43 protein-coding genes and 4 tRNA genes (2 of these 47 cut by a window edge) are annotated in these 57,671 nt (G+C 20.1%); 18 read left to right on the top strand and 29 right to left on the bottom strand.

The genetic code is table 11. The annotated features are described in order from the left end of the window. The 5 genes from rlmB to orn all read right to left on the bottom strand — a co-directional run. On the bottom strand, positions 1 to 728 hold the 5' portion of the coding sequence (gene rlmB / locus GJT98_RS00850) for a 23S rRNA (guanosine(2251)-2'-O)-methyltransferase RlmB (protein WP_168820941.1). It extends 16 nt beyond the left edge of the window; 728 of the gene's 744 nt are visible here — the first part of the coding sequence; it begins with the start codon at positions 726 to 728; the stop codon falls past the left edge of the window. 93 nt (positions 729 to 821) lie between these two features. Further along, positions 822 to 1,772: a tRNA (adenosine(37)-N6)-dimethylallyltransferase MiaA gene (gene miaA / locus GJT98_RS00855; RefSeq protein ID WP_168820943.1), complete on the bottom strand. Its 951-nt coding sequence runs from the start codon at positions 1,770 to 1,772 to the stop codon at positions 822 to 824. A gap of 8 nt (positions 1,773 to 1,780) precedes the next feature. Next, a complete protein-coding gene (gene mutL, locus GJT98_RS00860) occupies positions 1,781 to 3,496 on the bottom strand; it encodes a DNA mismatch repair endonuclease MutL (protein WP_168820945.1) in 1,716 nt (571 codons plus the stop codon). 66 nt (positions 3,497 to 3,562) lie between these two features. Then, positions 3,563 to 3,639 (bottom strand) — tRNA-Gly (locus tag GJT98_RS00865). Between the two features lie 83 nt (positions 3,640 to 3,722). Beyond that, positions 3,723 to 4,274: an oligoribonuclease gene (gene orn, locus GJT98_RS00870; protein ID WP_168820947.1), complete on the bottom strand. Its 552-nt coding sequence runs from the start codon at positions 4,272 to 4,274 to the stop codon at positions 3,723 to 3,725. 102 nt (positions 4,275 to 4,376) lie between these two features. Between orn and asd the strand changes: the two genes are divergently transcribed. Then, positions 4,377 to 5,249, top strand: a complete 873-nt coding sequence (gene asd, locus GJT98_RS00875) for an archaetidylserine decarboxylase (RefSeq protein WP_168820949.1) — start codon at positions 4,377 to 4,379, stop codon at positions 5,247 to 5,249. A 21-nt stretch (positions 5,250 to 5,270) separates the two neighbouring features. Here asd and epmA read toward each other — a convergent pair whose 3' ends face one another. Beyond that, a complete protein-coding gene (gene epmA / locus GJT98_RS00880) occupies positions 5,271 to 6,251 on the bottom strand; it encodes an elongation factor P--(R)-beta-lysine ligase (RefSeq protein ID WP_168820951.1) in 981 nt (326 codons plus the stop codon). 29 nt (positions 6,252 to 6,280) lie between these two features. Further along, the gene (efp, locus tag GJT98_RS00885) at positions 6,281 to 6,847 is read right to left on the bottom strand and encodes an elongation factor P (protein WP_168820953.1); all 567 of its coding nucleotides are present in this window, start codon (positions 6,845 to 6,847) and stop codon (positions 6,281 to 6,283) included. Between the two features lie 66 nt (positions 6,848 to 6,913). Between efp and GJT98_RS00890 the strand changes: the two genes are divergently transcribed. Then, entirely contained in the window at positions 6,914 to 7,891 is a 978-nt protein-coding gene (locus GJT98_RS00890) for a KamA family radical SAM protein (protein WP_168820955.1), read from the top strand. A 138-nt stretch (positions 7,892 to 8,029) separates the two neighbouring features. Here GJT98_RS00890 and groL read toward each other — a convergent pair whose 3' ends face one another. Both groL and GJT98_RS00900 read right to left on the bottom strand, forming a co-directional pair. Further along, the gene (groL, locus tag GJT98_RS00895) at positions 8,030 to 9,676 is read right to left on the bottom strand and encodes a chaperonin GroEL (RefSeq protein ID WP_168820957.1); all 1,647 of its coding nucleotides are present in this window, start codon (positions 9,674 to 9,676) and stop codon (positions 8,030 to 8,032) included. Between the two features lie 78 nt (positions 9,677 to 9,754). Continuing rightward, complete coding sequence (locus GJT98_RS00900) at positions 9,755 to 10,045, bottom strand: co-chaperone GroES (protein WP_168820959.1); 291 nt, start codon at positions 10,043 to 10,045, stop codon at positions 9,755 to 9,757. A gap of 360 nt (positions 10,046 to 10,405) precedes the next feature. Here GJT98_RS00900 and GJT98_RS00905 point away from each other — a divergent pair. Further along, a tRNA-Phe gene (locus GJT98_RS00905) sits at positions 10,406 to 10,478 on the top strand. A gap of 84 nt (positions 10,479 to 10,562) precedes the next feature. Here the strand turns inward: GJT98_RS00905 and GJT98_RS00910 are convergent. From GJT98_RS00910 to GJT98_RS00955, 10 genes are all read right to left on the bottom strand, one after another. Then, entirely contained in the window at positions 10,563 to 11,882 is a 1,320-nt protein-coding gene (locus GJT98_RS00910) for an OmpA family protein (protein WP_168820960.1), read from the bottom strand. Positions 11,883 to 11,989: 107 nt separating this feature from the next. Then, a complete protein-coding gene (gene ygfZ / locus GJT98_RS00915; protein ID WP_168820962.1) occupies positions 11,990 to 13,003 on the bottom strand; it encodes a CAF17-like 4Fe-4S cluster assembly/insertion protein YgfZ in 1,014 nt (337 codons plus the stop codon). A gap of 68 nt (positions 13,004 to 13,071) precedes the next feature. Continuing rightward, positions 13,072 to 16,299 carry a carbamoyl-phosphate synthase large subunit gene (gene carB / locus GJT98_RS00920; RefSeq protein WP_168820964.1) on the bottom strand — a complete coding sequence of 1,076 codons (3,228 nt, stop codon included), beginning with the start codon at positions 16,297 to 16,299 and terminating at the stop codon, positions 13,072 to 13,074. A gap of 1 nt (position 16,300) precedes the next feature. Further along, a complete protein-coding gene (gene carA, locus GJT98_RS00925) occupies positions 16,301 to 17,446 on the bottom strand; it encodes a glutamine-hydrolyzing carbamoyl-phosphate synthase small subunit (RefSeq protein WP_168820966.1) in 1,146 nt (381 codons plus the stop codon). A 356-nt stretch (positions 17,447 to 17,802) separates the two neighbouring features. Beyond that, positions 17,803 to 19,287 (bottom strand): ketol-acid reductoisomerase, encoded by a 1,485-nt coding sequence (gene ilvC / locus GJT98_RS00930; RefSeq protein ID WP_168820968.1) that lies wholly within the window; start codon positions 19,285 to 19,287, stop codon positions 17,803 to 17,805. A gap of 288 nt (positions 19,288 to 19,575) precedes the next feature. Then, complete coding sequence (ilvD, locus tag GJT98_RS00935) at positions 19,576 to 21,444, bottom strand: dihydroxy-acid dehydratase (protein WP_168820971.1); 1,869 nt, start codon at positions 21,442 to 21,444, stop codon at positions 19,576 to 19,578. A gap of 35 nt (positions 21,445 to 21,479) precedes the next feature. Beyond that, positions 21,480 to 22,409: a branched-chain amino acid transaminase gene (locus tag GJT98_RS00940; protein WP_168820973.1), complete on the bottom strand. Its 930-nt coding sequence runs from the start codon at positions 22,407 to 22,409 to the stop codon at positions 21,480 to 21,482. Between the two features lie 46 nt (positions 22,410 to 22,455). Next, the gene (gene ilvM, locus GJT98_RS00945) at positions 22,456 to 22,689 is read right to left on the bottom strand and encodes an acetolactate synthase 2 small subunit (RefSeq protein WP_168820975.1); all 234 of its coding nucleotides are present in this window, start codon (positions 22,687 to 22,689) and stop codon (positions 22,456 to 22,458) included. Continuing rightward, the gene (ilvG, locus tag GJT98_RS00950) at positions 22,690 to 24,351 is read right to left on the bottom strand and encodes an acetolactate synthase 2 catalytic subunit (protein ID WP_168820977.1); all 1,662 of its coding nucleotides are present in this window, start codon (positions 24,349 to 24,351) and stop codon (positions 22,690 to 22,692) included. Between the two features lie 254 nt (positions 24,352 to 24,605). Beyond that, positions 24,606 to 24,678 (bottom strand) — tRNA-Trp (locus tag GJT98_RS00955). Positions 24,679 to 24,961: 283 nt separating this feature from the next. On the opposite strand from GJT98_RS00955, the gene GJT98_RS00960 reads away from it, so the two are divergent. Next, a complete protein-coding gene (locus GJT98_RS00960; protein ID WP_168820979.1) occupies positions 24,962 to 25,714 on the top strand; it encodes an FAD-binding oxidoreductase in 753 nt (250 codons plus the stop codon). A gap of 21 nt (positions 25,715 to 25,735) precedes the next feature. After that, positions 25,736 to 26,518: a triose-phosphate isomerase gene (gene tpiA / locus GJT98_RS00965; protein ID WP_168820981.1), complete on the top strand. Its 783-nt coding sequence runs from the start codon at positions 25,736 to 25,738 to the stop codon at positions 26,516 to 26,518. Here tpiA and lysS read toward each other — a convergent pair. From lysS to GJT98_RS00985, 4 genes are all read right to left on the bottom strand, one after another. After that, positions 26,504 to 28,018: a lysine--tRNA ligase gene (lysS, locus tag GJT98_RS00970; protein ID WP_168820983.1), complete on the bottom strand. Its 1,515-nt coding sequence runs from the start codon at positions 28,016 to 28,018 to the stop codon at positions 26,504 to 26,506. The two genes, tpiA and lysS, sit on opposite strands and share 15 nt — an antisense overlap. Before the next feature lie 17 nt (positions 28,019 to 28,035). Then, positions 28,036 to 29,131, bottom strand: a protein-coding gene (prfB, locus tag GJT98_RS00975) for a peptide chain release factor 2 (RefSeq protein ID WP_168820985.1) whose coding sequence is annotated in 2 segments (ribosomal slippage) — positions 28,036 to 29,055 and positions 29,057 to 29,131 — 1,095 coding nt in all. Because the reading frame shifts where the segments join, the coding sequence is not laid out codon by codon here. A 158-nt stretch (positions 29,132 to 29,289) separates the two neighbouring features. Beyond that, positions 29,290 to 29,362, bottom strand: a tRNA-Ile gene (locus GJT98_RS00980). A 55-nt stretch (positions 29,363 to 29,417) separates the two neighbouring features. Further along, positions 29,418 to 30,878 carry a Do family serine endopeptidase gene (locus GJT98_RS00985; RefSeq protein ID WP_168820987.1) on the bottom strand — a complete coding sequence of 487 codons (1,461 nt, stop codon included), beginning with the start codon at positions 30,876 to 30,878 and terminating at the stop codon, positions 29,418 to 29,420. A 262-nt stretch (positions 30,879 to 31,140) separates the two neighbouring features. On the opposite strand from GJT98_RS00985, the gene rpiA reads away from it, so the two are divergent. The 13 genes from rpiA to lpdA all read left to right on the top strand — a co-directional run bounded on the left by rpiA (position 31,141) and on the right by lpdA (position 51,109). Next, the gene (gene rpiA / locus GJT98_RS00990) at positions 31,141 to 31,821 is read left to right on the top strand and encodes a ribose-5-phosphate isomerase RpiA (RefSeq protein ID WP_168820989.1); all 681 of its coding nucleotides are present in this window, start codon (positions 31,141 to 31,143) and stop codon (positions 31,819 to 31,821) included. Between the two features lie 54 nt (positions 31,822 to 31,875). Next, on the top strand, positions 31,876 to 32,706 hold the full coding sequence (gene dapF, locus GJT98_RS00995) for a diaminopimelate epimerase (RefSeq protein WP_168820991.1): 831 nt from the start codon (positions 31,876 to 31,878) through the stop codon (positions 32,704 to 32,706). Positions 32,707 to 32,752: 46 nt separating this feature from the next. Continuing rightward, positions 32,753 to 34,942, top strand: coding sequence for a UvrD-helicase domain-containing protein (locus GJT98_RS01000; RefSeq protein ID WP_168820993.1), 2,190 nt, complete (start codon positions 32,753 to 32,755; stop codon positions 34,940 to 34,942). A 78-nt stretch (positions 34,943 to 35,020) separates the two neighbouring features. Further along, the gene (gene corA / locus GJT98_RS01005) at positions 35,021 to 35,977 is read left to right on the top strand and encodes a magnesium/cobalt transporter CorA (protein WP_168820994.1); all 957 of its coding nucleotides are present in this window, start codon (positions 35,021 to 35,023) and stop codon (positions 35,975 to 35,977) included. Between the two features lie 444 nt (positions 35,978 to 36,421). Further along, positions 36,422 to 39,130: a 2-oxoglutarate dehydrogenase E1 component gene (locus GJT98_RS01010; RefSeq protein ID WP_168820996.1), complete on the top strand. Its 2,709-nt coding sequence runs from the start codon at positions 36,422 to 36,424 to the stop codon at positions 39,128 to 39,130. Between the two features lie 23 nt (positions 39,131 to 39,153). After that, entirely contained in the window at positions 39,154 to 40,317 is a 1,164-nt protein-coding gene (gene sucB / locus GJT98_RS01015; RefSeq protein ID WP_168820998.1) for a dihydrolipoyllysine-residue succinyltransferase, read from the top strand. Positions 40,318 to 40,418: 101 nt separating this feature from the next. Next, positions 40,419 to 41,990 carry a cytochrome ubiquinol oxidase subunit I gene (locus GJT98_RS01020; RefSeq protein WP_168821000.1) on the top strand — a complete coding sequence of 524 codons (1,572 nt, stop codon included), beginning with the start codon at positions 40,419 to 40,421 and terminating at the stop codon, positions 41,988 to 41,990. 21 nt (positions 41,991 to 42,011) lie between these two features. After that, a complete protein-coding gene (gene cydB / locus GJT98_RS01025) occupies positions 42,012 to 43,157 on the top strand; it encodes a cytochrome d ubiquinol oxidase subunit II (protein WP_168821002.1) in 1,146 nt (381 codons plus the stop codon). A 34-nt stretch (positions 43,158 to 43,191) separates the two neighbouring features. Next, positions 43,192 to 43,281, top strand: coding sequence for a cytochrome bd oxidase small subunit, CydX/CbdX family (locus GJT98_RS01030; protein ID WP_168821004.1), 90 nt, complete (start codon positions 43,192 to 43,194; stop codon positions 43,279 to 43,281). A gap of 300 nt (positions 43,282 to 43,581) precedes the next feature. Further along, the gene (gene parE, locus GJT98_RS01035; RefSeq protein WP_168821006.1) at positions 43,582 to 45,501 is read left to right on the top strand and encodes a DNA topoisomerase IV subunit B; all 1,920 of its coding nucleotides are present in this window, start codon (positions 43,582 to 43,584) and stop codon (positions 45,499 to 45,501) included. A 202-nt stretch (positions 45,502 to 45,703) separates the two neighbouring features. Beyond that, entirely contained in the window at positions 45,704 to 48,370 is a 2,667-nt protein-coding gene (gene aceE, locus GJT98_RS01040; protein WP_168821008.1) for a pyruvate dehydrogenase (acetyl-transferring), homodimeric type, read from the top strand. A gap of 12 nt (positions 48,371 to 48,382) precedes the next feature. Further along, positions 48,383 to 49,627 carry a 2-oxo acid dehydrogenase subunit E2 gene (locus GJT98_RS01045; protein WP_168821010.1) on the top strand — a complete coding sequence of 415 codons (1,245 nt, stop codon included), beginning with the start codon at positions 48,383 to 48,385 and terminating at the stop codon, positions 49,625 to 49,627. A 57-nt stretch (positions 49,628 to 49,684) separates the two neighbouring features. Next, positions 49,685 to 51,109: a dihydrolipoyl dehydrogenase gene (gene lpdA / locus GJT98_RS01050; protein WP_168821012.1), complete on the top strand. Its 1,425-nt coding sequence runs from the start codon at positions 49,685 to 49,687 to the stop codon at positions 51,107 to 51,109. A gap of 192 nt (positions 51,110 to 51,301) precedes the next feature. Here the strand turns inward: lpdA and dapE are convergent, their stop codons facing one another. The 6 genes from dapE to GJT98_RS01080 form a co-directional block, all read right to left on the bottom strand. Next, positions 51,302 to 52,459 (bottom strand): succinyl-diaminopimelate desuccinylase, encoded by a 1,158-nt coding sequence (gene dapE / locus GJT98_RS01055; RefSeq protein ID WP_168821014.1) that lies wholly within the window; start codon positions 52,457 to 52,459, stop codon positions 51,302 to 51,304. Between the two features lie 57 nt (positions 52,460 to 52,516). Continuing rightward, complete coding sequence (lon, locus tag GJT98_RS01060) at positions 52,517 to 54,850, bottom strand: endopeptidase La (protein ID WP_168821015.1); 2,334 nt, start codon at positions 54,848 to 54,850, stop codon at positions 52,517 to 52,519. A 77-nt stretch (positions 54,851 to 54,927) separates the two neighbouring features. Then, on the bottom strand, positions 54,928 to 56,193 hold the full coding sequence (clpX, locus tag GJT98_RS01065) for an ATP-dependent Clp protease ATP-binding subunit ClpX (protein ID WP_168821017.1): 1,266 nt from the start codon (positions 56,191 to 56,193) through the stop codon (positions 54,928 to 54,930). A gap of 58 nt (positions 56,194 to 56,251) precedes the next feature. Next, positions 56,252 to 56,878: an ATP-dependent Clp endopeptidase proteolytic subunit ClpP gene (gene clpP / locus GJT98_RS01070; RefSeq protein ID WP_168821019.1), complete on the bottom strand. Its 627-nt coding sequence runs from the start codon at positions 56,876 to 56,878 to the stop codon at positions 56,252 to 56,254. Positions 56,879 to 56,928: 50 nt separating this feature from the next. Further along, a complete protein-coding gene (locus GJT98_RS01075; RefSeq protein ID WP_168821021.1) occupies positions 56,929 to 57,213 on the bottom strand; it encodes a BolA family protein in 285 nt (94 codons plus the stop codon). A 51-nt stretch (positions 57,214 to 57,264) separates the two neighbouring features. Then, positions 57,265 to 57,671 carry the 3' portion of an inositol monophosphatase family protein gene (locus GJT98_RS01080; protein WP_168821023.1) on the bottom strand. Its footprint extends 379 nt past the window's final position, so only the last 407 of its 786 coding nucleotides appear in the window; the start codon falls outside the window, past its right edge; the stop codon is at positions 57,265 to 57,267.

Raw genomic sequence — 57,671 nt, forward strand, 5'->3', positions numbered from 1 at the left:
TGTCTAGTTATTTCGAATAAACAAATTCCTGTAGCTACAGAAACATTTAAAGAATTTAAATTATTAAACATAGGTATAGAAAATAATAAATCACATTTTTTTTTAATAATAGGTCTTATTCCTTTATTTTCAGACCCAATAATTAAACATATTGGATATTTTAGTTTTTTACTATAAATAATATTATTTTTTTTATTACTATCTGTACCAGCTATATATATATTATAAGATTTTAAAATATTAATAATATTTATTAAACTTTTTACAAAAATTATAGGTATATCTTCTGCTGTTCCACAAGATATTTTTTTTACTGTAGCGTTTATTTTAACAGAATGATTTTTTGGTAATATAATCATATTAACATTAAATGCAACAGCATTTCTTATACATGCACCTAAATTATGAGGGTCTGTAATACGATCTAAAATAAGAATTAATATATTTTTTGATATATTTATAATTTTTATTATATCTTCTTCATTTAAAGATTTAGATATATTTATTATACCCATAATTCCTTGATGTATACTATTATTAGTTTTTTTATCTAACCATTTTTTATTTACTTTATGTATATTAATATTATATTTTTTTACATAATAAAATAATTCTTTTATCTTATTAGATTTTTTTTTACTATTTAATATAAAGATTTCTTTTAAAGAAATTGGTTTTTTTTTCAAAGTATTAATAATAGAATGCATACCAAAAATAATATCTTTCATATTATTTTAATGAATAATTTATAATAAATAAATATATCATAGAATATAAAAATTTCTTATAAAATTTATAGTTTAAATAAAAATTTTACTTAATTAATTTATTTTTTTTGTAATAAATTTTATAATATCATTATAAGCTTTATTAATATGATTACTATCAAACCAATATATGTTTTTCCAATAACGTAACCAAGTTAATTGTTTTTTTGCTAAATGACGTGTCGCAATAGTAGTATTTTTTATCATTTCTTTATAATTTATTTGATTTAAAATATATAGAAACATTTGTTTATACCCAATACATCTAATTGCTGGAAAATTAATTTTTAAATATTTATTTTTGATTAGATTTTTTACTTCTTCTTCAAATCCTAATTCTAACATTTTAAAAATTCTATTTTCTATATTTTTATATAGAATTTGACGATCATAATAAGTTAAACCAAATTGATATATTCTATAGGGAATTTTATTTCCTGGAATTTTTTTAATTTCATTTAAAGTTTTTCCTGTTAAAAAAAATATTTCTAAAGCTCTTAAATTTCTTTGTATATCATTACAATGAATTTTATTTGCAGAAAAAATATCTATTGTTTTTAACATATCATGATATGATTTATATAATTGATTATCTATTTTTTTCTTAATCATATTACGTATTTTAAAATTAGCTTTAGGTAATAAGGGAGACATAGTATTTATTAATTTATTATAGTAAAACATACTTCCTCCAACTAATAATGGTATTTTCCCTTTTTTACTAATATTATTCATAATTTTTAATGCATCATTATAAAATTCCATAACAGAATAAGATTCATAAGGTTCTTTAATATTAATTAACCAATGTTTTTCATAAAAAATATCAGTTTTTTTAGGTTTATCTGTTCCTATATTTAATTTTTTATAAATTAAAGAAGAATCTACGCTAATTAACTCAACAGGTAAAATTTTAGCTAAACGAGTAGCTAAATAAGTTTTTTTAGATGCTGTTGTACCCATTAAAAAAATGGCTATTGGTAATTTTTTTATTTTTTTATTCATTTTTTAAATTATAAATTAATCAAACAAAATAATTTTTTTATTGAAAAACTATTATATTCTAATTTTAATAATTCTAATTCCATTAATAAATCTATAATTTTAGAAAAATTCCATATTATATGGACATTAATTATATACTTAATTATCCATTTTTTAATTTGATTTAAAGATATTTTTTTTATGTTTAAAAAATATTTTAATAAATTAAGAAAAAATTCTTCTATATTATAATATGATAAAAATATAGGTACATATATTATATATACTGTATTATTAGTATCAAATTTTAATTTAAAACCTAATTTCATTAATTTTTTTTCAATATTAAATAATATAAAATATTCTTCTTTTTTAATTTTAATTGTAAAATTAATTGTTATATTATTTAAAATATTTTTATTTTGTAAGTGTAATTTAAATTTTATTTTTAATAAAAGAGAAATTATTTTTTTTATTAAAATAGAATATAAAAGTTTTTTTTTTTCTATAATAATATAAGTATTTTTAATAATGGTTAAATATTTACCAAAATTTTTAAAATTAAATATTGGATAATTATCTAGAAATACTAATTTTTTTTTTTCAATATTATTGAATAATAATTTATTCTTAGTTGAAAGTTTTTTTTTAATAAAAAAAGTTTCTAAATTTTTTAAATTTAATTGATAATTTTTATTACTTTCTATTAAAATAGGTTTTATATTATTATTAATTTTTTTTATAGAATTAGATAGTAATGTTGTAATATTTTCATATATAAAATTATATATTAATTTTATGTTATAAAAACATATATCTGTTTTTTGAGGATGTATATTTATATCAATTTGATTAGGTTCTATTTCTAAGTAAAATAAAAAAGAATATTTATAATCAATATTAAGTTGAGTATATAATATTTCTTTAATAATACGATAAATAAAATTAGTATGTATAATACGATTGTTAACATAAAAATATCTAAATAAATGATTTATTAATTTTTTTTGATTAAAAAAGATAATCCATCCATGTAATTTTAAATTTTTATAAGTTGAATTAATTTCTAATGCATTTTTTAAAAAATTACTACCATAAATAATTTTTATTCTATTTAAATAAGAAACATTATCTGTTACTTTTTTAAAATTATAAACAATTTTATTATTATATTTAAATTTAATTCCTATACCAAATTTCATTAAAATAATTTTTTTAATAATATTTTTAATATAAATAAACTCAATACTTTCATTAGAAAGAAATATTCTCCTAGCAGGAAAATTATAAAAAAGATCAGATAAAATTATGGTAGTACCTATAGGATGAGAAATCGGTTTTAAGTAAATTATTTCTTCATTAAATCCTTCTGTATATAACTGCCAAGCAATTTGTTGTTTTAATGTTTTTGATGTAATAGTCATTCTAGATATAGATTTTATACTTGTTAAAGCTTCTCCTCTAAAACCAAAACTTTTAAAAGAATCTAAATCATTTAAATTTTTTATTTTGCTTGTAGCATATTTTTTTATACATAAAACTAAGTTTTTTTTATTCATTCCTATTCCGTTATCATTTATATAAATATATTTTATTCCTCCTTTTTCTATACATAAATTTATTTGTGATGCTTTTGCATCAATACTATTTTCAATTAATTCTTTAATTACAGTTGCAGGTCTATCGATAACTTCTCCAGAAGCTATCCTTTTTATAACATTTTTTGGTAGAATTTTAATAGACATTTATGTACATATTTAATAATAAGATTTTTAAGAAATAATATTATGATATAAAATTTTTATATAAAATGGAGCGGGAAACGAGACTCGAACTCGCGACCCCAACCATGGCAAGGTTGTACTCTACCATACTGAGCTATTCCCGCTAAATATATTTATAAATAAATTTTATATTTATAAAATAATTTATTTAATAATATTAAATATATGTTTTATTTGTCAATCTATTTTAATTTTTTTTTAAAAAAATATAATTTTTATAAAATTTTAATTCATTAATAGATTCATATATATCATGAAAAGCACTATGTTTATTATTTTTTTTTTTTAACCTAGAATAAATTTTTGGATTCCATATTTTTACAAGTTCTTTTATTGAACTAATATCAATGTTACGATAATGAAAATATTTTTCTAATTTTGGCATATAATTAGCTAAAAATATTCGATCTTTATAAATACTATTACCACACAAAGGTGTGCTTTTAGGTTTAATCCATAATTTTAAAAAATTTAAAATATATATTTCTGCTTTTTTTTCATTAAATTTACTATTTTTAATTTTTTTAATTAATCCATTTTTTTTATGTATATTTTTATTCCATGAATCCATCAAATTTAAAATTTGATTTGATTGATATATTGGTATATTTAATCCTTTATTTATAATTTCTAAATTAGAATTAGTGATAAGAATAGCAATTTCAATTATATGATCTTTATTAGGATTAAGACCTGTCATTTCTAAATCTAACCATATTAAATTATTATTTTCTTGCATAAATAATATCCTTATATTAAATTTTAATAAAAAATATAAATATTTAATAATATTAAATTTATATATCACATTAAAATATTTTATAAAATTCTTATTAATAAAATGAAAAAAAAAATATATTTATATATACAATATTTATTACCAAAACTATTAATTACAAATTTTTTTGGTTATATTTCAAAAAAAAAACTTAATATTATAACTACTTCTTTAATATTTTTATATATTAAAATTTATAAAATAAATATGAAAGAAACACAAAATCCTAATATTTTTTATTATAAAACTTTTAATAAATTTTTTATAAGAAAATTAAATATGAATAATAGACCAATTGATAATAATAAAAATCACATTATTCAAAACACAGACGGTGTAATTAATGAATTAGGTGTTATTAAAAAAAATAAACTTTTTCAATTTAAAGGTTGTCAATATTCACTTTATAACCTCATAGGTCAAGATAATAATATAAATAAAATTTTTACTAATGGATATTTTATAAATGTATATTTATCACCTCAAGATTATCATAGAGTACATATGTCTTGTAGTGGAATTTTATTCAAAATGATATATATTCCTGGAAAATTATTTCCTGTAAATAATATAGTTTCTGAAAATTTATGTAATTTATTTATTTTAAATGAAAGAGTTATTTTTGTATTTAAAACATCATTTGGTTTTATGATAAAAATTTTAATTGGAGCACAAATAGTAGGTAGTATTTATACTTCTTGGTATGGAAGAATAATACCTCCTAGAAAAAATAAAATTAAAATTTGGAATTGGCCTTATATAGATAATTTTAATAAAAAAGATTTTATTTTTTTAAAAAAAGGAGAAGAAATGGGTTATTTTAATATAGGATCAACTGTAATTACTTTATTTCCCCCTAAAACAATTAAATTTAATCCTATTTTAAAAAAAGGATTAAAAATTAAAATTGGAGAATTATTAGCTTCTATTATTTAATTAATTAATAATTTTTTAAAATTAAGATTTTTTTATAGAAAAACTAATAGATTTATGAATAGATTTTTTTTTTAATAAAAACATAATGAATCTATCTAAACCTATAGCCATACCTGAACAGTGAGGAATACCACTATATTTCATTGCTTTTAATAAATAAATATCCATTTTTTTATATGGTAACCCCATTAATTTTCGTTTATTATTATCTTGATTAAATCTTTTTTTTTGTTCTAAACTATCAGTTAATTCTTGAAATCCATTACCTAATTCAACTCCTTTAAAAAATACTTCAAATCTATTTGCTATGTATTTCTTATTTTTATTTATAGTTTCAGTTGTTTTTTGTGATGCTGGAAAATTATATATTAATATAGGAGATGTAAATCCTAATTTAGGAACAATATATAAATCAAATATTATTTGTAAATAATCATCTACTATATTAGTAGTATTATTATTATTTTTATTATTTATAAAACCTATATTTTTTATTAAAAATAATAATTTTTTCTTACTTACCTGAAAAGGATTAATATTTAAATATTTTAAAAAAATTTTTTTATATGAATATTTTTTAAGTTTATTAAATCCAAATTCTATAAAAAAATTATCTACTTCTAATATTAATTGTTTTAAATTATATTTATAATGATACCATTCTAATATAGTAAATTCTGGATTATGATATTTACTTAATTCTCCATTACGAAAACTATGACATATTTGATAAATTGATTTATTTATTTTAGATGCAAGTATTCTTTTCATATGATATTCAGGACTAGTGATTAAAAATAATTTTTTTTTATTTTCATAATTAACAAAATTTGTATTGAATTGTTGTAAATGAATATTTGTATTTTCAAACTGAGTTAATATAGGTGTTTCTACTTCAATAAAATTTTTTTTATCAAAAAAATTTCTTATTTTTTTTATTATGATAGAACGTTTAATTAAATCATTTATTTTTGCACTAGTTAAGTAATTAAAATTTTTCATATAATGATTTTTAAAATTATTTATTTTTATTATTTATCACGAGAAATATATTTTTTTTTTCTTGTATCAATTTTAATTATATCTCCAATCTTAATAAAAGATGGAACTTTTATTATTTCGCCATTACTAATGGTAGCTTGTTTATTATTATTTATTGTATCTCCTTTTAAAACAAAACTTGTATTTATTACTTTTAATTTTATAAAATTAGGTAATGTTAAAAATATAGGAATTTTATTCCAAAATGTTATGATATAATCATATTGGGATATTAACCATTTTTTTTTATTTTTAATAATTTTATGATAAATCATAATTTGTTCAAAATTATTTTTATACATAAAATAGTAAAAAATTTTTTTTTCATTATATAAATATTTTAATTTTTTTTCAAAAATATCTGCAGTATCTAAATGATCAGTAGATCTAAATGTTTTATCAATTAATTTTTCTGTAATTAAATTACGCATTTTAATTCTAACAAATGATTGTCCTTTACCAGGTTTTACAAATTCATTATCTTCTATAATATAAGGTTGATTAGAAAATATAAATTTCATCCCAATTTTAAAATTATTACTATAATAATTAACCATTTATTTTCTCTATTTCAAAAAATATTATTTTATAATAATATATATTTATAAAAATTAAATAATTTTATGAAAGAACTATGGTTACAACAATTAACTAATATTATTAATAATAATATTGATTTTATCAAAATATTAAAAATAAATAAAAAAAATAGTAAACAATTTTTATATAGACAAAAAAATATATTTTTTAATGTCAAAATACCTATAATTTTTACAAAAAAAATAGAAAAAACAAATTATAAAGATCCAATTTTATTACAATTTATTTTTAATAAAAAAGAGTTAATTATACATAAAAAATATAATAATAATCCATTAAATGAAAAATTTATTATTCCAGGTATGATACATAAATATAAAAATAGAATATTAATATTAATAACAGGTATTTGTGCGGTACATTGCAGATATTGTTTTCGTAAAAATACAAAACAAATTAATTCCATTAAAATGTGTCATTGGAATCAAATAATTAATTATATTAAAAAAAATTCAGAAATTAATGAAATTATTTTTTCTGGAGGAGATCCATTAATTTTGAATGATAAAAAAATTGATTTTTTTATTAATGATATAAAAACTATATCTCATCTTAAAGTATTAAGAATTCATACTAGGATAGTATCTATCCTTCCTGAAAGGATTACAATAAATTTATTAAAAATATTTAGTAAATGTAATTTTCATATTGTAATAGTTACACATATTAATCATTATAATGAAATTAGTGAAGAATTATTTAATAAAATTTCTTTATTAAGAAAAATAGGTTTAACTATTTTAAATCAAAGTGTTTTATTAAAAAATATTAATGATCATGATAAAATTTTAATTAAATTAAGTAATACTTTATTTAGTATTGGAATAATTCCTTATTATTTACATCTTTTAGATAAAGTACAGGGTAGTAAACATTTTCATGTTTCTGAAAATAAAGCTAAAAAAATTATGAAAAAAATTTCATCATCATTATCAGGTTTTTTAGTTCCTAGATTAGTTAAAGATATTTATGGTAAAAAAAGTAAAAATTTTATTATTTAAAATATAAAATTTAAATTTTTTATAATAAAAAAGCTGTGCTTAAAATTCATGCACAGCTTATATTAATATTTTAATAAATTAATAAAATAACAATTTAAATATTTTAAAATAAATAAAAATTTTTATTTATTTTAAAATTTACATCATACCACCCATGCCACCACCCATACTACCTGGAGGTGTATTAGATATTTCTGATTTTTCATCTTTAGGTAAATCTGTAACCATACATTCTGTAGTAATCATAAGTCCTGCTACAGATGCTGAATATTGTAATGCTGATCTTGTAACTTTAGTTGGATCTAAAATACCAAATTTAATCATATCTCCATATTCTTCATTTGCAGCATTATATCCATAATTACCATGACCATCTTTTACATTATTTGCAACTACAGATGGTTCTTCTCCTGCATTAGAAACTATTTGACGTAAAGGAGCTTCCATTGCTCTTAAAGCTACTTTTATACCCATATTCTGATCTTCATTTTGACCAGTTAAATTCATTAATTTAGCAGCTACACGTACTAATGCAACTCCTCCTCCTGCTACAACACCTTCTTCTACAGCAGCTCTAGTAGCATGTAAAGCATCTTCTACACGAGCTTTTTTTTCTTTCATTTCTACTTCAGTAGCTGCTCCAACTTTTAATACAGCAACTCCACCTGCTAATTTAGCTACTCTTTCTTGAAGTTTTTCACGATCATAATCAGAAGTTGCTTCATCTATTTGTTGTCTTATTTGATTAACACGTCCTGAAATATCGCTTTGTTTACCTATACCATCTATAATTGTTGTTGTATCTTTATTAATAACTATACGTTTTGCTTGTCCAAGATCTTCTAATGTTGTTTTATCTAATTCTAAACCAATTTCTTCTGAGATAACATTACCACCAGTAAGAATAGCAATATCTTGCAACATAGCTTTACGACGATCTCCAAATCCAGGAGCTTTAACTGCAGCTACTTTTACTACACCACGCATAGTATTTACTACTAAAGTAGCTAATGCTTCACCATCAACATCTTCAGCTATAATTAGTAATGATTTACTTGATTTTGCAACAATTTCTAAAATAGGGAGAATTTCTCTAATATTAGAAAGTTTTTTATCAACTAAAAGAATGTATGGATTATCAATTTCTACAGTTCCAGATTCTGATTTGTTAATAAAATATGGTGATAGATATCCTCTATCAAATTGCATTCCTTCCACAACATCTAATTCATCTTGTAATCCAGTTCCTTCTTCAACTGTAATAACTCCTTCTTTACCTACTCTTTCCATAGCTTGAGCAATTAAATTACCTACAGTTTCATCAGCATTTGCTGAAATAGTTCCTACTTGAGCTATAGATTTTGAATCTGAACATGGAACAGAAATTACTTTTAATTCTTCTACTGCAGCTATTACTGCTTTATCTATTCCCCTTTTTAAATCCATAGGGTTCATTCCTGCAGCAACTGCTTTTAAACCTTCACTTACAATAGATTGTGCTAAAACACTAGCAGTTGTTGTACCATCACCTGCCACATCATTAGCTTTAGAAGCTACTTCCTTGACCATTTGTGCTCCCATATTTTCAAATTTATCTTCTAATTCTATTTCTCTAGCAACTGTTACTCCATCTTTAGTTATTGCTGGAGCACCAAATGATTTATCTAGTACTACATTTCTACCTTTAGGTCCAAGAGTAATTTTGACTGCATCTGCAAGTACGTTTACACCTCGTAACATTTTTACACGTGCGTCATTACCAAATTTTACGTCTTTAGCTGCCATTTTAAATATTCCTTAAATTCATTTATATTAAATTAATTACATTTTCTATAATTTTATTTATTTAATGACAAATTCTTATTATTTAATAATAGCCAAAATATCACTTTCAGACATTATAAGTACTTCTTCATCATCAATTTTTTCTGTTTTAACACTATAACCATCATTAAAAATGATTATATCACCTTTCTTAACATCTAATGGCTTTACTACACCATTATCTAGTATACGTCCTTTTCCTACTGCTAATACTTCTCCTCTAGTAGATTTTCCTGCTGCAGAACCTGTTAATACAATTCCACCTGCAGATTTAGATTCAACTTCTTTTCTTTTTACAATAACACGATCATGTAATGGACGAATATTCATTTAATAATTCTCCTTTTAAGAAGTTTAGTCAAAGTCTTATAAATTAATATTAATTTATTTTAATAATGTGAATTGAAAGATAAGGACATATAGCTTATGTTTCAAGGTCTATTTAAAAATTTTTATTTTTTATCAAAATTTTTATTTCTTCTAATCTTTATAAAAATTTATAATTTTTTTAAAAAATAAAAAAATAAACATAAATAAATAATAATTTTAACATAATTAAATGTTAATTTTTTATTTATACAAAATAAAATTAAAATATTTTAAAATTTAAAATTAATATTAAAAAATTTTAATAAAAGTTATTGACGTATTATTATAAATATTGTCATAATATAATTAATTTATATATATGCCCGAATAGCTCAGTTGGTAGAGCAGTGGACTGAAAATCCCCGTGTCGGTGGTTCAATTCCGCCTTCGGGCATTTAAAAGTTATTTATGTAAATATTATATTTTTTAAAAAAATAAAAAATGCAGAAATAAATTATTTTCTGCATTTTTTATTTTTTTATAATTTAAATAAATTTAAATTATTGATTATTTCATCTATTGAAAATAGAATTATTGGGATTTGAAACATTTGTTCTAATTTTTTTCTAAAAATTAAATTATTTTTATATTGATCATAATAATTGTTATATGTAAAAAAATTATTTTCATTATTAAATTTATTAAAATCATCATAGTTGTGATTCATTAAACCATTTTTATAAAAAACATGTTTTTTCTTTATTTGAGGGATTTTTAAAATTTTTATTTCTACATATCTATCTATAATTAGACATTTTTTTAAAAGTTCATAATTTTTTATTTTTTTACATTTTTCATTAATTAATAAATTACTTCCTAATCCTTTAATAAAAATTATTTTTTTTAATAAATTTTTATTTTTAGATGTTAAATATTTAGCAACTTCTTCAGCTCTTTTTTTTGATAAAATATTATTAGTATCTTTTTCAAGATAATCAGAATGGCCTAAAATTACTATTTCACTTTTACTATCTGTAGATAAATTTTTATTTTTAATATTATTATTTAATTTTTTATTTAAAATTATTTTATCTTTTTTTTCAAGAATACTATTATCAAATTTAAAATAAACTTTTATTTTTGATAAAATATTATTTTTACCATAATTATTATAAAATTTATTTCTTGCTTTATTTAGTAAGTTTGTTATTGAAGGTAAATGATATTTATCAACAAATGTATATACTATACTAATAGTAAACATAGAATTATTTGTTTTTTGACCTAAATCATCATCATTATTATTCCCAATATTTTGTACAAATTGATATTCCGCTCTTGATGAAATATGATCATTTATTTTAAAATCTCCTCCTATAGCTAATAATGGAGAAGCACTATAATATGAATTATTTAAAAAAAGACTAGAATTATATTTACTATATTGTTTATTATTTGATTTTACAAATAAACCTCCTAAACGACTATATAAATATAAATTTTTAAATATAGGATATCTAAAATTAGAAGTTAATTGTATACCTTTAGATTCAAAAAAATTTGTAATATTTTTATCTTCAATATTTTTTTTAATAACACCTAACCAATCAAATCCTATTTCAAGACCTAAAAAATTATTTGCTTGATATCCAAAAAAAATTCCATTTCCTATTTTATTAAAAATAGTATATTCTTTATTATCAATATCCTTTCCTAATAATTTAATATGATCATATTGAGATAATCCAAGTTTAGAGCCAAAATACCAATAATTTTTAAAATTGGATTCAGATGCAGCATTAGCAATATTATAAATACTCATTAAAATTATTGTAAAAATAATAGTTATTTTTTTCATTTTTTTATATAAACCTTTTATTTTTAAATAAAAATATTTAAATATGATTAAAATTTAAAAAATAAATATATAATTTATATATATTTTAAAAAAATAATTTTTTTTTATTATTCAAAAATCTTAATAATAAAAAAAATACTTTTTTTATCTTTTTTAAATCTAATTAAAGAATTTTTTAAAATATTATTTTTTAATATAAGTTGTATCCAAATTAAATTTGATTTTAATATTAACGATTTTAAAATAATACTACCTCTTATTATTTCCCATTTTTTAGTTTTATTATTTTTAAATTCTAATAAATCATTATATGATGGTAAAAAATTTGCTTGTCCTTCTAGTAAACATAACTGATTATCTTTTTTTTTTTTAAATTTTAAACTACTAATTATTTCTTGCCCTAAATAACAACCTTTATTAAAATCAATAGAATTAAATGCCTCCATATTACTTTGTTGAGGTAAAAATAAATTATAATTATTATTAATATCAATAATAGGATAACCTATTTTCATATAAAATTTATCTAAAAAATTATATTTTTTTGATAAATAAATTAGTTTTTTAGAAAAAAAATCTTGTATAAAAAAATTAATATTTTTTTCTGATAAAATCATTAAATAATAATTATTATAATAACAAAATTTTAAAAAAATATCTTTTTCAAAAAAAGATAATGTTTCTTTTTTAAAAAAAATATTTTTTTTTTTTAAAATTGTAAATATATTTTTTTTTAATTTTATATCACTAGATACTCCAAAAATATTTTCTTTTAAATTTAAAAAAATTTTTATATCATAAAATATAGTATATTTTTTAATGTCTTTTAAATATTTTTTTACTATATTTTTTCTAATAATATATTTATAATGATTATCAAAATTTTTAAAAATATGCATATTTGTTAATATTTTTCCTTGAGAACTGCAATGTATGGCATTAAAAAAATTTATATTATTATCTAATTTATTTATATCAATTGTTAATTGATTTTGTAAAAAAATTTTACTATCAGGTCCTTTTATATTTATAACTTGTAAATCATTTAAATTATCGAATTTTAATAAATTATTAAAATTATTATTTTTTTTTATTTTTAATTTTTTTATATTATTTAACATTTAATTTTATAAAGATATTATTAATTTAAAATATGATAATACTTATTTATCATTATAATGTAAAAAAATTATTTTTTTAATAACATTTTATGTAATTCTTGTAAAGAAAATACTCTTTTTTTAAAATTATTTTGCATAGAAATAACTGTAGCTATAACACCATTAATAGTTGTACTGTAATATATATTATTTTGTAAAGCTAAAATTCTAATTAATTTAGAATTATGAGTAGAATTTGTTTCCTGTATAGTATTTATAATATAAGTATATCTTTTATTTTTTATAAAATTTATTATATTTGGTTCTTTCTCTGTAGATTGTCTAACTATTTTAACTGATAAATTTAATTTTTGTAAAAATTTAGCTGTATCATAAGTAGCTTCAATTATATAACCATAATTTATTAATTTTTTAATTAATGGAAAAATTAGTTTTTTATCTTGATCCTGTATAGATATTAATACAATACCTTTTTTCTTTATATATACTTTTGTTCCTAACATTGCTTTATAAAAAGCTTCTGCAAAAGAAAATCCTATACCCATAACTTCTCCCGTAGATCTCATCTCAGGACCTAAAATAGGATCTATATTATTAAATTTATTAAAAGGTAAAATTACTTCTTTTACAGAAAAATATGGAGGAATAATTTCTTTTTGAAGATTTAATTCTAATAAAGTTTTACCTATCATAACTAATGCACCTATTTTTGCTAATGGAATATTTATTGCTTTAGAAATAAAAGGAATTGTTCTAGATGCTCTAGGATTAACTTCTATTATATATATTTCTTTATTTTTAATAGCAAATTGTATATTTATTAATCCACATACATTAATTTTAATAGCTAATTTTTTCGTTTGAATTTTAATATTATTTAAAATATCTTTACTTAAAGTTCGTGTAGGAAAAGAACAAGCAGAATCTCCAGAATGTATTCCTACTTGTTCTATGTGTTCCATTATACCACCTATAAAAACATTTTTTTTATCACAAATAGCATCTACATCAATTTCTATTGCATTATCTAAAAATTTTTCTAATAAAACAGAAATATTATTTTTTATATTTAATAAATAATATTTTTTTAAATTATTTTCATTATATACTATTTTCATAAATCTTCCTCCTAAAACATAAGAAGGTCTTACTATTATAGGGTATCCTATAATATTTGCTTTTTCTAAAGCTTTATCTAAATTTTTTACTATAAAATTAGGTGATTGTTTTAATTTTAAAGTATTAATAATATGCTGAAATTTTTTTCTATTTTCAGCAAGATCTATTGATTTTGGACTTGTTCCAATAATATTAATACCCTCATTTTCTAATTCTTTAGCTAAATTTAATGGAGTTTGTCCTCCATACTGGACAATTACACCTTGTGGTTTTTCTATTCTAATAATTTCTAATATATTTTCTAAAGTAATAGGTTCAAAATATAACCGATCTGAAATATCATAATCTGTAGAAACAGTTTCTGGATTACAGTTAATCATAATTGTTTCAAAATTATGTTTACGTAATATCATTGATGCATGTACACAACAATAATCAAATTCAATACCTTGTCCAATTCTATTAGGACCACTTCCTAAAATTATAATTTTTTTTTTATTATTACTAGGATTAGCTTCAGATTCTATTTCATATGTTGAGTATATATAAGCAGTATTTGTTTTAAATTCAGCAGAACATGTATCTACTCTTTTATATACTGGATGGATATTTAATTTATATCTTAAATTTCTAATTTCTTTTTCAGAAATATTTAATAAATCAGCTATTCTACCGTCAGAAAATCCTTTTTTTTTTAATTGAAAAAAATTTTTTTTATTATGTAAATATTTAATACCTAATATTTTTATTTTTTCTTCAATATTAATTAAATCTTCTATTTGAAATAAAAACCATGGATCAATTTTAGAAAAATTATGTATTTCTTTAACAGATATACCAATTCTTATAGCATCTGCAACAAACCTGATTCTATCAGGACCAGGTTTTTTTAATTCTTTTATAATTAAATTATAATTTTTTTTATTTTTAATTAGGTTAATTTTTGATTTAAATCCATCAATTCCTATTTCTAAACTACATAATGCTTTTTGTATTGATTCTTGAAAAGATCTACCTATAGACATAACTTCACCAACTGATTTCATTTGTGTTGTTAATCTATCATTAACATTATTAAATTTTTCAAAATTAAATCTAGGTATTTTAGTTACTATATAATCAATAGAAGGTTCAAAAGCAGCTGTAATATGATTACTTGTTATATCATTTATTAATTCATCCAATGTATAACCAATAGAAAGTTTAGCTGATATTTTTGCAATTGGAAATCCTGTAGCTTTAGAGGCTAAAGCTGAGGAACGTGAAACACGAGGATTCATTTCAATTACTATTAATTTTCCTGTTATAGGATTAATAGCAAATTGTACATTAGCTCCTCCAGATTCAATACCCATTGCTTCTATAATTGATATAGAAGCATTTCTCATTATTTGATATTCTTTATCAGATAAAGTTTGTGCAGGTGCTACTGTAATAGAATCACCTGTATGAATACCCATCGGATCTATATTTTCAATAGAACATATAATAATAGAATTTCCATTTTTATCTCTTATAATTTCCATTTCATACTCTTTCCATCCTATTAAAGATTCATCAATAATTAATTCATTATTAGGAGATAAATCTAAACCATTTTTACAAATTTTTTTAAATTCTATTATATTATTTGCTATTCCTCCGCCACTTCCTCCCATAGTAAATGATGGCCTAATAATACATGGAAAATTAATTTTTTTAATATAATTTATTGCTTCATTCATATTATGAACAATAAAAGAATTAGGAACGTTGAAACCTAAATCTTTTATAATATTTGCAAAATAAAAACGATTTTCTGCTTTATTTATAGTATCAATTGATACACCAATAGTTTTTACATTAAATTTATTTAAAATATTATTTTTATGTAATTCTAAAATACAATTTAAAGCAGTTTGCCCCCCCATAGTAGGTAAAATAACATCAGGTTTTTCTTTTTCTATAATTTTAGAAATAATTTTCCAATTCATAGGTTCTATATAAGTAATATCAGAAACATTAGGATCAGTCATAATAGTAGCTGGATTAGAATTAACTAAAATTAAATTATATCCTTCTTCTTTTAAAGCTCTACATGCTTGAGTACCAGAGTAATCAAATTCACAAGCTTGTCCAATAATAATTGGCCCAGCTCCTAAAATCATAATATTTTTTATATCAGTACGTTTCGGCATTTTATAATCTCTTATATTTTATTACACAATATTTTTGAATTAATTCTATAAAATAATCAAATAAAATAGATGCATCATGTGGTCCTGGACTAGCTTCTGGATGTCCTTGAAAACCAAAAACAGGTTTATTTATAAAATGAATTCCTTGTATAGTATTATCAAATAAAGATTTATGTGTTATTTTTAAGTTTTTAGGAAAATTATTTATATCAATAGTAAATCCATGATTTTGAGTAGTAATTAAAACTTTATTATTTTTTAAATCTTTAACAGGATGATTACTACCATGATGCCCTATATCCATTTTTTTTATTTTTGCTCCACTTGCAATAGCTAATATTTGATGACCAAAACAAACACCAAAAATTGGAATATTTGTTGTTAATATTTTTTTTATATTCTTTATTATAGAAAAACATGGTCTAGGATCTCCTGGACCATTAGATAAAAAAATACCATCGGGATTTAATAACATTATTTCTTTATAGCTAGTAAAAGCAGATATAACTGTAACTTTACATTTTCTATCAACAAACATTTTTAAAATACTGGTTTTTACACCAAAATCTAATACTATAATATGCATTGAAAATAAATATTTTTTAATTATTTTAATATTTTTATTTCCTTCAATCCAAGAATAATTTACAGTTGTTGTAATATCTTTAATTAAATTTAATCCCTGTAATCCATTAAAATAATTAATTTTTTTTATAATATTTTTATAATTAAAATATTTTTCAGTAACAATTAATCCTATTTTATTTATTTTTTTATTACGTATTAATCTAGTTAAATATCGAGTGTCTATTCCTTCAATAGCAACAATATTATTTTTTTTTAAAAATATATCTAATTTTTCTGTACTACGATAGTTACTTGATATTTTTGATAAATTATTAATAATAAGTCCTTTTAAATAAATTTTTGATGATTCATTATCTTCAGAATTAATACCTGTATTACCAATATGAGGATATGTAAAAGTTAAAATTTGTTTATAATAAGAAGGATCAGTAATTATTTCTTGATAACCAGTAATAGCAGTATTAAATACTATTTCTCCTATAACTATTCCATTAACTCCTATAGATTTTCCAAAAAGCTTAGTTCCATCTTCCATTAATACTATGGCTTGATTATTCAATTTATTCTCCAAAATTTACAATAATTTATATAAAAATATATTTTTAAAAAATTAATTATATTTAATTTTAATATTTTTACTATTTTTTATATAAAATTATAATATATAATATTTATATAAAAAAATAATATTTAAAATTAATAATAGATATAAATTAACTTTAAAAATTAAATTTAATATATTAATATTAAATATTATTATTTTATAATTTGTAAAAAAAGATTTTTATAAGATAATTTTTTATAAATAAAATATTTAATATAGATTATTAGTAAAATAATTAATAAAAAATATAAAATTAATATTTTTAAAAAATACTCTCTTTATAAAAAAATAAAAAGAGAGTAAATTATTATTTATAATTTAAAATTAGTTAAAGATTTCATATGAATCATATAACTTCTTAAGAGATAACCTATTTTTTCAATAGGATGATTTCTAATATTATAATTTAAATCACGTAAATATTTATTTTTTATGCATTTATTTTTTATTTTTGAAATACCTATATCTTCTGCTGTAAGATTATTTATAAAGTTTTTTAATAAAGGAATAGCATTATTTGAAAATAAATAATTACCATATTCAGCTGTATCTGATATAACTTTATTCATTTCATATAATTTTTTTCTTGCAATAGTATTAGCAATTAAAGGTAATTCATGTAAAGATTCATAATATGCAGATGCAGAGGAAATACCAGATTCTGTCATTAATTCAAATGATAATTCAATACTACTTTTAATAAAAGCAATCATAACAATACCTTTATCAAAATAATCTTGTTCTTTTATATCATTATTTTTTATATTCTTAATTTTTTCAAAATTATTATTTTTATATAATTTTCTCCATTTAAGTAAATTACTATTATTATTATTCCAATCTTTTATAAGTTCTTTAGAAAATTTACCTGAAATTATATTATCAATATGTAATTTAAATAAAGGTTTTAATTTTTTTTTTAAAATTAATGTTAATTCATAAGCACGTATTTTACTATAATTATTTAATCTATCCATCATTAAACTAATACCTCCTTGTTTTAAGGATTCTGTAATAAATTCCCATCCAAATTGTATTAATTGTGAAGCATATAATGGATTAATATTAAGTTTTAATAATTTATCAAATAATAAAATAGAAGTTGTTTGTAACATTCCACATAATACTGTTTGTTCCCCCATTAAATCTGATTTAACTTCTGCTATAAAAGAAGATTCTAATACACCAGCTTTATGACTACCAATAGCAGTAGCCCATGCTTTAGCGGTTTTAAATCCATTATTAGTATTATCAGCATTTTGATGAACAGCAATTAAAGATGGGACACCAAATCCTCTTTTAAATTCTTCTCTAACTTCAGTTCCTGGGCATTTAGGAGCTACCATAATTACAGTAATATTTTTAGGAATATTTTCTCCTTCTTCAACAATATTAAAACCATGAGAGTATCCTAATGTTGCTCCATTTTTTATTAAATGTTTAATATTTTTTAAGACATTATGGTGATTATAATCAGGAGTTAAATTAATTACTAAATCTGCATTTGGTATTAATTCATTATAAGAACCTATAACAAAATTATTTTTATATGCTCTTTGCCAAGATAGATTTTTATTTTTTATAGATTCATTTTTTAAGGCATATGAAATATTTAATCCAGAATCTCTCATATTTAAACCTTGATTTAATCCTTGAGAACCACAACCTATAATAACAATTTTTTTATTTTTTAAATAATTTATACTGTTTATGAATTCTTCAAATTGCATTAATCTACATTTTTGTAAATTTTTTAATTTTTGACGAAAATTTAAATTATTAAAATAATTATTCATTAAATAATCCTATATACTATAAATATAGTTAATATTTTATTAATTTAATAAATTTTTTTTATAAAAAATTTATTAAATATTAATGATTATAATCTTATCATTTGTTTAAAAAAAATTATATATAACTATAATTAATAAATTTTATTTTATTAAATAATTAATTATTCTAATAAAAATTATTATAACCTTAAAATTTATATTTTAAATAAAAATTTTTAATAATAAATTTATTTTATAAAAAATTAATTATATTAAATATATTTTAAAAATTTTTTTAAAAATATTAATTTATTCATAATTATAATTTAATTTATTTTTATCTCTTACTGCACCTTTGTCAGCACTAGTTACTAAAGAAGCATAAGCTTTAAGTGCAAAAGAAATTTTTCGTTTTCTTTTTAGAAGAGGTGTATATGCTAAAAATCCTCTTTTTTTTTCTTTATTTATTCTATAATTTAATATAGTAGGAGAAACATCTAATTTTATTGATCTATTTGGTATGTTAATTTTAATAATATCATTATTTTTTACTAATGCTATGATTCCTTTACTTGCAGCTTCAGGAGAAATATGGCCTATAGATAGGCCTGAAGTACCTCCTGAAAATCTTCCATCAGTAATTAAAGCGCAACTTGTATCTAATTTCATAGATTTTAAATATGATGTAGGATATAACATTTCTTGCATACCTGGTCCTCCTTTAGGACCTTCATATCTTATAACAATAATATCTCCAGGAAAAATTTTTTTATTTAAAATTGCATATATTGCTGATTCTTGACTTTCAAATACTTTTGCTCTTCCTGTAAAAATCATTAATTTTTTATTTACACTAGCTGTTTTAACTACACAGCCATCTTTAGCAAGATTACCATATAAAATTGCTAACCCTCCATCTTGGCTAAATGCATATTTATATGAACGAATACAACCTTTTTTACGATTTATATCTAAATTCTTCCATATTTTATTTTGTGAAAAAGGATTGATTGTTTTTATATTACCAGGAGCAGATTGATAAAATTTTTTTATTTGTGAATCTTTTGTAACGATTATATCATATTTTTGTATAGTTTCTTCTACTGTTAACCCTAAAATATTTTTAATATTTTTATGTATTAATCCAATTTTATTTAATTCTCCTAAAACTCCTATTACTCCACCTGCTCTATGAAAATCCTCCATATAAAATTTATTTGAACTAGGGGAAACTTTACATAACCATGGTGTTTTTCTTGATAATTGATCAATTTTTTTTAAATTAAATGATATATTAGTTTCCTGTGATAAAGCTAACATATGTAATATTGTATTTGTAGATCCACCCATAGCAATATCTAACATTATTGCATTTTCAAAAGCTTTTTCATTAGCAATATACTTAGGTAAAATATTAATATTATTATTTGTATAATATTTTTTTGTAATTTCTACAATTTTATGAGCAGATTTTATACATAATTCTTTACGATTTATGTGTGTTGATAATAAAGATCCATTACCTGGTAGTGCTAAACCTAAAGCTTCTACTATACAATTCATTGAATTAGCTGTAAACATACCAGAACATGAACCACAAGTTGGACATGCATTAAGTTCTATTTGTCTTATATATTCATCTGATTGCTTTAAATTTCCTGATTGAACCATAGCATCTACTAAATCAATTTTTATAATTTTTGTATTTTTTTTAGTATTAATTTTACCAGCTTCCATTGGTCCACCTGATATAAATACTGTAGGTATATTTAATCGTAAACTAGCCATTAGCATACCTGGAGTAATTTTATCACAATTAGATATACAAATCATTGAATCAACACAATGTGCATTTATAACATATTCTATAGAATCAGCAATAAGTTCTCTAGAAGGTAGAGAATATAACATACCATTATGACCCATAGCTATACCATCATCAATTGCTATTGTATTAAATTCTTTTGGTACTCCGCCCTCTTTTTTAATTTCTTCAGAAATAATTTTACTTAATTTTTGTAAATGTATATGTCCAGGAACAAATTCTGAAAAAGAATTTACTATAGCAATAATAGGTTTATTAAAATCTTCATCACTCATTCCTGTAGCTCTCCAAAGAGCTCTAGCACCAGCCATATTACGGCCTTTTGTTGTAATTAATGAACGATAATTAGGCATATTTTTCTTCTTTTTAAAACTAATAAAATAAATAATTATTTATTAAAATGATCTAACCAATTCCATTTATCTTTTATTTTTCCTTTAAATAAATATAAAAATTCTTTTTGTATATTTTTTGTAATATTTCCCCGTTTACCATTATTAATTAATATATTATCTATGCTACAAACTGGAGTAATTTCAGCTGCTGTTCCTGTTAAAAATATTTCATCAGCTAAATATAAAGATTCTCTTAATATTAAACATTCTTTAATTTTTAAATTAAGATTTTTAGATATTTTAAAAACTGAATCTCTAGTTATTCCAGGTAGAATAGATGAAGTTAATGGTGGAGTAAATAAAATTTTATTTTTAATTTTAAATATATTTTCTCCCGCTCCTTCAGATACAAAACCTGAACTATCTAATGCTATTCCTTCATCATACCCATTTCTACGTGCTTCATTACTAATTAATAAAGAAGATAAATAATTACCACCTGCTTTTGCTAAACTAGGTATAGTATTAGGTTTTATTTTATTCCAAGAAGATATCATTGTATTAATACCATTTTTTTTTGTATTATAACCAAGATAATTTTTCCATGGGAAAGCACTAATCATTATATCCGTATGATAGTTTATAGGTGGATTAATTCCTAATCCTACATCTCCTATAAACACTAAAATTCTAATATAAGCTTCTTCAAGTTTATTAATATTAATTATAATATGAACAGCATCCATTATTTCTTTTATAGAAAATTTTAATGGAAAACGGTATATTTTAGCAGAATTATATAAACGATCAATATGATCTTTATGACGAAAAATAGCTGGTCCTTTATATGTTTTATAACATCTAATACCTTCAAAAACAGATGTACCATAATGTAATGCATGAGTCATAACACTAATTTTAGCATCTTCCCATTTTGTGATATCACCATTTAACCAAATAAAATCTGCTTTTTTTGTAGACATTATTATATTTCCTTATTTTATATAATAATAATGTTATTATAATATTTTATGATATAATTATTATATCTAGTACATCTATTAATTTTTTAATTTGTTTTACTAAAAAATCTATAGATCTATAACTTCGTACTATTAATTTAAAATTAATATTTTTTAATTTATTTACTACATCTATATTTATAGTTTTAATTAAAAATCCTCTATGACGAATAATTCTTATTATTCTTTCACTAATTTCAGGACTAATATTTGTTTTAATATATAATTGATATTGATTCATTTAATTTTTCTCTATCATATTATTATTACTATATCCAGGAGGAACTAATGGCCAAACATTATCATATTCATTAATAGAAACATGTAATATATAAGGTTTTTTTATAGAAAAAATTTTTTTTAAACTTTTATTAATTTCATTTGTATAACTGATACTATGTCCTGATATTCCAAAAGATTTAGCTAATTTTATAAAATTTGGATTATCACATAAAGTAGTTTCACTATATCTTTTACTAAAAAATAGTTCTTGCCATTGTCTTACCATACCTAATCTTTTATTATCTAATAATATAATTTTTATAGGTAAATTTTTTCTTTTAACTGTACTTAATTCTTGAATATTCATTATAAATGAACCATCTCCTGATATACATACAACATTATTATTAGGTTTTGCAATTTGCGCTCCAATTGCGGCAGGTAAACCAAAACCCATTGTTCCTAATCCACTAGAAGTAATAAAATTCTTAGGATTAGAAAAATTTATATGTTGTGCAACCCACATTTGATGTTGTCCCACATCTGTGGTAATAATAGTGTCTTTATCTTTAAAATCTGATAATTTTTTAAGTAAAAAAGGAGCATAAATTTTATTATTTTTCATAAATAAATTATATTTATAAGAATATTTTTTTTTAATTTTTTTTATATAGTATTGCCATTTTAAAATATTTTTAGGGATTTCTAATAATGGAATTAAAAAATTTAAATTACCTAATAATTCTACATTTACTTTACAAATTTTATTAATTTCAGCTGGATCTATATCCATGTGAATAATACTTGCATAAGGAGCAAATTTTTTTATATTACCTGTAACTCTATCATCAAATCTAGCTCCAATAGCTATTAATAAATCACATTTTTGTACAGTATAATTAGCTGCTTTATTTCCATGCATACCTAACATTCCTAAATAATAAGGATTTTTATTATCTATAGTCCCTAGTCCCTTTAAAGTTACTACTGTAGGTAATTTAGAATTTTTTACAAATTTTCTTAGTGTATTAACTGCATTACCTATATTAACACCTCCTCCTATATATAATATAGGCATTTTAGATTTTTTTAATAAATTATTAGCTTCTATAATTTTTTTTTTTGAATATTTTTTTTTTTGAATATTTTTTTTTTTTTTATTTTTAAATTTAATTTTTTCAGTTAAATTAGATAATTGTATATCTTTAGGTATATCTATTAATACAGGTCCTGGTCTATCAGATAATGCTATAAAAAAAGCTTTTTCTATAATAGAGGATAACTCTAATGGTGAAGTTATTAAAAAACTATGTTTAGTACACGATAAAGACATACCTATGATGTCTATTTCTTGAAAAGCATCAGTACCAATTAAAGGAAGAGATACCTGTCCTGTAATAGCAATAAGAGGTACAGAATCTACCATAGCATCTGTAATTCCTGTTATTAAATTAGTAGCTCCAGGACCAGATGTTGCAATACACACTCCTATTTTCCCAGTAGCCCTTGCATATCCAATTGCTGCTATAGCAGCTCCTTGTTCATGACGACATAATATATGTTCTATTTCTCCATCATATAATGCATCATAAAGAGGCATTATGGCTCCTCCAGGATATCCAAATACTGTTTTAACATCTTGTTTTTTTAATGCTTGAATTATACATTGTGCTCCATTCATTTTTAACCTCTTTAATTTAGTAAAATAATATGCATAATTCAACGTAATTATGGTTTAATTTATTTGTTTTAAGATTTAAAAATATGGTTTGTAATTTGATATGTTATTAGAATTTTTTAAAAAATGATATAATTTCCAATTAAAATATTTTTTATATATAAATATATATTTATATTATTAATTTTACTATTTATTTATTAAATTTTTTAAAAATTATAAAAATTGAAATTTATAAAATAAATATTATTATTTCTCAGGGGCGGAGGGATTTGAACCCCCAACCATTGGTTTTGGAGACCAATATTCTACCAATTAAACTACACCCCTTTAAATTTATATATTTCAAAATATTAATATTATAATTTTTTTTTATTATAATTTATTATTTAAAATATATATTTTATTTTTAATTTAAATTTTTTATAAAAATATATATAAAATATATGATAACATTTTATAGAAAAAATATAAATATAAAATAAAATTTTTTATTTTTTTCAAAATATTTATTTTTTTTTAAAAAATATATATTTTATATTTAATATAATTTATATTAATAATTTATTTTAAGAAAAAATATTATTTTATTGACTAAATAAAAGGATAAAATATGACAGAATGGAGTATTGGTAATATTAAACAAATAAAATACTGGACAAAAAACTTATTTAGTATTATTTTAAACGCAAATGTTAATAATTTTTTTGCAGGTCAATTTACAAAATTAGCTATAGAAGTTAATGGGAAAAAAATACAAAGAGCATATTCTTATATTAATTCTCCAAAAAATAAAAATCATGAATTTTATATTTCTAATATTAAAAAAGGTAAATTAAGCCCATATTTGTATAATTTAAAAATTAATGATAAAATTATGATTTCTAAAAATGCACTAGGTACATTTACGCTTAATAATATTAAATCTTGTACAAATTTATGGATGTTATCAACTGGAACTGGTATAGGTCCTTATCTTTCAATATTACAAGATAATATATGTTTTAAAAAATTTACAAAAATAATTTTAGTACATTCTATTAGATATATAGAAGATTTTAGTTATTTAAATTTAGTTAAAAAAATTAAAAAAAAATATTATAATAAATTAATAATACAAATTATTTTAACTAGAAATATTAATATTAATAATTCTATATTATTTGGTTATATCCCTGATTTAATAAAAAATGGAAAATTAGAAAATAAAATTGGAATAAAAATTAATAATAAAAATAGTCATGTAATGTTATGTGGTAATCCAGAAATGATTAAACAAACGCAAAAATTTTTAGAAAAAAATAGAAATTTATCTAAAAATTTAATTAATAAAAATGGTAATATTACACTAGAAAAATATTGGTAAATCTTAATAAAGAAAAAAAATATGAAAAAATTTTTAATTATTGCTAATTGGAAATTAAATGGTGATTATAATTTTATAAATAAAAATATAAATTTAATTAAAAAAAAAATAAATAATTCATTACATTTTTGTGATTTATCTATAGCGCCACCTTATGTATATTTAAATTATATAAATAACTATTTAAAAAATACATCTATATCTTTAACAGCTCAAAATGTAGATATTCATCTTAAAGGATCTTATACTGGAGAAATATCAATAAATATGTTAAAAGATGTAGGTGTGAAATATGTTATAATTGGGCACTCAGAAAGAAGAATATTCCATCATGAAAATGATAATTTTATTTCTAAAAAATTTATATTAATTAAAAATAATGGATTAATTCCTGTTTTATGTATAGGAGAAACAGAAGAACAAAAAAAACAAAATCAGACAGAAAAAATTTGTATTCAACAAATTAATGATATACTAAAAATTAGTGATATTAATATTTTTAATAAAACTATTATAGCTTATGAACCTGTCTGGGCAATTGGTACAGGAAAAATTGCAAATATAGATGAAGTACAAAAAACTATTTTATTTATTAAAAAATACATATCATCGTTAAATATTAAAATAGCAGAAAGTATATTATTTCAGTACGGTGGATCTATTAATTATAAAAATATAGATATTTTTTTAAAAAAAAAGGATATTAATGGTTTTTTAATAGGAAAAACTTCTTTAACAACAGAAAATTTTATATTTTTGATTAAAAAAACTGAGAAAATAATTAGCTTATTAAATGTTTCTTAACATAGGAAATAAGATTACATCTCTTATTGATTTTGTATTAGTAAATAACATAATTAATCGGTCAATACCTATACCTAATCCAGCTGTAGGAGGGAGTCCATGTTCTAATGCTTCTATATAATCTTGATCATAAAAATCTTCATAAACATTTTTATTATTAATGTTTTTAACGTTTTTTTGCTCTTGAAATCTTTTTTTTTGTTCTTCATAATCATTAAGCTCAGAAAAACCATTAGCTATTTCCATACCACAAATAAAAAATTCAAATCTATCAGTAAATAAAGGATTTAAATTATTACTTCTTGATAACGGAGAAATTTCAATAGGATATTCTGTAATAAATGTTGGTTCTATGATTTTATTGGTAATTTTTTCTTCAAAAATTTCAAAAATAATCTTACCTTTATTCCAATTAGAATCTATTTTAATATCTAATAAATTAGCAATTTGTATTAAATTATCAATATTTTCTAAATTTTCTAAAGTAAAATTAGGATAAAAATATATAATAGATTCTTTCATAGTTAACTTATTAAAATTTTTATTTAAATCAAAAATATGATTATTATATTTTAATAAAGAGTTTTTAAATATTTTTTGATAAATTTTTTTAAATAATTTTTCAAATAAAATCATTAAATCTTTATAATCAGAATAAGTTACATATAATTCCATCATAGTAAATTCAGGATTATGTTGCGTAGAAATACCTTCATTACGAAAATTTCTATTAATTTCAAATATTTTATTAAAACCTCCAATAATAAGACGTTTTAAATATAATTCAGGAGCTATACGTAAATATATATTTGTATTATATGTATTATGATATGTTATAAAAGGTCTTGCTAAAGCTCCACCAGGTATATTATGCATCATAGGAGTTTCTACTTCAATAAAATCTATTTTATTCATGTAATTACGAATATTTAATATAATTTGAGATCTTTTTTGAAAGATATAACGTGTATTTTTATTTACAATTAAATCTAAATATCTTTTTCTATATTTTATTTCTTTATTTTTTAATCCATAATATTTATCAGGTAAAGGTCTAATTGCCTTTGTTAATAAATAAATTTTTTGACAAAAAATAGATAAAACTTGAGTTTTAGTTCTAAAAATATAACCAACTATACCTATAATATCTCCTAGATCATATTCATCTAAAAATTTTTTATATGTTTTTATAGATGTTCCATTTTGAGATATATAAACTTGTATTTTTCCTGTATAATCTTGGATATTAATAAAAGAAGCTTTACCCATAATACGTAAATTTACTATACGTCCTGCAATATAAAATATTTTTTTATTTATTAGATTATTTTTATGATTATATTTTTTATATATTTCATGTAATGAAATATTAATTTTAAAATTATTAGGAAAAACTATGTTATTATTTTTTCTTAATTTTATTAATTTTTTATATCTATATTTTATTTCATTATTAATATTTTTAAAACTATTATTAAGTTCATGTTTTTTTTCAAACATAACAAAAAATCCTATATTTATAAACCTAATTTTAAACTAGCTTGAATAAATTTATCTAGATTACCGTTAAGTACTGATTGGACATCATAACTTTCTATACCTGTTCTTATATCCTTAATTCTTGAATCATCTAATATATAAGAACGTATTTGATAACTCCAACTAATATTAAATTTTTTTTTTTCAATTTTTTTTTTTATTTTTTGTTTTGTTTTATTTTGTAATTCATATAATTTTAATTTTATTTGTTTCATAGCTTGATTTTTATTTTGATGTTGTGATCTATTATTTTGACATTGCGTAACTATTCCTGTTGGAATATGTGTAATACGTACAGCAGATTCCGTACGATTTACATGTTGTCCACCGGCCCCAGAAGATCTATATACATCTACACGTAAATCTTCTAAATTAACAGATATATTATTATTATTTTTAATTTCTGGATATATAAAGGTAGATACGAATGAAGTATGTCTTCTTCCTGATGAATTAAAAGGATTTTTTCTAACTAAACGATGAATACCATTTTCTGTTCGTAACCAACCAAAAGCATAATTACCTACTACATGTATTGTACATGATTTAATACCTATTTCTCCTGGAGATTCATCTATAATAGTAGTTTTAAAATTTTTTTTTTCTGCCCATTTTAAATACATTTTCATTATTATTTTAGCCCAATCTTGGGATTCTATACCTCCAGATCCAGATTGGATATTTATAAAACAATTTTTTTTATCATTTTTTTGAACAAAAATTTTTTGTAATTCTAAAATATTTATTTCATCTTCTATCTTAAGTAAAATTTCTGTAGATTCTTTTAATATTTTTTTATCATTAGTTTTAATAGCTAAATCGATTAATTCAGTAATATCAATAATTTCTTGATTAATTTTATCTAAAGAAAATAATAAATTTTCTATTTTTGATTTTTTTTTATTTAAGATAAGTAAATAATTAACGTTATTCCAAATATCAGAATTTTTTAATTTATTTTTTATTATTAGTAATTTTTTATTATATTTAGAATAATTAAAGAAACCCCCTAATAAAAATATTTTTTTTTTTAATTTCTTTTAATTTATTTTTTAATAAATAAATTTCTAACATATTTATTTCCTAATTTTTAAAAAAAATATTTTAATTTAATTTTAAAATAATTTCTTATCTTAAGAAGGATAATATTTTATTTAAGATTATTAATATATTTTATATTGATATAATTAATAAACAATGAACTAAAATATAATTTTTGTAATAAAATAATCTGGCCCTTGTTGGATTTGAACCAACGACCTAACGATTATGAGTCGTTTGCTCTAACCACTGAGCTAAAGGGCCATTATTAATATTATGATATATTTTAAAATTTATTTCAATTAAATTTATAATTTTTTTAATTTATTAAATATAAATTTTGATTACCTCTTAAAATATATAAAAGAATTAATGATGGTTGTTTTCCTAAAATTTTTTTAAGATTTTTTATGTTATATATACGTTTTTTATTAATTGATATTATTATATCACCTTTTTTAAGGCCTATTATTGCAGCAGGTGTATTAGGTATTACTTTTCTAACTTGTACTACAGTATTTTTTTTTAAATTTTTAAAAATATAATTTTTATTTTTTAATAAAATATTATCTAAATATGCGCCTTCAATACCATAATACATAATTTCTTCATCAGAAGAATTATTTTTACAAAAATTATTTAATTTTATTTTTATTATTTTAAAAATACCTTTTCTTATAATTCCTAATTTTATAATTGTACCACGCATAAATGTGCTTATTTTAGCTTTTAATAAAGCATAACTATCAATTTTTTTATCATTTAATGAAATAATAATATCACCAGATTTTAATTTATTATTTTTAAATGATACAATTTTACGTATAAAAACACCTTTATATATATTAGGAACTCTCATTACTTTTGATATTTGTGGATCAAGTTCAACACCATAAATTCCTAAAGATCCTCTTTTTATTTTACCAAATTTTATAAATTGATTAACTAAATTTATAACTGTATTACTAGGTATTGCAAAACCAATACCAATATTACCTTCATTAGGAGTTAAAATTGCTGTATTTATTCCAATTAAATCTCCATGTAAATTAACTAGTGCTCCTCCAGAGCTACCACGATTAATTGCGGCATCTGTTTGAATAAAATTTTCAAAATTCTCAATATTAAGTCCAGTACGTCCTAATCCAGATATAATTCCTGATGTAACAGTTTCTCCTAATCCATAAGGATTACCTATTGCTATAGTATAATCTCCAACTTTTAAATTATCAGAATTAGCTATTTTAAGATCTTTTAAATTTCCTATTTTATCTTTAATTTGTATTAAAGCTATATCTGTTTTTGGGTCTTGTCCTACAATTTTGGCTTCATAAATCTTTCCATTATTTAATTCAACTGAAATATAATTAGCATGATCTATAACATGATTATTAGTAATAATCATGCCTTTTTTAGAATTTATAATTACACCGGATCCAATTGAATGAAATTTTTGTTCAAGAATATTGTTACTATTACCACAAATAGGAGTATTTTCATATGGCGATCCTTCTTTGCATAGTGAAAAATGTTCATTTAAATATTGTTGTATATTAGAAGGTAATCTAAATTGAGAAACAAAAGTACTACCTTGGACATCAATATTAACAACAGATGGAGTAATTTTTGATAAAATTATAGATAAACTCGAAGGTAACAAATATTTTTTTTTAATTTTTGTTAAATTAAATGGTAATAATTTAGCATTAACATTTCCAGATATAAATGTCATAATACCAAAAATAAAAAATATACAAAAAATTATTTTTAATTTTTTCATAAAAAAATCTCATAATAGAATTTGTTAAATAAAGTCTATATAAAATTATTCAATCTTAATAAATTTATTTAAATAATATAAATTTATATTTTAATAAATAATTTTATATGATTATTTTTAAAAATTTTTATTTAAATACATTATATATGTAATAGTATTTGGATTTAAAGAAAAATTTTGAACAATTAAAATACAAAATTTTTTACAAATTATTATACTTAATATAATATAAATTATATTTTATATAAAGCTATAAAGATATATGTTTAATAAACTAAAAAATATTGCTTCAAAAATTGCAATAAAATATATTAAAAATACTAATATTATTGGTATTGGTTCAGGAACTACAATATCTCATTTTATTGATATTTTATATACTGAAAAAAAAAATATTAAAGGAGTAATATCTGCTTCTAAAAACTCTACAGAAAAACTAAAAAAATATAATTTTAATATTTATGAAATCAATAAAATAAAAAAAATCGGAATATATTTTGATAGTGCAGACGAAATTAATAATAAAATGCAAATGATAAAAGGAGGTGGAGCAGCGTTAACTAATGAAAAAATTATATCTAGTTTTTCAAATATATTTATTTGTATTATTGATCAATCAAAATATGTAAAACAATTAGGAAAATTACATCCAGTACCTATAGAAATTATACCTTTAGCAAAAGCTTTTATTATTAAACAATTATTATGTATAGGTGCAATAGCTAAACCTCGTATAAACACAATTACAGAACATGGTAATATTATATTAGATGTATATAAATTAAATTTAAATAATCCTATTAAAATAGAAAAATATATAAATAATATTCCTGGAGTTGTAACAGTTGGTTTATTTACACAAAGATGTGCTGATATAGTTATAATAGGTAAAAATGATTATACAGTATCTGTAATAAATAAAAAAAATTTTCAATTATATTAATCATTTATTTATTCTTAATTTTTTATTTTTTTTAAAAACCTTATAATTAATCATATGAAAATAAAATTTACTAAAATGCATGCATTAGGTAATGATTTTATCATTATAAATAATATAAAAAAAAATTTATTTTTAAATAAAATAGTTATACAAAAATTATCTAATAGATATTTAGGTATAGGATTTGATCAATTATTATTAATCGAATTATCATTAAATCAAAATATTGATTTTCATTATAGAATTTTTAATGCTAATGGTGATGAAGTTGAACAATGTGGTAATGGTGCACGTTGTCTAGCTTTATATTTAAAAATTAAGAAATTAACTTCTAAAAATATTATATGTGTAAGTACAAAAAATCGTTTAATATATTTAAAAATCTTAAATAATAAAGTTATTTCCATAAATATGGGAGTTCCTTTATTTAATCCTAAAGATATACCATTTTTAACTAATAGTATTAAAAATACTTATAAAATTTTATTTCAAAATAAATATATTAATTTTAATATTATTTCATTAGGTAATCCACATTGTGTAATACAAGTAAAAGATGTATCAAATACTCCAGTATCATTAATAGGTTCATTTTTGGAAAATCATAAATTATTTCCTAAAAAAGTTAATGTAGGTTTTATGCAATATTTAAATAAAAACACTATTAAATTAAGAGTATTCGAAAGAGGAGTAGGAGAAACAAAATCTTGTGGATCAGGTGCTTGTGCTGCTGCAGCTATAGGAATTAAAAAAAATATTTTATCAAAAAAAGTATATGTAAATCTTATTGGAGGTATTATAACTATTTTTTGGAAAGGTAATAATAAAAATTTATTTATGCAAGGAGACGCTAATTATGTTTATGATGGTGAAATAATATTATAATAAATTTTATTTTAAAATAAATATTTTAATTATGGTATTTTACTAAATGAAAAATATAGATTTATTAAAAAATTTAAATAATAAACAAAAAGAAATAGTAACTGAAATTAGAAAAAATTTATTAATATTAGCTGGTGCTGGAAGTGGAAAAACTCTTGTATTAATTCGTAGAATAGCATGGTTAATTTATAAAGAAAATTGTACTCCAAAATCTATTTTAGCTGTTACTTTTACAAATAAAGCAGCATTAGAATTAAAAGCTAGAATTACATCCTTAATAAATAATAAAAAAAAAAATGATATTTGGATAGGAACATTTCATGGTTTTGCTTATTATGTATTAAGAATTTATTATTTAGAAGCAGGATTAACAAAAAATTTTCAGATTATAGATACTTATGATCAAAAAAATTTAATTCAACGAATTTTAAAAAAATTATCTTTAAAAGATAAAATCTATTCAATAGAAAATATTATTAAATATATAAATAATTTAAAAAATAATTTATTTAATAATAAAAATATTAATATTTATAAAAATAATTTTTATAATATAAATTTTTCTAAAATATATAGTGAATATCAAAATCTTTGTAAAATTTCTGAAGTTATTGATTTTAATGAATTAATATTATGCTTATATAAATTATTTTTAAATAATCCTTATATATTAAAAATATATCAAAAAAGATTTCAGAATATTTTAATTGATGAATTTCAAGATACAAATGATATACAATATAAATTTATATCTTTATTATATAGTAAATATTATAATACTAAAATTATTCTTGTAGGAGATGATGATCAATCAATTTATGGGTGGAGAGGAGCTAAAATTGAAAATATGAATCATTTTTTACAAGATTTTGATCAAGTTAAAGTAATTTTACTTGAACAAAATTATCGTTCTACTTCTAATATTTTAAATGTTGCAAATAAATTAATTTCTTATAATAATACTAGATTAAAAAAAAAATTATGGACTAATGCAGATAATGGAAAACTTATTTCAATATATTTTGCATTAAATGAATTTGATGAAGCTGAATATATAGCAAAATATATAAATAAAAAATTTATAAAAAAAAATATAAAATTAAATAATTGTGCAATTCTTTATCGAAATAATGCACAATCTCGTGTTTTAGAAGAAGTTATGTTAAAATTTTGCATTCCTTATAAAATTTATGGAGGAATACGTTTTTTTGAACGTAAAGAGATAAAAAATATTTTATCATATTTAAGATTAATATCTAATTATAATGATGATAATTCTTTTGAAAGAATTTTAAATATTCCTAAAAGAGGAATTGGTAATAATACGTTAAATATTATCAAAAATATTTCTAAAAAATATTTTTTAACATTGTGGAAATCTAGTCTTTATATTTTAAAAAAAAAAAAATATTTAAAAACAATGTCATTTAATGCATTAAAAAAATTTGTTCAATTAATTAAATCTTTAAAAAAAAATACAAAAAATAAACCTTTACCTATAATTATAGAAGAAACTATAAAAAATTCTGGATTATGGGAAATGTATAATATAAATTGTTTATCTGAAAAAAATTTTACTAAAATAAATAATTTAAAAGAATTAATTAATGCAGCTAATTATTTTATGAAAATAATATTAGAAAATAAAAATAAATTAAATATTAATAATAATGATCTATTAATAGATTTTCTTTCAAAAACTTCATTACTAACAGAAGATATTAATATAAATAGTGAAAAAACTAATAATTATATACAAATGATGACAATTCATGCTTCTAAAGGATTGGAATTTTCTGAAGTATTTATTATCGGGATGGAAGAAGGTATTTTTCCAAATAAAATTTTTTTTACTGATAAAGATATAAATGAAGAAAGACGTTTAGCTTATGTAGGTATTACTAGAGCAAAAAAAAAATTAACATTAACTTATACCAAAAAACGTTATTTATATGGTAAAGAAATTAATTCTGTACCATCAAGATTTCTTAATGAATTACCAGAAAATTGTATTAAAAAAATCAGTTATTTAAAAAATATAAATATTTTATTTAAAGAAAATAATATTTTAAGAAAAAAAAAATATTTTATAGGACAAATAGTTTATCATCAAATTTTTGGAAAAGGAATTATTTTAAAAATAGAAATTTTAGAAAATAATGAAAAATTACAAATTAAATTTGATAATACAGCAATAAAATGGATAATGTCTAATTATATAAAAGTTTCTATTTAAAAAATATTTTTAAAATAAAATTAAAATTTTAAATAAAATATAAATTTTTTAAAAATAATATCCTTATTAGGAGTTATTATGTTAAATGCTTATAAAATATATAAAAAACATTTAATTAATATAAAATTAAATGATGACTATAAAAATCTTTTAGATGCTATGTGGATTGATTTAATAAATCCTGAAAATAGTGAAAGAGAAAAAATACATTCTTTACTTAAACAAAATTTAGCTACTAGACTAGAACTAGAAGATATAGAAGCTTCGGCAAGATTTTTTAAAAATAAAGAAGGATTACATATTCATTCATTCTTTTTTTATAAAAATAAAAATGAATATCCAGGTACTACTACTGTAGCATTTACAATTAAAAATAATAGACTGTATACTTTAAGAGAAAAAGAATTAGCTGCTTTTCGTTTATACAGAATACGTATACATAATCATCATACCATGATTTATGGAAATCCTTATGAACTATTATTAGATTTATTTGATACTAAAATCGAACAATTAGCTGATGAAATTGAAAATATATATAGTCATTTAGAATCTTTAAGTTGTATTATTATGAAAGGACATCAAAATGATCAATTTGATAATGCACTTTCTACTTTAGCTGAATTAGAAGATATAGGTTGGAAAGTAAGATTATGTTTAATGGATACACAAAGAGCTGTAAATTTTTTAATGAGAAAAACTAGATTACCTAATGATCAAATAGAACAAGCTAGAGAAATATCAAGAGATATTGAATCACTTTTACCTCATAATGAATCATTATTTCAAAAAGTTAATTTTTTAGTTCAAGCGGCAATGGGATTTATTAATATAGAACAAAATAGAATTATTAAAATTTTTTCATTAGTATCTGTAATTTTCTTACCCCCTACTTTAGTAGCATCTAATTATGGTATGAATTTTTCTTTTTTACCAGAATTAAAATGGAAATATGGTTATATATATGCTATTATTATAATGTTAGCGTCAGCTTTAGCACCTTATTTTTATTTTAAAAGAAAAAAATGGTTATAAGCACATAAAACATTAATAATTTGTTATTAATGTTTTATGTGCTTTTTAAAAAAAAATTTTTATATAAATTAATAATATAAATAAAAATTTATAATATTAAATACTTCTTATTATCCTTATTTTTTTTATATAATTTATTATTTAGAAATTAACATAATTAAAAATAAAATATAAAATTTTTTTATTTAATCGAAATTTTAATTTAAATTTTAAATATTTTATTTTAATTAAAGAACTAATAATATTTTTTAATATAACAAAATACTAAAATATATAAAAATAATAAAAAATCTTTATATACTTTATACTTAATTAATTATAAAAATAATAAAATTTACAATAAATAATTTTATTTTAAATATATTTAAATTATATTTTATATATATTAATTTTTTTATTAATATTAAAATAAAATAAATATTTTTATATTTCTAAGAGATTATAATGAATAATGTTTACTTAAAAAAAAATATTTTATATGAAAATATTTTTTATATTGAAAAATTATATCAAAAATTCTTAATAGATCCTTTATCAATAGATAAAGAATGGATTAGTATATTTATAAAATTTCAAGAAAAAAATAAAAATTTAAATAAAAAGAATAAATTTAAAAGTAATTATTTTGATAAAAATAAATTTTTAATAGAAAGAATAAATTACTTAATAAATAATTTTAGAATGATAGGTCATTATTATGCTAATATAAACCCTTTAATTTTAAATAAAAAAAAATTAAGTAATACTTTACAATTTAAAAATTATCAAATTAGTAAAAAAGATTTACAAAAAAAAATTACATTAAATTCTTTTTTTAAAAATCAAAAAATAATTAATATATATAATTTTTTTCAAAAAATATACTGTAATTCTGTAGGTATAGAATTTTATCATTTATTAGATAATGAAAAATTTTGGATACAAAAAAATATAGAATTAATAAAAAATAATTTAAAATCTACAGAAAAAAAAATATTTTTAGAAGAATTAATTGCAACAGAAATTTTTGAAAAAAATATAGGAAAAAAATTTCCAGGTGCTAAAAGATTTTCTTTAGAAGGTTGTGATGTTTTAATTCCTTTAATAAAGGAAATAATACGTTATTCAAGTAAATTAGAAAATAAAACAACAAAAATAATTTTTGGTATGGCACATAGAGGTAGATTAAATTTTTTAGTAAATATAATGGGTAAAAAAATTCAAAATATAATTAATGAATTTTCAAATATTTTTTTAGAAACAGATAATATCGATGATGTAAAATATCATTTAGGTTATTCTTCTATTATTAAAATTAATAAAAAAAAAATTAAGTTACAATTAGCTTTTAATCCTTCCCATTTAGAAATTATTAATAGTGTTACTATGGGTATAGCTAGATCCCAAATTGATTATTTAAAGAAAAAAAATATTAATAATGTTAATATTTTACATATAAATATACATGGAGATGCATCTTTTAGTGGACAAGGAATAATACAAGAAATCTTAAATTTATCTCAAACTAAAGGACATGGAGTTAATGGTACTATACATATTATTATTAATAATCAAATCGGATTTACTACTTCTAAAATTACTGATATGAGATCTAGTTATTATTGTACTGACATAGCTAAAATGATTCAATGTCCTATTTTTCATGTGAATGCAGATCATTTAGAAAATGTAATACTTATTATAAGATTAGCGATTGAATATAGAAATATTTTTAAAAAAGATGTTTTTATTGATTTAGTATCATATAGAAGACATGGTCATAATGAAATGGATGATCCATATATAACACAACCATTAATGTATAATTATATTAAAAATCATAAAAAAATACAAGATTTATATTTTGATAAATTATTATCTAGTAATATTATCGATAATCAAAAAAAAATAGATTTATATAAAAAATATCAAAATTTATTTAATAAAGGTCATTCTTTTATTGAATCATATTTTTCTATTCAAAAAGATAACAAAAAAATAATATGTAAAAATTTTCAAATAAATGAATTAAAAAAATTACTTTTTAAAATTAGTTCTTTACCTCAAGATTTTAATATTCATCCTATAGTAAAAAAAATTTATTTAGATAGAATTAGTATGAGTAAAGAAGATAAAAAATTAGATTGGGGAGCTGCTGAAAATTTAGCTTATGCAAATATTCTAACTCAAGGAATATCTTGTCGTTTATCAGGAGAAGATATTAAAAGAGGCACTTTTTCTCATAGACATATTGTTGTCTATGATCAAAAAAATGAAATTTCGTATACTCCTTTAAAACATATTAATTCAAAACAAGGAAATTTTTATATTTATAATTCTATTTTATCAGAAGAAGCTGTTTTAGGTTTTGAATATGGTTATTCTTTAAATAACCAAAATACTATAACAATATGGGAAGCACAATTTGGAGATTTTATTAATGGAGCTCAAATTATTATAGATCAATTTATTAGTTCAGGAGAAAAAAAATGGGGATATAAAAGTGGATTAGTAATACTTCTTCCTCATGGATATGAAGGACAAGGACCAGAACATTCTTCATCAAGAATAGAAAGATTTTTACAATTATGTGCTGAAAATAATATGAGAATTTGTATTCCTTCTAATTCATCTCAAATATATCATTTATTATGTGAACAAGCGTTTAATTTAATAAAAAAACCACTAATTATTATTTCTCCAAAATCTCTTTTAAGACATCCATTAGCATGTTCTTCATTAAAAAATTTTGTAAATAATTCTTTTAAATTAGTTATAGATAAATTAGACATTAAAATTAATAATATAAATATTCAACGGATTATTTTTTGTTCTGGAAAAATATATTATGATCTATTAGAACATAAAAATTCTATAAAAAATAATAATATTATTTTAATTAGAATTGAACAATTATATCCATTTCCACAAAATAATTTAAAGAAAATAATTAAAAAATATATTAAAATTAATAATTTTTTTTGGTGTCAAGAAGAACCTAAAAATCAAGGTGCATGGATATATATCCAAAATTGTTTTAAAAATAAATTAAATTTAAATATTAATTATATAGGAAGAAATAAATCTGCATCTCCTTCAACAGGATTTTTTCCTATTCATAAAAAACAACAACAAAAAATAATATATTCTGTTTTTAACATTAATAAAAACTAAAAAAGTAATTTATAAGGATTAAAATGGATAATGTTAATATTATTGTTCCTGATTTACCTGAATCAATAAATAATGCAATTATAATTAATTGGTATAAAAAACAAGGAGAAAAAGTAAAAATTGATGATATTCTCTTAGAATTAGAAACAGATAAAGTAGTATTAGAAATTCCTTCAACTATTAATGGTATTTTAGAAAAAATTTTAGTAAAACCAGGTATAAAAGTACAATCACAACAAATTATCGGTATTTTAAAAAAAACAAAAAATTTTAAAAATACAGAAAATATAATAAAAAATTCAAATTTAATTAATTCAACTAAAAATAATGATCCAAAAAAAATAATTAATCAATTAAATGATTTTAGTCCTTCTAAACGAAGAATGATAAAAAAAGATAATATTTTATTATATAAAATATCTAATTCTAATAAAAAATCTAATTTAAAAAATTTAGATAACAATAAAGAAAAAAAACAAAAAATTTTTAAAAATAATAATATTGAAAGAAAAGAAATGAGTCCAATAAGAAAATATATTTCTAAAAAATTAATGGATTCTAAAAATAATACAGTTACATTAACTACTTTTAATGAAGTAAATATGGAAAAAATTATTAATATAAAAAATAATTATAAAGATTTTATTTTTGAAAATTATAATATTAAGTTAGGTTTTACTTCTTTTCACATTAAAGCAGTTACACAAGCATTAAAATTTTTTAAAAAAATAAATGCTTTTATTGATGGAGAAGATATTATTTATAATAATTTTTATCATATTAATATTGCAATTGCAACAGAAAGAGGTTTAATAACTCCTATTATATATGATACTAATAAATTATCAATAATAGATATTGAAAAAAAAATAAAAAAATTAGTTATTAAAAGTAATCAAAATCAGTTATCTACAAAAGATTTAGTTAGTGGAACATTTACAATTACTAATGGAGGAGTTTTTGGTTCTTTAATGTCTACTCCTATTATTAATCCTCCACAAAGTGCTATATTAGGAATGCATGCTATTAAAGATAGACCTGTGGTAATAAACAAAAAAATATTCATTATGCCTATGATGTATTTAGCTTTATCATATGATCATCGTTTAATAGATGGAAAAGATGCTATAGGTTTTTTAATGCTAGTAAAAACATTATTAGAGGATCCTATACGTTTATTTTTATAAAAAATTAATAATTTATTATTATATTTTTTATAAAAATATTATTAAAATATATAAAAAAATAATAAATTTATATAAAAATTTAAATTATATAAGGATTAATAATGTTAAATGTTGTTGACCTATCAAGATTACAATTTGCATTAACAGCAATGTATCATTTTATATTTGTACCATTAACTTTAGGACTTTCTTTTTTATTAGCTATAATGGAAACAATTTATATTTTATCTAAAAATAAAATATATAGAGATATGACCAAATTTTGGGGAAAATTATTTGGTATTAATTTTGCTTTAGGTATAGTAACAGGATTGACAATGGAATTCCAATTTGGGACTAATTGGTCATATTATTCACATTATGTAGGAGATATTTTTGGTGCTCCATTAGCTATAGAAGGTTTAGTTGCTTTTTTTTTAGAATCAACTTTTGTTGGTTTATTTTTTTTAGGATGGGATCGTTTAAATAAAATACAACATATGATTGTAACATGGTTTGTTGCTATAGGCTCAAATCTTTCCGCTCTTTGGATTTTAATTGCTAATGGATGGATGCAAAATCCTATTGCATCTTATTTTAATTATCAAAATATGCGTATGGAAATGAATAATTTTTGGAATTTAATTTTTAATCCTATAGCACAAGTAAAATTTGTTCATACTGTAACAGCTGGATATACAACAGGAGCGATATTTATTATTGGAATTAGTGCTTATTACCTTTTAAAAAAAAGGGATATAGAATTTGCTAAAAAATCAATTATTATTTCTTCTTGTTTTGGTTTATTTTCTATTTTTTTTGTAATAGTTTTAGGAGATGAATCAGGATATCAATTACGAACTACACAAAAAACTAAATTAGCAGCTATTGAAGCAGAATGGGAAACACAAAAACCACCAGCATCATTTAATATGATGTGTTTACCTAATCAAAAAAAACAATTAAATAAATATTCTATAAAAATACCTTATATATTAGGCATAATTGCTACAAGATCTTCTAAATTACCTTTAATAGGTATAAAAAATTTAATTAAAAAAAATGAATTAAAAATAAAAAATGGATTAAAAGCTTTAATTGCTCTTGAAAAAATAAAAAATGGAGATTTAAAAATAAATAATATAAAAATATTTAATAAATATAAAAAATATTTAGGATATGGATTTTTAGTTAAACAATATTATCAAAATATTTATAATATAAATGATTTACAGATAAAAAATATTGCTAAAAATTCTATACCATTAATAAGTCCTTTATTTTTTTCTTTTAGAATTATGGTGTTATCTAGTTTTATTTTATTTATTATATTAATACTAGTTTTTATTTTTGCCATTATAAAAAATAATATTGAAAAAAAGAAAAATTTATTAAAAATATGTTTATATATAATTCCATTACCATGGATTGCTTCAGAAGCAGGTTGGTTTGTTTCTGAATATGGAAGACAACCATGGGCTATAAAAGATATACTACCTACATATATGGCTGGATCTTCTTTACAATTTTTAGAAGTATTATTTTCAATAATAATTATTTTTATTTTTTATACAATTTTATTATTAGTAGAATTATTTTTAATATATAAAATATCTAGAATAGGTCCTAGTATTTTAGGTACTGGTAAATATTTTTTTGAAAAAAATATTTCAAAAAAAAAATATATTAAATAAACAATTAATTAGGTTATTTTAATGTTAAATTATGAATTTTTATGTGTAATTTGGTCAATAATCATTGGTATATTAATTACAGGATTTATAATTACTGATGGATTAGATATGGGAGTTGGTATTTTATTATTTATAATAGGTAAAAATAATATTGAACGTAGAATTATGATAAATACTATCGCTCCTCATTGGGATGGTAATCAAGTATGGTTAATTACAACTGGAGGAGCTTTATTTGCAGCATGGCCTATTGTCTATGCTACTATATTTTCTCATTTTTATATAGTAATGTTATTGTTATTAATATCATTATTTTTACGTCCTGTAGGTTTTGAATATAGATCTAAAATTAAAAATAAAATTTGGCAAAAAATATGTGATATATGTATTTCAATAGGAAGTATAATACCTCCTATTATTATAGGGATAGCATTAGGTAATATATTACAAGGAATTCCATTTTATATGGATAAATATTATCATATTTATTCTGAAAAAAATTTTTTAAAATTATTTAATTTTTCTAGTATTATTATTAGTATAACAACTTTATTTTTAGTTATAAATCATGCTGCATCTTATTTACAAATAAGAATTAAAGATTATAATCTTAACTCTAGATTAAATTTAATTTTAAAATTATCTTCTATATTATTAATAATATTTTTTATATTATCATTAGTTAATATTTTATTTTTTATGAAGGGATATAAAATTAATTTATTTATTTATAAAAAAATGAATAATATTTTTTTAAAAAATAATAATATTATTTATGAAAATAAAGCATGGATGTCTAATTTTAAAAATCATATTTATTTATATATTATACCTTTAACAAGTATTGTTTTACCTTTTTTAACATTTTTATCATCTATATTTAAAAAATTCATAATAACTTTTATTTGTTCTTCTTTAACTATTATTAGTATTATCCTAACTTTAGGAATTATAATGTTTCCTTTTATTATTCCTTCAAATATCAAACCTTATCAAAGTTTAACTATTTGGAATGCAACATCAAGTAAATTAACACTAAATATAATGTTATATATAGTAATTATATTTATGCCTATTGTTTTGGCATATACTTTTTGGTGTTATAAAAAAATGTTTTTTTATATTAATAAAGAAAAAATTAAAAAGAAATCTAATTTTTATTATTAGAAAAAATTATAAAATTTAAAATGGATATAAAGAGATGTGGTATTTAATATGGTTATTAGGAATATTATTTTCTTGTATTATTACTATTTTAGTATGTTTAAAAAAAGAATATAAAAAAATATAAAAAATATTTTTTTATAAAAAAACTTAATAAGTTCTTGTCTAATATTAATACTGATTTAATATCAGGCAAGAATTTTTATAAAAAATTTTATATTAACATAATAAATAAAATTTTTTTTTGATAAATATGTTATAATAAAAAAAAATAAATTTTATTTTATAAATCATATAAAATATGTTAAAAATAAAATTAAATAATTACATTAATTTATACATAAAATAAATATTTATTAAAATTAATTGACTAAAAATGGATTTTTTTTATATTTAAAATATAATATTATTATATACTTAATAAAAAATGAACCATTTAAATCAATATAATGCTGATTCTATAGAAGTTTTAGAAGGATTAGATCCTGTAAGACGTCGACCTGGGATGTATACAGATCTTACTAGACCTAATCATTTAGCTCAAGAAGTTATAGATAATAGTGTAGACGAAGCATTAGCTGGATACGCAAAAAATATTTTTGTTACTTTACATAAAGATCAATCAATAGAAGTTATTGATGATGGTAGAGGCATGCCTACTGATATACATTCTCAAGAAGGTATACCAGCTATTGAACTTATTTTATGTCGTTTACATGCAGGAGGAAAATTTTCTAATAAAAATTATAATTTTTCAGGAGGATTGCATGGTGTAGGTATTTCTGTAGTTAATGCTTTATCAAAAAGAATGGAAGTAAGTGTTTTTCGTAAAAATAAAATTTATACAATAATTTTTGAAAATGGATATAAAATTCAAAATCTTAAAATTAATAAAAATATAAATAATCAAATAACTGGTACAAAAATTAGATTTTGGCCTAATAAAATTTTTTTTGAACATCATACTTTTTTAGTGTCTAATTTAATAAGCTTATTAAAAGCAAAAGCAGTTTTATGCTCAGGTTTAACAGTATGTTTTAAAAATAATAATACTAAAGATAATTTTTGTTGGACTTATAAGAATGGTTTATCTGAATATTTAACAAGTTCAGTAAAAAATACTCCTACTATCCCCAGCACACCTTTTATAGGTGAATATTTTAATGATATTAAACATTTAAATTGGGCTCTTTTTTGGATACCAGAAAATAATAATCATATTATTACTGAAAGTTATGTTAATTTAATTCCGACTACTTATGGAGGTACACATGTTAATGGATTACGTTTAGGATTATTAGATGCAATACGTCATTTTTGTAATTTTCATAATATATTACCTAGAAATATAAAATTATTAGGAGAAGATATTTGGGATCAATGTTCTTATGTTTTATCTATTAAAGTTCAAGATCCTCAATTTACAGGACAAACAAAAGAACGTTTATCTTCTAGGCAATGTACTATATTTGTTGCTAATATAGTAAGAGATTCTTTTATTTTATGGTTAAATCAAAATTTTAAAATTAGTGTTATTTTAATAGATATTTTTATTGCAAATGCTCAAAAACGTATTAGAGCATCTAAAAAATTTATTAAAAAAAAAAATTATAATACAAATTCAATATTACCTAGTAAACTATCTGATTGTATAATTCATGATAAAAATCAAACAGAACTCTTTTTAGTAGAAGGAGATTCTGCTGGAGGATCAGCAAAACAAGCAAGAAATAAAAATTTTCAAGCTGTTATGCCATTAAAAGGCAAAATTTTAAATACGTGGGAAATTAATTCTGAAGAAATTTTATCTTCGCAAGAAATCTATGATATTTCTTTAGCAATAGGTATTTATCCTAATAATGAAGATCTAAAAAAATTAAGATATAATAAAATATGTATTCTTGCGGATGCTGATTCAGATGGATTACATATAGCTACTTTATTATGTGCTTTATTTATAAAACATTTTTTACCATTAGTAAAAAATGGACATATTTATGTCGCTATGCCTCCTTTATATCGTATAGATTTAGGTAAAGAAATTTTTTATGCTTTAAATGAAAATGAAAAAATTAAGATTTTAAAAAAAAATTATTATATTAATAATAAAAAAAAAATTAATGTTCAAAGATTTAAAGGTTTAGGTGAAATGAATCCTACTCAATTAAGAGAAACAACTTTTAATCCAAATAGTCGTAGATTAATCCAATTAGTAATAAATAATAATGAAAAAGAAATAAATAAAACATTTTCTATTATGGATATGTTATTAGCTAAAAAAAGAGCAGAAGATCGTCGTAAATGGTTACAAAAAAAAGGTGATATTACAACAATGATAAATATTTAAAAAATTGAAATTTAAAAAAATTTTTTAAAATTTATTATAATAATTTTTATTAAAGATTATAAATAAATATAAAAATTAATAAAAATTACAATTATAAATAAAATTTGTATTTATATTTTTAAATTTAATAAAATTTTATATTATAAAATAACTAAAATTAGTTATATTATATAATTTTTTATCAAAATAAGGAATAGTTCCTATGTCAGATAACTATATATCATATAATGATGTGGATCCAATTGAAACAAGTGATTGGATAAAATCCATAGATTCTGTGATAAAAGAAGAAGGAATTGAAAGAGCAAAATTTTTATTAAAAAAAACTATAAAACATCTTAATAAGAATGGAATTATTTTTGATATACATGATAATAATTATATTAATTCTATTTCTAGAGAACAAGAACCTATATATCCTGGAGATTTAATTTTAGAAAAAAAAATAAGGTCTTTTATTAGATGGAATGCAATAATGATTATTTTAAGAGCTTCTAAAAAAAATTTAGATTTAGGTGGTCATATTGCTTCTTATCAATCATCTTCATATATTTATGAAGTTTGTTTTAATCATTTTTTTAAAGCATATAATAATAAAGAAAATGGAGATATTATTTATTTTCAAGGACATATTTCACCTGGAATATATGCTAGATCCTTTTTAGAAGGACGTATAAGTATTAATCATTTAAATAATTTTCGTCAAGAAGTATTTGGAAAGGGGTTATCATCATATCCGCATCCAAAACTTATGCCTAATTTTTGGCAATTTCCTACTGTATCTATGGGATTAGGACCAATCTCTTCAATATATCAAGCTAAATTTTTAAAATATTTAGAAAATAGAAAATTACAAAAAAATACAAATAGAAAAATTTTTGCATTTTTAGGAGATGGTGAAATGGATGAACCAGAATCTAAAGGAGTTCTAAATATAGCTTCAAGAGAAAAATTAAATAATTTAATTTTTGTAATAAATTGTAACTTACAAAGACTAGATGGTCCTGTATATGGTAATGGAAAAATTATTAATGAATTAGAAAATATTTTTTTAGGATCAGGATGGGAAGTTATTAAAGTTATCTGGGGTAATCGTTGGGAAAATTTATTATTTAAAGATAAAACTGGTAAATTAATTCAATTAATAAATAATACTTTAGATGGAGATTTTCAAAATTTTAATTCTAAAAATGGTTCTTATATCAGAAAAAATTTTTTTGGAAAATTTCCAGAAACTTTAAATCTTGTTAAAGATCTTACTGATAAAGAAATAGAACAATTAAATTATGGAGGACATGATTCAAAAAAAATTTATGCAGCTTTTAAAAAAGCTTATGAAATTAAAGACAAACCTATAGTAATATTATTTCATACAATAAAAGGTTTTGGTTTAGGTAAAATAGCTGAAAGTAAAAATATTGCTCATCAAATTAAAAAAATTGATATTAATACAATAAAATATATACGTGATAATTTAAATATTCCTATAAAGGATGAAGATTTATATAAATTACCTTATATATCTCTTAATAAAAATTCTTTAGAATATTTTTATTTACATAATCAACGTAAAAAATTAGGAGGTTATATTCCTTCTAGAAGGATAAATTTTACAGAAAAATTACTTTTACCTAATTTAGATGATTTTAAATTATTATTTAAAAAACAATATAAAATATCTACAACAATTGCATTTATACGTATATTAAATATTTTACTTAGAAATAATAATATTTCTAATAGAATAGTACCAATTATAGCTGACGAAGCACGTACATTCGGGATGGAAGGATTATTTCAACAAATAGGAATTTATAATTCAAATGGATTAAAATATACTCCACAAGATAAAGAATTACTAACATACTATAAAGAAGATATTAAAGGACAAATTTTACAAGAAGGAATAAATGAATCTGGAGCTTTTGCATCATGGTTAGCTGCTGCTACTTCTTATTCAACTAATAATTATCCTATGATTCCATTTTATATTTATTATTCTATTTTTGGTTTTCAAAGAATTGGAGATTTTTGTTGGGCAGCTGGAGATCAACAAGCAAGAGGTTTTTTAATTGGAGCTACTTCTGGACGTACTACTTTAAACGGTGAAGGATTACAGCATGAAGATGGTCATAGTCATATTCATGCTCTTACAATTCCTAATTGTATTTCCTATGATCCTACTTATGCATATGAATTAGCTGTTATTATACAGCATGGTTTAAAAAGAATGTATGGTAAAAAACAAGAAAATATATATTATTATATAACTACTATGAATGAAAATTATAATATGCCTTCTATGAATAGAAAACATGAATATGGTATTTGTAAGGGTATATATAAGATTTTTTCTATTAAAAATAATATTAAAAAGATTAATATACAATTATTAGGTTCAGGAGCAATATTACGTAATATGTTGAAAGCAGCAGATATATTACATCAAGAATATAATATTAATTCAGATATTTTTAGTGTTACTTCTTTTACTGAAATTGCTAGAGAAGGACAAGATTGTGATCATTGGAATTTATTACATCCTTTTGAAAAACGTCGTATTCCATACATTACAAGTATAATGAAAAATTATCCAACAGTAGCAGCTACAGATTATATGAAACTTTTTGCAGAACAAATTCGTAAATATATACCCACAAATAATTATTTTGTTTTAGGAACTGATGGTTTTGGACGATCTGATAGTCGTAAAAATTTACGTGATTTTTTTGAAATTAATGAATTGTATGTAGTACTTTCTGTATTAAATATATTATTAGATTTAAATCTTATTAACTTAAAAAAAATTTTATATTTTATAAAAAAATATAAAATTAATATAAATAAAAATAATCCTAGAATTTCATAATAAAGAGATAATATGTATACAAAAATAATATTTCCTGATACAGGAATAGAGGAGATGAAAATTACTGATATCTTAGTAAAAGAAGGAGATAAAATTTTAAAAGAACAACCTATTATTACAGTAGAAAGTGATAAAACATCTATTGAAATACCTGCTAACCAAAATGGTATTATTAAAAAAATTTTAATATCTATAGGTAATAAAATTCATAAAGGAGATGTAATATTAGAAATATTAAATAATGAAAAAAAAAAAATAGAATTAAAAACATTAAGAACTTCTAATATAGAAGCTAAAAAAATAAAAGTTTCTGATATTTTAATTAAAAAAAACAATATAATTAAAAAAAATAAAACTTTAGATTTAGAAACATATATACATGCTTCTCCTCTTATAAGAAAAATGGCAAGAAAATTAGAAATTAATTTAAAAAATATAAAAGCTAGTGGTTTAAAAAATAGAATTACTAAAGAAGATATATTACAATATGTAAAAAATGAAAAAAATTTTAAAAATAATGATTTTAAAACATTTTCATTAAATTATAAAAAATTTGGTTCTTGTGAAGAAATTATTTTAAATAATATACAACAAATTACTAGTAAAAACTTATCTAATAATTGGAAAAATATTCCTCATGTTACACAACATATTGAAACTGATATTACAGAATTAGAAAAATTTAGAATTAAGAAAAATAATGAATTTTATCAAAAAAAACAAAACATTAAATTAACTTTATTAAGTTTTATGATTAAAATATGTGCGCATGCTTTAAAAAAATATCCTAATTTTAATTCTTCTTTATCAAATGATAATAAAAATTTAATAATTAAAAAATATTTTAATATTGGAATTGCTGTTAATACTCCTAAAGGTTTATTTGTTCCTGTAATATTTGATGTTTTACATAAAAGTATTAATAATTTATCAGAAATATTACGTAATATTGTAAATAAGACAAAAAATAATAAACTTCATCCTAATGATATGCAAGGAGGTTGTTTTACAATATCTAATTTAGGACAATTTAAAGGTAGTTTTTTTACACCTATAATTAATGCTCCAGAAGTAGCTATTTTAGGTATATCACAATCTAGTATAAAACCTATATGGGATGGAAATAAGTTTATACCAAAACTTATATTACCATTATCATTATCTTATGATCATAGAGTAATAAATGGAGTTGAAGGTATTAATTTTTTAAATTATATTTGTACTTTAATATCTGATTTAAGAAATATTTTAATATAATTTAAAAAAAATTATATATATAATATTTAATATTTTTAATTAATAAAAGAGATTATCATGAAAAATACAATAAACACTCAAGTTGTTGTAATTGGAGGAGGACCTGCAGGATATTCTGCAGCTTTTCGTTGTAGTGATTTAGGTTTAAAAACAATAATAGTAGAAAATTATCCAAATTTAGGAGGAGTTTGTTTAAATGTAGGTTGTATACCATCTAAAACATTATTACATATAGCAAAAATTATTAAAGAAAATCAAAATTTTTTTAAAAAAGGAATTTTTAATAATAAAATTGAAATAAATATTAATAATATTATTAAATTAAAAAAAAATATTATTAATAAATTAACTAATGGATTAAAGTTTCTTGCAAAAAATCGTAATGTAGATATTATAAATGGAATGAGTTTTTTTGAAACAGAAAATTGTTTAAATGTTATTAATAAAAAAAATATTCAAATTTTATTTGAAAATGCAATAATAGCAACTGGATCTAAACCAGTAAAATTACCATTTATTCCCTATGAAGATAATAGAATATGGAATTCTACAGATGCTTTACTTTTAGAAAAAATTCCTAAAAAAATGATGATTTTAGGAAGTGGAATTATTGGTTTAGAAATGGCAACAATATATCAAGCTTTTGGTTCTGATATAGATATAATAGATATTTCAGATAACTTTTTACCAGAAGTTGATAATGATATTATTAATGTTTATAAAAAAACTGTAAAAAATAAATTTAATTTTATACTAGGAACAAAAGTTATATCAATAGATAATAGCCAAAATTTATTACAAGTACATATGACTAATGATAATAATCGATCTATTTATTCTAAAAAATATGATATTATTCTTATTGCCATAGGAAGAAAACCTAATTCTAATTATATAAATAAAAAACTTAATAAAATTTTAATTAATAATGATGGTTTTATTAATGTAGATAATCAAATGAGAACTAATATTCCTAATATCTATGCAATAGGAGATGTTATAGGACATCCTATGCTTGCACATAAAGGGATTCATGAAGGGCATTTAGCTGCTGAAGTTATTTCAGGAAAAAATCATTATTTTGTTCCTAAAGTTATTCCATCTATTGCTTATACAAACCCAGAAATATCTTGGGTAGGAATAACAGAAAAAGATGCTATAAAAAATAATATAGATTATAAAATTTCTTCTTTTCCTTGGACAGCATTAGGAAGAGCTGTATCTTCTAATGAAGAAGATGGTTTAACTAAATTAGTTGTAGAAAAAAATTCTAATAGAATTATAGGTGGAAGTATTATTGGTTATAATGCAGGAGAATTATTAGGAGAAATAGGATTAGCTATTGAAATGGGATGTGATATAGAAGATATTGCGTTAACTATTCACGCACACCCAACTCTTTATGAGTCTATAGGAATAGCAGCTGAAATATATACAGGATCAGTAACAGATATTCTTAATAATAAAAATAATATTTTATAAGGAAAATTTATTTTAATAATACTAAAAAAATATTTATAATTTAATTATTTATAAATATTTTAATATTTAAATTAAATAGAAATTTTATTTTTAATAAAAAATTTTTAAATTATATAAAATATTTTAAAAAAAATTTATATTAAAAATAATACTAATTAAATAAATATAAAATATATAAATTTTTTAAATAATTTAAAAAAGTAAAATTTCTTTTATTATTTTATAATATATTTTATATAAAATATATAAATCATTTATATGAACACATTCATTAATTTTATGAATAGTTGAATTAATTAATCCTAATTCAACAATCTGTGCACCTGTCTTTATAATAAAACGTCCATCAGAAGTTCCTCCATTATTAATTAATGTAGGATATTTGTGATTAATAGCATAAATACTTTTTTTAACTACTTTTATTAAATTTTTTTCTAATATATTAGTATCTTTAATACTTAAAAAAGGTAACCCAGATAATTCCCATTTTATTTCATAATTAATTATATATTTTTTTACAATATTATTTAATATTTTTAATATATTTTTATAACATATTTCATTATTAAAACGAAAATTTATATATAAAATAATATTTCCTGGTATTATATTATAATTTTTTATATTTGAACTAATTTTTGTTATTTGCATACTAGTTTTAGGGAAAAAACTATTTTTTTTACTCCATTTAATTAATATTAACTCATTAAGTAATGGTATTATCATATGAATAGGATTTTTTGCTAAATGATGATAAGCAACATGACCTTGTATACCTATTATTTTTAATTGAATATTTAATGAACCTCTTCTTCCATTTTTAATGTTATCTCCAATAATTTTATTACTTGTAGGTTCACCTAATATACAAAAGTTTAAATTTTCTTTTTCTTTTAATAATTTATTAATAACTTGAATAGTTCCATTTTTTGCATTACTTTCTTCATCTGAAGTAATAAGAAAAGCTAAACGGCCATTATAATTAGGATAATTTATAATAAATTTTTTAGCCGCAAAAAACATTGCGGCTAAAGAACCTTTCATATCACAAACTCCTCTTCCATATAACATATTTTTATATATAACAGCATTAAAAGGATTAAATTTCCATTTTTTAATATCTCCAGGAGGGACTACATCTGTATGACCAGCAAAAACTAAAGTATTATGAATATTTTTATTATTATGTATTGCCCAAAAATTATTTGTATCTTGAATATTAATTAAATTAATATTAAATTTTAATTGTTTTAAAATTTTTATTAAAATATTTTGACAACCAGCATCAAAAGGACTAATAGAATGGCATTTAACAAGTTTTTTAGTTAAATTAATTATTTGTTCTAACATATAATTTTTACTTTTAATTAAAGTAATAATATTTAATAAATATTTTTTTATTAATACTTAATATGGTTTATTTTGTAAAGCTAATAATAATACTTCTTCAATATTTTTTACTGTTAAAATTTTTAAATCTGTAATAATATTTCTCGGTATATCTTCTAAATTTTTTTTATTTTGTTCTGGGATTAAAACAATATTAATTCCACCTCTATGAGCAGCTAACAATTTTTCTTTTAATCCTCCAATAGCTAAAACTTGTCCTCTTAAAGTAATTTCTCCAGTCATAGCTACATTAGCTTTTACAGGATTATTAGTTAAACTAGATACGAGAGCTGTACACATAGATATACCAGCACTAGGCCCATCTTTTGGTGTTGCTCCTTCTGGAACATGAACGTGAATATCTATATTTTTATAAAATTCAGTATTAATATTTAATTTTTTAGTTCTTGCTTTTACTACAGTTAAAGCAGTCTGTATTGATTCTTGCATAACTTCTCCTAAAGAACCTGTATATGTTAATTTTCCTTTACCTGGAATACATACAGTTTCAATAGTTAATAATTCTCCTCCAACTTCTGTCCATGCTAATCCAGTAACTTGACCGATTAAGTTTTCATTTTCTGCTTTACCATAATCAAATTTTTGTACACCTAAATAATTTTTTAAATTTAAATGATCTATTTTAATAGATGTAATATTTTTTTCTATTAGAATAGTTTTAACAGTTTTTCTACATAATGTAGATAATTCTCTTTCTAATCCTCTAACTCCTGATTCTCTAGTATAATATCTTATTATATCTATAATAGCTTTATTACTAATAAACAATTCTTGTTTTTTTAAACAATTACGATTAAATTGTTTTGGTAATAAATATTTTTTTGCTATACTTAACTTTTCATCTTCAGTATAACCTGTTATTTTAATAACTTCCATTCGATCTAAGAGAGGTAATGGTATATGTACAGAAGAATTAGAAGTAGCAACAAACATAACATTTGATAGATCATAATCTATTTCTAGATAATGATCATTAAAAGCAATATTTTGCTCTGGATCTAACACTTCTAATAATGCTGATGCAGGATCTCCTCTCATATCATATGAAATTTTATCTATTTCATCTAATAATAGTAATGGATTTTTTACTCCTGTTTTTGCCATTTTTTGGATAATTTTTCCAGGCATAGAACCAATATATGTTCTTCGATGTCCTCTTATTTCTCCTTCATCTTTTATACCTCCTAATGCTATTTTAATAAATTTACGTCCAGTTGCTCTTGCAATTGATTTTCCTAATGAAGTTTTTCCTACACCTGGTGGGCCTACTAAACATAAAATAGGACCTCTAATTTTATTAGATCTGTTTTGAACAGCTAAATATTCTAAAATATGTTCTTTTACAGATTCTAAACCAAAATGATCTTGATCTAATATTTTTTTTGCTTTACATAAATCTTTTTTTAATCTACTTTTTATATTCCATGGAATTTGTATCATCCATTCAATATATCCTCTAACAACTGTTGCTTCTGCTGACATAGGAGACATCATTTTTAATTTTCTTAATTCAGAGTATGTTTTTTCTTTTGCTTCTTTTGGCATTTTTACTAATTTTATTTTTTTTTTTAATATTTTATTTTCATCAGGATGTTCATCTATTTCTCCTAATTCTTTTTGAATAGCTTTTATTTGTTCATTTAAATAATATTCTCTTTGACTTTTTTCCATTTGTTTTTTAACTCTATTACGAATTTTTTTTTCTACTTGTAGTAAATCCATTTCAGATTCCATTATAGCCATTAAATATTCTAATCTTTCATTAACATTAGACATTTCTAGTATTAACTGTTTATTAGATAATTTTAAAGGCATATGAGCTGCTATAGTATCTGCTAATTTAGCAGCATCATCAATATTATTTAAAGAACCTAATACTTCTGGTGGAATTTTTTTATTTAATTTAGTATATCCTTCAAATTGATTAATAGCAGCTCTAATTAAAACCTCTTTTTCTTTAATTTCAAGAATAGGAGAAGATAAATACTCTATTTTAGCTGTAAAATAATTATCATTATCTGATAAAGTAGTTATATTTGCTCGATATAATCCTTCTACTAATATCTTAACAGTACCATCTGGTAATTTTAACATTTGTAAAATAGATGTAATTGTTCCAACCGTAAATAAATCATTTGTTTTAGGATCATCATTAGATGCTTCTTTTTGAGCAACTAACATAACTTTTTTATCGTTTTTCATAGCAGCTTCTAAACAACGTATAGACTTATTTCTTCCAATAAACAAAGGGATTACCATATAAGGATATACAACTACATCACGTAATGGTAAAACAGGGATTATAATATTTTCTGAATTCTCAGAATTCATAGATTTCTCTCTTTATTATTATAATACGTTAAAAATATATTTTTATATATATAACAAAAATTAATTAATATTTTTTTTTAAAAATTATTTTTTTTATATTCTATAATAGGTTCAGATAAGTTATTCATAACTTTATTATTAATTTTAACCTTATAAATATTTTTTATTGAAGGTATATCATACATTATATTTAATAATACTTTTTCTAAAATAGATCTTAAACCTCTAGCTCCAGTATTTAAAAAAATTGTTTTTTTAGCTATTGTTTTAATAGCATTATTACTAAATTCTAATTTAACATTTTCATATTCAAATAGTGTTTTATATTGTTTAATAAGAGAATTTTTAGGTTTTAATAAAATTTCTATTAATTTTTTTTCATTTAATTCATTTAATGAAACTAAAATAGGTAAACGTCCTATAAATTCTGGTATTAATCCAAATTTTATTAAATCTTCAGGGAGTACTTTTTTAAAAAATTTATATTTATTTAAATAAATATTTTTGTTTTTTTTAATTTTAGAATGAAATCCTATACTAATAGATTTGTTAATTCTATTAGAAATAATATCTTCCAGTCCATAAAAAGAACCAGCACAAATAAATAAAATATTTTTAGTGTTTATTTGAATAAATTCTTGTTGTGGATGTTTACGTCCACCTTTAGGTGGGATAGAAGCAATAGTACCTTCAATTAATTTTAATAAAGATTGCTGAACACCTTCTCCAGAAACATCTCTAGTTATAGAAACATTTTCTGATTTACGAGCAATTTTATCAATTTCATCAATATATATTATGCCATTTTGAGTTTTTTCTATATCATAATTAGCATTTTGTAGTAATTTTTGGATAATATTTTCTACATCTTCTCCTACATATCCTGCTTCTGTTAAGGTAGTTGCATCTGCAATTGCAAAAGGTATATTAAGAAAACGTGCTAATGTTTCAGCTAATAATGTTTTTCCACTTCCAGTTGGACCTAATAAGAGAATATTACTTTTTTCAAGTATATTATTTTTTTTATTATAATTATTTAATTTTTTATAATGATTATATATAGATACTGCTAATATTTTTTTAGCTTTTGATTGACTGATAATATATTTATTTAAATAATTAAAAATTTCATGTGGTGTTGGTAATTTAAAAATTTTATTATCAGATATATTTTTAAATTTATTTTCCTTTTCTTTTTGTAAAATATTATTACATAAAATAATACATCTATCACAAATAAAAATTGAATTACCTCCTGATATTAATTTATTAACTTCATTTTGTTTCTTTTTACAAAAAGAACAACATAACACTATATTTAAATTCTCCTTTTTATCTATCATTAAAACCCTCATTATTTACTAAATAAAAAAATTAATTTTATAAATTTTAATATAAATATTATTTTTTATTACAAATAATATTATCTACTAAACCATATTTTATTGCTTCTTTAGCTGATAAAAATTTATCTCTATTTGTATCTTTTTCAATAATTTCAATAGATTTACCTGTATGTAATGATATAATTTTATTTATATAATTTTTTATTCTTAAAATTTCTTGAGTTTGAATTTCTATATCTGTTATCTGTCCTTGATAACTTGCCATAGGTTGATGAATCATTATTCTAGAATTAGGTAAACAAAATCTTTTATTTTTATGACCAGAAGCTAATAAAATAGCAGCCATTGAACATGCTTGACCTATACAGAGAGTACTAACATCTGATTTTACAAATTGCATAGTGTCATAAATAGACATACCTGATGTAATTACACCTCCAGGACTATTTATATAAAGAAATATATCTTTATTAGAATCTTCAGAATCTAAAAACAAAATTTGTGCAACTATTAAATTTGCCATACTATCTTCAATAGTACCTGTTAAAAAAATAATACGTTCTTTTAAAAGTCTAGAAAAAATATCATATGATCTCTCTCCTCTTGAGGTATGTTCAATTACAATTGGTATTGTATTTATTTGATTTTTTTCAATAATTTTACTATTTTTTTTATATAACATTATTATCCTTTAATCAAAAATAATTTTATAAAATTTTATAAAATAAATTTTTAAAAATTTTTATATATTTTATTCTTTTTTTCCCATTCATTTAAAGTATAAGTATTTAATGAAAATGAATGAATATTATTTAATTTATTACCTATAATATGATATATTATTCTATGACGAGTAATTAATGATTTTTTAATAAAAATATTACTTACAATAATAATTTCTAAATGAGTTATTAAATTTGTTATTTTATTATCATGATCATGACTAATATCATTAATTTTTAAAAATATAGGTTGTAATTTAGATGTTATTCTACTTTTTATTTTTTTTATAATCATTATTATATATCCAAAATAATCAATTTTTATAATTTAAAATTAATTATTTATTTATAAAACATTTTTAATACTAGACATTACTAATTTTATAATACTAGAATTACCAGCTAATATATTTGAAGAATTTTTATAATTATAATTTCCAATAAAATCAGTTATTAAACCTCCAGATTCTTTTATTATTAATTCACCAGCAAGTAAATAATTAAAATTATTTACATTATTATTAATATAACAATCAATTTTATTTGCTGCTAAATATACTAAATCTAAAGATATAGAACCACTCATTCTAAGTAAAATTAAATTATTTTTAAATAAATTAAATAAATTAATATTATTTTTATTAAAAAAAAAATAATTAGTATTTAAAGCAAATAATAAGTTTTTCTGTTTTATATATTTATCACAACGTAATTTATATCCATTTAATTGAGCATTTTGTCCTCTTATTGCTG

The organism is Enterobacteriaceae endosymbiont of Donacia sparganii (assembly GCF_012569045.1).
Classification (GTDB): Bacteria; Pseudomonadota; Gammaproteobacteria; order Enterobacterales; family Enterobacteriaceae.

Excerpts from the sequence above, each read along its gene's own strand:
- asd (WP_168820949.1), top strand. The coding sequence starts at position 4,377 with ATGAAAAAAAAAATATATTTATATATACAATATTTATTACCAAAACTA.
- GJT98_RS00900 (WP_168820959.1), bottom strand. The coding sequence starts at position 10,045 with ATGAATATTCGTCCATTACATGATCGTGTTATTGTAAAAAGAAAAGAA.
- GJT98_RS01075 (WP_168821021.1), bottom strand. The coding sequence starts at position 57,213 with ATGATTATAAAAAAAATAAAAAGTAGAATAACATCTAAATTACAACCT.
- ilvG (WP_168820977.1), bottom strand. The coding sequence starts at position 24,351 with ATGAATGGAGCACAATGTATAATTCAAGCATTAAAAAAACAAGATGTT.
- ygfZ (WP_168820962.1), bottom strand. The coding sequence starts at position 13,003 with ATGTTAAATAATATAAAAAAATTAAAAATAAAAAAAAATAATAATTTT.
- rpiA (WP_168820989.1), top strand. The coding sequence starts at position 31,141 with ATGTTTAATAAACTAAAAAATATTGCTTCAAAAATTGCAATAAAATAT.
- GJT98_RS00960 (WP_168820979.1), top strand. The coding sequence starts at position 24,962 with ATGACAGAATGGAGTATTGGTAATATTAAACAAATAAAATACTGGACA.
- aceE (WP_168821008.1), top strand. The coding sequence starts at position 45,704 with ATGTCAGATAACTATATATCATATAATGATGTGGATCCAATTGAAACA.
- GJT98_RS01030 (WP_168821004.1), top strand. The coding sequence starts at position 43,192 with ATGTGGTATTTAATATGGTTATTAGGAATATTATTTTCTTGTATTATT.
- parE (WP_168821006.1), top strand. The coding sequence starts at position 43,582 with ATGAACCATTTAAATCAATATAATGCTGATTCTATAGAAGTTTTAGAA.
- miaA (WP_168820943.1), bottom strand. The coding sequence starts at position 1,772 with ATGAATAAAAAAATAAAAAAATTACCAATAGCCATTTTTTTAATGGGT.
- sucB (WP_168820998.1), top strand. The coding sequence starts at position 39,154 with ATGGATAATGTTAATATTATTGTTCCTGATTTACCTGAATCAATAAAT.
- GJT98_RS00890 (WP_168820955.1), top strand. The coding sequence starts at position 6,914 with ATGAAAGAACTATGGTTACAACAATTAACTAATATTATTAATAATAAT.
- mutL (WP_168820945.1), bottom strand. The coding sequence starts at position 3,496 with ATGTCTATTAAAATTCTACCAAAAAATGTTATAAAAAGGATAGCTTCT.
- carB (WP_168820964.1), bottom strand. The coding sequence starts at position 16,299 with ATGCCGAAACGTACTGATATAAAAAATATTATGATTTTAGGAGCTGGG.
- dapF (WP_168820991.1), top strand. The coding sequence starts at position 31,876 with ATGAAAATAAAATTTACTAAAATGCATGCATTAGGTAATGATTTTATC.
- lpdA (WP_168821012.1), top strand. The coding sequence starts at position 49,685 with ATGAAAAATACAATAAACACTCAAGTTGTTGTAATTGGAGGAGGACCT.
- cydB (WP_168821002.1), top strand. The coding sequence starts at position 42,012 with ATGTTAAATTATGAATTTTTATGTGTAATTTGGTCAATAATCATTGGT.
- GJT98_RS00910 (WP_168820960.1), bottom strand. The coding sequence starts at position 11,882 with ATGAAAAAAATAACTATTATTTTTACAATAATTTTAATGAGTATTTAT.
- lysS (WP_168820983.1), bottom strand. The coding sequence starts at position 28,018 with ATGTTTGAAAAAAAACATGAACTTAATAATAGTTTTAAAAATATTAAT.
- GJT98_RS01000 (WP_168820993.1), top strand. The coding sequence starts at position 32,753 with ATGAAAAATATAGATTTATTAAAAAATTTAAATAATAAACAAAAAGAA.
- GJT98_RS01010 (WP_168820996.1), top strand. The coding sequence starts at position 36,422 with ATGAATAATGTTTACTTAAAAAAAAATATTTTATATGAAAATATTTTT.
- GJT98_RS00985 (WP_168820987.1), bottom strand. The coding sequence starts at position 30,878 with ATGAAAAAATTAAAAATAATTTTTTGTATATTTTTTATTTTTGGTATT.
- efp (WP_168820953.1), bottom strand. The coding sequence starts at position 6,847 with ATGGTTAATTATTATAGTAATAATTTTAAAATTGGGATGAAATTTATA.
- orn (WP_168820947.1), bottom strand. The coding sequence starts at position 4,274 with ATGCAAGAAAATAATAATTTAATATGGTTAGATTTAGAAATGACAGGT.
- GJT98_RS01020 (WP_168821000.1), top strand. The coding sequence starts at position 40,419 with ATGTTAAATGTTGTTGACCTATCAAGATTACAATTTGCATTAACAGCA.
- GJT98_RS00940 (WP_168820973.1), bottom strand. The coding sequence starts at position 22,409 with ATGTCTACAAAAAAAGCAGATTTTATTTGGTTAAATGGTGATATCACA.
- GJT98_RS01045 (WP_168821010.1), top strand. The coding sequence starts at position 48,383 with ATGTATACAAAAATAATATTTCCTGATACAGGAATAGAGGAGATGAAA.
- lon (WP_168821015.1), bottom strand. The coding sequence starts at position 54,850 with ATGAATTCTGAGAATTCAGAAAATATTATAATCCCTGTTTTACCATTA.
- clpX (WP_168821017.1), bottom strand. The coding sequence starts at position 56,193 with ATGATAGATAAAAAGGAGAATTTAAATATAGTGTTATGTTGTTCTTTT.
- tpiA (WP_168820981.1), top strand. The coding sequence starts at position 25,736 with ATGAAAAAATTTTTAATTATTGCTAATTGGAAATTAAATGGTGATTAT.
- dapE (WP_168821014.1), bottom strand. The coding sequence starts at position 52,459 with ATGTTAGAACAAATAATTAATTTAACTAAAAAACTTGTTAAATGCCAT.
- ilvM (WP_168820975.1), bottom strand. The coding sequence starts at position 22,689 with ATGAATCAATATCAATTATATATTAAAACAAATATTAGTCCTGAAATT.
- epmA (WP_168820951.1), bottom strand. The coding sequence starts at position 6,251 with ATGAAAAATTTTAATTACTTAACTAGTGCAAAAATAAATGATTTAATT.
- clpP (WP_168821019.1), bottom strand. The coding sequence starts at position 56,878 with ATGTTATATAAAAAAAATAGTAAAATTATTGAAAAAAATCAAATAAAT.
- ilvD (WP_168820971.1), bottom strand. The coding sequence starts at position 21,444 with ATGCCTAATTATCGTTCATTAATTACAACAAAAGGCCGTAATATGGCT.
- ilvC (WP_168820968.1), bottom strand. The coding sequence starts at position 19,287 with ATGAATAATTATTTTAATAATTTAAATTTTCGTCAAAAATTAAAAAAT.
- corA (WP_168820994.1), top strand. The coding sequence starts at position 35,021 with ATGTTAAATGCTTATAAAATATATAAAAAACATTTAATTAATATAAAA.
- groL (WP_168820957.1), bottom strand. The coding sequence starts at position 9,676 with ATGGCAGCTAAAGACGTAAAATTTGGTAATGACGCACGTGTAAAAATG.